Source organism: Mesoplasma melaleucae (genome assembly GCF_002804105.1).
In the GTDB taxonomy this organism is placed as follows: domain Bacteria; phylum Bacillota_I; class Bacilli_A; order Mycoplasmatales; family Mycoplasmataceae; genus Mesoplasma; species Mesoplasma melaleucae.
Window position 1 is genome coordinate 1 of the sequence record NZ_CP024964.1, and the last position, 57,671, is coordinate 57,671.

Sequence of the window (57,671 nt, forward strand, 5' to 3'; positions counted from 1 at the left end):
ATGGAGACAAAACAATTTTGAGAATTAATCGTTAATAAACTTAAGAAAGAAAACCTAATTGATCCAGATATTATTGAGGAATATATCCTTACTTCTGAACTTGTCAAAATTTCAAACAAGGAATATGTAATTCTTGTTAGATCTAATTTAGGTGTAACTATCTTAAATGAATTAAAAGAAGTATTTGTTTACGGATTCAAATCTTTCTTAAATGACTATGTTGCTGTTGAATTCTCTACTAAAGTTATTTTTAATAAAAATAACAAAGCAAATATAAAGAAAGAAGAAGCCTCAAAACTTCTTCCTGATAATGCATTAACATTTGATAACTTCATTGTTGGATCAAGCAATAAGCAAGCTAATTTAGCTGCTAAAAACGTTGTAACAAATCCTGGTTCTTCATTTAATCCTTTATTTATCTATGGTGATTCTGGTTTAGGAAAAACTCACCTTCTTCAAGCAATTAAAAATGAAGCTACTTTAAGTAATAAAAAAGTTTTATATTTAACTTCTGAAGACTTTACTAAAAGTGTTGTAAATGCCCTAAATAAGGGGGATTTAAAAGAAATTGAAGATTTAAAAAATAAAATTAACTCAAATGATTTTTTTATTTTAGATGATATTCAATTCTTAAGTAAAAAAGATAAAACAAATGAATTTTTCTTCAACATTATCAACAATTTTACTGAAAATGGGAAACAACTTGTTTTTTCAAGTGATAAAACTCCTGAATTACTTAATGGTTTTGAAAAAAGAATGATAACTAGATTTAATTCTGGTCTTTCTACTCCAATAAATTCGCTTGATATTGCAACAGCTAAACTAATAATTGAATGAGAAATTAAAAAACAAGGTTTAAAACAAAAAATTAAAGAAGATGCGATTGTTTATTTAGCACAAAATTTTAGTGATGATGTTAGAAAAATTAAAGGAATAGTTAACAGATTGTTATTTTTTGGGATTCAAAGTGACTTAAATCATGTTATTGATCTAGAAAATATAATTGATTTATTTAAAGATACTCCTTCAGCTAATTTAGGATTATTAAATGTTAAAAAAATTAAAGAAGTTGTAGCTAAAAAATATGATGTTACTATTAAAGCAATTGATGGAAAAGCAAGAACAACTGAAATTAAAAATGCTAGACATTTAGCAATGTACTTTGCGAAAATTATTTTAAATCATACTTCAACTCAAATTGGTGCTGAGTTTGGTGGAAGAGATCATAGTACTGTTTTAAGTGCTATTTCTAGAATAGAAAAATTAATATATAAAGAAAAAGAATTCAAAAAAATTGTTGAGTCTCTTAAAAATGAAATAGTAGTAAAATAAACTGTTTTGCGATGGTTTATTTTTTTATGAGGAAAAGTGGATAATTAATGTTGATATATTTTTAAACAAAGTTTCTTATTTACTAATATTTTTTAATGTTTTCCACATATAAACCTTATTATAAATATTAACTATATAATAAATAATACAATATAAAAATAAGGTTATTTTCTTTTGTTTTTAATTTGTATATATGAGATAATATACTTTGTAAAAAGATGGAGGAAATATGAAAATAAGTATAAATAAAGATGTCTTATTAGAAGAATTATCAAAAGCAAGTAAAATTATTGATCCTAAATCTTTTAATCCTGCTTTATTAGGAATTCATATTGAAGCTAGTTTTGATAAATTAGTGATTATTTCATCTAATACTTCAACTTCTTTTAAATCTGATCTAATAAATGAAAATTCTGATCTTGTAATTGATCAACCAGGAAAAATATTAGTTAAACCTAAATTCATCTTAGAATTACTAAGAAAGTTAGATAGTGAATTTGTAACACTTTCAACTTTTGGAGAAAACGAATTAGAAATAATTACAAAGAAATCAAATTTAAAAGTTTCAATCTTAAATTTTGATGATTTCCCTATTCTTGGTTTTGTTGAAAGAGGAATTGAATTATCAATTAATCCACAAGAGTTTAAAAACACTTTAAACCAAACAATTAATTCAATCAGTATGTATAATCAAAAAGTTGTTTTAACAGGAATGAATTTAAAAATTAAAGATAACAAAATTTCATTTGTTACAACTGATCTTTTCAGAGTAAGCTTAAAAGAAATTACATTAAACGAAAATACATCAGAAGAAATAGATATTATTATTCCACATAAAACATTATTAGAATTATCAAGATTAATCGATAATGTTAATGATTTTAAAATCATTATGCATGATGGAAATGCCACATTTAAATTAGATAATAATTTATTACAATCTACTTTAATTGAAGGAAGATATCCAAATGTATATTCTGCTTTCCCTGTAACACATGAAATTAAGCTAGAATTAAACGCTAGAACTATTTTAAAAGTGTTAAGCAGATTTGAACTAACAACAGACTCAAATATCGCGTCAGTGGTTAATTTAGATATTGGAGTTAGTGAAATAATTTTAAAAGCAACAATTGCTGAAACAGCTAAGTATGAAGAAAAATTTACAGATTATAAATTTGAAGGTTCAACTTCTTTAAATATTAACTTTAATACAAAATATTTAATTGAAGCAATTAGAACATTTGATGATCAATTAATTTATATGACATTTAATACACAAAACAAACCAGTATTAATTACAGGTGCACAAAAACGTGATTTAAAACAAGTTGTTTTACCAACATATGCTTAATAAAAAAATAAAAACAAGTCGACCCTTATTTTTTACTTTATTAAATTTAAATATTTAATAGTTTCTTCGATATCTTAGTATACAAGTTTTTTGAAATAGTTACTGGAAAGTTAAAGAAGTATTCAAAGAAATCTTTTACATCACTAACTCCTGATAATTCACCATTTACATATAATCCATTTTTAACAACACCACTTCTTACTAAAGTAGAAGAGTTTTCTAAAACAGCTGTAATTAATGATTTGTAATTTGTAAAAGATTTAATAAAATTTTTTTAAATTCTTCACTATCACAAACAACACTTCTTCTTTCGTTTGTAATAATATTTTTTCCAACAATACTTAATTCTAATTCATCTATTAATTTAATAATAGTTCCTAATGATGATTTAATTTTTTCAATCATGTCACTATCAACAGAAATTTAATGTTCTTCTCTCATATATTTATTTAAAGAATCATCTAAAAATTTTTTTGCATACATATTTTCTTTATCATTAACAATTTTACCTTCAACAATTAATGTTAATGCAACTTTTGCATAATCTTGATTGATGTCTAAAATTAAAAAACCATGTTCATCATTAATTTCAGCATTAGCTCCTAGTGCTGAAAGAATTACTCTTGGAGCAAAAGTTAAACAAAGCATATTTGTTTGTTCACTAAATAAAATTTGGAAGAATTCTTGAATAAAGTCATTGTCAGAGTTAGGACAAGCAATAACAATATTAGCGCCGTCAAATTCATCTTTGAATTTTTAACAAGAATATTTACATAGTGTTTAAAAATTTCTAAATCTTGAATAATAAATTTATCAAGAATATTAACAACTTTTAAAGAATCATCTAAACGACCGATTGTATTTTTACATCACGACAATACAGAAGAATTTCAGTTGTTAAAACGTTTCAACAAACTAAACTAAAATAGTCATATGTTTTTCCTTTTTCAGAATAAATTATTCTTGTAAATTCTTCACCAAAAACTATTCCTATTTTTTTTATTGTTCATAATCTTCTTCACATTAATTATAGTATATAATAATCTTAATGTTATATATAGGTGAATTAATGGTAAATGAAATAATTATTGTTGAAGGTAAATCAGATTCACAAAAATTGAAGAAAATATATGGTGAAAATTTAATTACAATTGAAACAAATGGTTTAGGATTTAATAATAAAAAACTTAATCTAATTAAAGAATTAAACAAAAAAAATAAGATTATAATTTTTACAGATCCTGATGGACCAGGAAAGAAAATTCGCGAAAGTTTAATTGAGTATTTAGACACAGATATTTACAATGCTTTTATTTCAAAAACTGACATTGATAAAAACTCTAAAAAAATTGGAATAGCTGAAGCAAATGAAACAGCGATAAAAAATGCTTTAAATAATTTAATAACTTATAATAAAAATAATGAATCTATTTCTTGAAATGATTATGTTAATAATGATTTTTATTTAAAAGAAAATAGGAACAAAATAACAAGTTATTATAATTTGAGTGATGAGTTAAGTTCAAAGAGTTTATTTAAATGAATTAACTGAATGAATTTGAGTGTAACAGATATAGAAAAAATCATAGGAGAATAAAATGAAAGTTGAATCAAAGAAAAAGTTTGGTCAAAATTTTATTAGTGATCAAAATTTAATTAATAAAATAGTTTCAATTCTTGGTGACGACAAAGATCAATTAATTATTGAGATTGGTCCTGGAACAGGTGCTTTAACTAAATTGCTTGCACAAAAATATAAAAAAGTTGTAGCAATTGAAATTGATACAGACATGGAACCAATTTTAAAAAGAGAAATTCCTAATGATAATTTTGAATTATTTTTATCTGATGTATTATTAGTTGATTTTGAAAAATTAATTAAAGAAAAAAAACAACATGAAAATCAAAAAGTATCAATTATTTCTAATATGCCATATTACATTACAAGCGAAATTTTATTTAGAACATTAAATGTAAGTGATCAATTAACAAAAGCTGTTTTTATGATGCAAAAAGAAGTTGCTATTAGAGTTTGTTCTTACAAAGGTGAAAACAACTATAATAACTTATCTGTTGCTTGTGAATTTTTTGCAGATAAAAAATATGAATTTACAGTACCAAAACATATGTTTTATCCTGTGCCAAAAGTTGACTCAGCAATTATATCTTTAACTTTTAATAATAAATATACTAGTCAAATTAAAAACAAAGATAAGTTTTTAGTATTTTTAAGAAAAATTTTTAATAATCGAAGAAAAACAATATTAAACAACTTATCAAATGTAACAAATGATAAGATAAAAGCAAATGAAATACTTCAAAAAGTGTACATTGATAAATCATTGAGACCTGAAGTAATTGGGTTAGAAGATTTTATAAAAATATTTAATGAATTAGTTTAGGGAATAAAATGGAAAAAATAGAAGTAAATACAACTGAAAAAGTTAAGTTTGATTTAAAGGAAAAGCGTTTTTTGCTCCACGAAATTTTAAAGAAATTATTTCAATAACAGGGCGTATCTTTTTTCAGTTGTTTATTATAAGCTTTAATTTCACAAATAAACGTCTTATAGTTTAGTTGATATGAAACAGGAGATCAGTTATTTGTGTCTGGAATTGCTAAAGCAACAATCTTAATTAATGCTGTTAGTTTTATTCCTTCATTAATTGCAAGTGGTACTCTTGTAGTTGAAAGTAACTTATTTGGTCAAAATATACAAAAAAAATTATCATCTGTTGTTACAACAGGAATAATTGTTAACTTCTTTATTACTTTGTTTGTGTTTATTATTTTACAAGTATTTGCAAAAGACTTTTAGGAATGTTAAATGCAACTGATGAAATCATTACTACTAAACCTGATTATCCAAATTGAACAGAGATAAATTTTTGTAAAGCTTATTTTAGAATTAATATTTTTAGTCTTTTAATTATGAGTGTTACACAAGTTTATATTTCTGGATTACAAGATTGTAAAAAAAGGATCATTGCAATTGGAGCAATTTGTTCAAACTTTGTTAATGTAATCGTTGTTTGTTTTGTGCTTTATGTATTTAAACTAAATTCTGTTTATGGTGGTTTATCAGTGACTGCAGCTAATTTTGCACAATTAATTTACATGATGATTATGAACTTTAAATATATTGACTATAAAAATCAAAATTTTAAAGAATTAGTTAAATTTAAGTTTGTAATTGAAACAGTCAAAATTGGTTTAACCATAACTTTAGAAATGAATTTATGCAATATTTGTAACTTTGTTATGTTAAGTGCAATTACAAATGTACAACTACCAGTTTGATATGATCCATAATTAGCAGGAACAGATAATCAAAAACACGTATTAGATAGTTTAGTAAATCTAAATACAAGAATTAGTTCAATCATGTTATATTAACAACCTTCTTACAATTAATTCGAACAGTAACATCAATTCTTGTTGCACAAAAGGCAGTATTAAAGACAAAGAAAGAGTATTTAAAATTGGGATAGATTGTTGAAGAATTTCAATTTTTGCAAAATTAATTTTGTCTTCAGTTACATTCATTTTAATTTATCCAATTTTCTTAGCGTTCCATATTTCAAGAGTTGTGATTATTAGATATGGAATCTTATTATTTGGAATTCTATTTATTAAATATTTATTTGATATGGTTAACATGACATTACTAAGATCATTATAATCAGTTGGTTATTTATGAGTTCCATTACTTATTTCTGTTTGTACAATGATTTTATTTATGGATGTATTACCAAAAGTTATTTCAAATAATGTTGTTACAGACCCGGGTTACACAATGGCAATCATATTTGTAATCGTGGCATTTGATCCAATTGTAAGATCCATTATTTATATTATTATTTGGTTTAGAAAAAAATGATTTAAATATGTAAGAAAAGTAAGTTAATAATCTTTAAAAAAATGGCCTTTAGTCATTTTTATTTTATTTTTAATAAATATATCTAAATAAAGCAATTTAAGGGCATTTTTTAAGCAATTTAGATAAAATCAGTACTTTTTATGGGTTATGCCTTGCCGCTTTATTTTATGAACAAAAATGACTAAATTAATATATAATATATATTAACCAAACTTAGAAAGAAAAGGGTGAATAAATTATATGGCAGAACAAAATTATGGTGCTGAATCGATTAAAGTTCTTAAAGGTTTAGAAGCTGTTAGAAAACGTCCAGGGATGTATATTGGTTCTACTTCTAAAGCAGGATTACACCACTTGGTTTGAGAAATCATGGATAACTCAGTTGATGAGGCTATGGCAGGATTTGCAAACAAGATTATTTTAACTATTACACAAGAAGGGGAAATCATTGTTCAAGATAATGGACGTGGGATTCCTGTTGGAATTCAAGCTGATTCTGGGAAATCAGCTTTAGAGTTAGTTTTTACTCAATTACATGCTGGGGGAAAATTTGACTCAGACTCATATAAAATTTCAGGAGGACTACATGGGGTTGGTGCTTCTGTAGTTAATGCGTTGTCTTTATATGTTGATGTTGAAGTTAAACGTGAAGGTAAAATTCATCACCAAGTATTTAGTGGTGGAGGAACTAAACAAACTGAAATTGAAATTATTGGAGAAACAACTGAAACAGGAACAATTGTTAAATTTAAACCAGATCCTAAAATCTTTTTAGAAGGAACTGAATTTGACTATGAAACAATTAGAAATAAAGTTAAACAACTTTCATATCTAAATAAAGGTTTAGTCATAGAATTAAACGATTTAAGAATTGATAAACATGTTGAATACCACTTCCCAAACGGTATTTTAGATTATGTTAAAGAAAAAAATGAAACAAAAGTAAAAATAAACCCAAGCATTTTCTATGTTGATGACAAACACGATGATATTGAAGTTGAAGTAGCTTTACAATATAACGCAGAATACCAAGAAAACTTAATTACATTTGTTAACAATATTAATACTCATGAAGGTGGAACTCACGAAGATGGTTTAAGACAATCATTAGTTAGAGTAATTAACCGTTATGCTGAAAAAGTAGCAACAGGAAATAAACCTGCTGCAAAATACTCATGAGATGACATTAAAGAAGGAATGGTATGTATTATTTCAATCAGACATACTGATCCACAATATGAAGGGCAAACTAAAACTAAATTAGCTAATCCAGATGCTAAAAAAGCAGTTGATGCTGTTGTTGGAGATGCATTTGAAGAATTCTTATTAAAATCTCCAGAAGATGCAAAAACAATTTTAGATAAAAATGCTAATGCACAAAAAGCTAGAATCGCTGCTCAAAGAGCAAGAGAAGAAACTAGAAGAAAATCAGCACTTGATACATTCTCACTTCCAGGTAAATTAGCTGATTGTGAAAGTAAAGACCCTGAAATCGCTGAGTTATATTTAGTCGAAGGGGATTCAGCTGGTGGTTCTGCTAAAACAGGACGTAACCGTAGATTCCAAGCGATCTTACCTTTAAGAGGTAAAGTATTAAACGTTGAACGTGTTGCTGAAGTTAGAGCTTTTGCAAACAATGAAATTAAATCAATTGTTACTGCAATTGGAACTGGAATTAAAGAAGATATTGATTTATCTAAATTAAGATATGGAAAAATTGTTATTATGACTGATGCTGATGTCGATGGTGCTCACATCCGTACATTATTATTAACATTCTTCTATAGATATATGAAACAATTAGTTGTTAATGGTCACGTGTATATCGCTCAACCTCCACTTTATAAAATTGAAGCTGGTAAGAAAGTTGCTTATGCATATAGTGATTCTGAACTTGAAGAATTAAAAGCAGATGAATTTAGAGATTCAAGATACACAATCCAACGTTACAAAGGACTTGGAGAAATGGATCCAATTCAATTATGAGAAACAACAATGGATCCAGAAAAACGTACAATGTTACAAATTAAATTAGAAGATGCTGCAATCGCTAATGAGGTATTCTCAGACTTAATGGGAGAAGATCCAGAACTAAGAAGAAATTATATTCAAGAAAACGCAGAGTTTGTTGAAAACATTGACTTTTAGACAAAGAATAGAAAAGGTGAATTAAAATGAGTGAAAAAAACTTAGAACATAACCATGGTATTATTAAGGGTATTGATATTGCTGCTGAGGTTAGAAAAGACTTTTTAGAATATTCAATGTCTGTTATTGTTAGTCGTGCGCTTCCAGACTTGAAGGATGGTTTAAAACCTGTTCACCGTCGTATTATTTATGCGATGAATGATTTAGGGATTACTGCAGATAAACAACACAAAAAATCAGCACGTATTGTTGGGGAAGTTATTGGTAAGTACCACCCACACGGTGATACTGCTGTTTATGACTCAATGGTAAGAATGGCTCAAGACTTTTCATACCGTTACCCATTAGTTGATGGTCATGGTAACTTTGGTTCAATCGATGGTGATGGAGCCGCTGCCATGCGTTATACTGAGGCTAGATTAGCTAAAGTATCAAATTTTATTATTAAAGATATTGATATGAACACTGTTCCTTTTGTTGATAACTATGATGCTAGTGAACGTGAACCTGCTTACTTAACAGGTTACTTCCCTAACTTATTAGCAAATGGGGCAATGGGAATTGCTGTTGGGATGGCTACAAGTATTCCACCACATAACTTAAGAGAAGTAATTAGTGCGATTCATGCATTTATTGATAATCGTGATATTACAATTGATGAAATTTTAGATAACCACATTATGGGACCAGATTTCCCAACTGGTGCGTTAATGACAAATGGAATCAGAATGCGTGAAGGATACAAAACTGGTAGAGGTGCTGTAACTATTCGTGCTAAAGTTGCACTTGAAGAAAATGATCGTCATGCAAGATTTATAATTACTGAAATTCCATACCAAACTAACAAAGCTAAATTAATTGAAAGAATTGCTGAATTAGTTAAAACAAAACAATTAGAAGGTATTTCAGATATTCGTGATGAATCTAACTATGAAGGAATTAGAATTGTTATTGAATTAAGACGTGATTCAAACCCTGATGTTGTTTTATCTAAGTTATATAAATTTACTAACTTACAAACAACTTACTCATTAAACTTGTTATCACTACACAATAACATTCCTGTGTTATTAGATTTAAAATCAATTATTAAACACTATGTTGATTTCCAAATTAATGTAATTATTAAACGTTCTATCTTTGAAAAAGATAAAATTGAAAAACGTTTTCATATTTTAGAAGCTTTAGATACTGCATTAGATAACATTGATGCAATTGTTAATATTTTAAGAAATTCACCAGAATCAAATGAAGCTAAATTAAAATTAACTGAAGCATTTGGATTTGATGAAGAACAAAACAAGGCTATTCTTGATATGAGATTACAACGTTTAGTTGGATTAGAACGTGGAAAAATTCAACAAGAAATGGCACAAATTAAAGAAAGAATTGATTATCTAACTTTATTAATTTCTGATGAAACAGAACAAAATAATGTATTAAAAAATCAATTAAGTGAAATTGCTGATAAATTCGGTGATGACAGAAGAACTAAAACAATTGATGAAGGATTAATGGACATTGAAGATGAAGAATTAATCCCAGATGTTAAAACAATGATTCTTTTAAGTGAAGAAGGATACATCCGCCGTGTTGATCCTGAAGAATTTAGAGTACAAAAACGTGGTGGTAGAGGAGTTAGTGTTAACTCAGCTAACGAAGATCCAATTGTGATTGCCACAATGGGAAAAATGCGTAATTGAGTATTATTCTTTACTAACTCAGGAAAAGTATTTAGAACTAAAGCATATAACATTAGACAATACTCACGTACAGCACGTGGATTACCAATTGTTAACTTCTTAAATGGACTAACAGCTGAAGATAAAATTACAGCTATCTTGCCATTAAGAAATGCAAAAGAAAAAATGCATTATCTAACATTCATTACTGAAAAAGGAATGATCAAAAAAACAGATATTTCATTATTCGACAATATTAATAAAAATGGTAAGATTGCAATTAACTTAAAAGAAAATGATCAATTAGTAACAGTATTTGCTACAACTGGAGAAGATACAATCTTTGTTGCTAATAAATCAGGTAAAGTAATTAGAATCCAAGAAAATATTGTGCGCCCATTATCAAGAACAGCATCAGGGGTTAAAGCAATTAAACTTGATGAAAAAGATATTGTGGTTGGAGCAGTAACTTCATTTGGAATTGAAAACATTACAACTATTTCTTCAAAAGGAAGTTTCAAGAAAACAAACATTGATGAATATAGAATTTCTGGTCGTAATGCTAAAGGTATTAAAGTTATGAACTTAAATGAAAAAACAGGTGACTTTAAATCAATCATTGCAGCAAGAGAAACTGATTTAGTATGTATTATTTCAACTGATGGAAACTTAATTAAAACAAAAGCATCAGACATTCCTGTATTAGGAAGAGCTGCTGCTGGAGTTAGAGGAATTCGTTTAAGTGAAGGTAATAAAATTCAAGCAGTAATGTTAGAATACCGTAAACACGGAGAAGAAAACCAAGAGTTCGAAGAAGATTAAAATTAGGTTATTCATAATATTAATAAGTAAGTATTAAATAAAGTAGTAGTAAAAGCTATTTTATTAAAATACTTATTTTTAAACATTTTTAACATATGATTTTGCGTTTTTTATTTTTTAATACTTTTTTATTTATTACATAAAGTTTTTGTTTTTAAATAAAAGGTTGTGATAACGAATTCCTTTTGATGAATTAGAAATAAATACTTTTTTTCTATTTATTTTAACTTTATGTTTTTTAGCTATTTCAAATATTTTGTTTATTGTTTCTTGTAATTGATTTTCATTTTTAAAAGATAAAAATATATCATCAACATAAATACTCATTTTTCCATTTTTAGTTTTAATAAAATTAAAAAGTTCATTAAAAAAAGAAGCATTTGAAAGAAAACAAACGATACCAGATTGAAAAAACTCTGAGGTATAAATATTTTTTTAATAATCTCTTATTAATGCATACGGCAAGGTACAAAACTTATATATAATTTTATTTATGTCTTTTGAATTTTCTGTTTTTTCAGAAATATATTTTAATAACTTTAAAGATTGAGTATTTTCGAAATATTCTTGTATATCTATTTTTACATAAAATATAGTTTCTTTTGTAACATATTTATGCATTTTAACTGCTTTAAATATGCTAGAACCCTTTAGACAGAAGATAAATACTCTGGGCATTCTTTTTTAATTTAAAAATTTTAATATTGTTTTCAATAAAAAAATCAATTTACTTGTTTTTTAAAATATTTTTTGCAAAATCTTTTTTTGTTGTTATTTTTTCCACATTTAACCTTGCTTTCAACCTTTTTGTTATAATTAATATATCAAGATTTCGTGGTTACCCACACTTGTTTGCCTTTTGGCGTAAATAATTTCAGGCGATATACAATAGTTTATTTGACTTAAATTAGTTTAGAATAATTGATAACTTCATTGCCTAGGTGCATCACAGATAAGATTTGTTATTTTGGGCATCAGTATCTTTGGTGCTCCTTTATTTCTATGTTGGTAAGAGTAATGCTTATTCTTATAAAAACTATTTTATTAGCAGTAACAATTCATCTTATTAAAGAGCTTATTTTATTCATTATTAAACGCATTTGTAAATGAATGAGAAATAAAAAAGGAGGTAGATAAAATGAAACAAATAAATAAATTGTTATATTGAAATCTAACCTGATGCCAATTATGTTACTTGCTTAACATAAATTAGATAGTCACCTTAAATCATTCAATTTCGATGGCTTAAGGTGACTTTTTAAATATCTTTTAAAGTTTAATGAGATTATTTACCAAGACAATATTTTTTAAAGATATTATCAATGATTTCTTCATCATATTGCTCACCAATAAGTTCATTTAAGTAATTTCAAGCTTCATGTAAATCAACATTAACAATGTCAATTGGCATTCCAGCAATAATGGCGTTTAGAGATCTTTCTAAACGCTCTTTTACTTGTTCTACAAATGAAATTTGCTCAATGTTAATTAAAATTAAAGAATCATTTTTTGTTAGTTCTTCACTAATATGTATTTTCTCAATTTTATTAATTAATGCGTTAATATCTTGGTTAATTGCACTTGTAAATACAACATTATTAAATTGATTTAATAGTTGTTGCTTTTCATCATCTGAAAGTAGTTCACTTTTGTTAACAACTAAAATAAATTTTTTATCTGTTAGTTTATTAAAAATATTTTTGTTTTCATTATCTTCTATAGATTCATTATTCACAACAAATAAAACTAGTTCAGCTTCTTCAATCATTTTAAATGATTTTTCAATTCCTAAACTTTCAACAACATCACTAGTATTTCTAATTCCGGCTGTATCAATTAAATTTAAACTGATATGTTCAAGATTAATTTCACCAGTTACAATATCTCTAGTTGTTCCGTGAATATCTGTAACAATTGCTTTGTCTTCATTTAATAATGCATTTAATAAAGAAGATTTACCAACATTGGTTTTACCAACAATTGCTGTTTTAATTCCGTTAGTATTTTTAATTGCCATTTTAGATCTTTTTAATAATTTATTAACTTCAACATTGATATCAGATAATGCACTTGTTAACTCAGGAATGCTATTTCCTTCAACATCCTCATAATCAGGATAATCAATTGAAACTTGAATTCTTGAAATAATATCTAATAAGTTTGCTTTCAAGTTAATGATGCTTTGATTATGCGTACCACTCATGTTATTAACTCCAATTTTTAAAGCTAATTCATTCTTAGCAAAGATTAAATCATTAATTCCTTCTGCTTGAATTAAATCTATTTTATTATTTAAAAATGCTCTTTGGCTAAATTCACCTTTATTAGCCATTCTTGCACCGTTCTTGATAATTAGGTTGATTATGCGTTGAGTGTTTAAAATACCCCCATGACAAGCGATTTCAACCACATTCTCACCAGTAAAGCTTGCTGGAGCTACGAACGAAGTTAACACAACTTCATCAACTAGTTCATTTTTATCAAATAATTTTCTCACTCAAACATTTTTTGTTTCAGTAATTTTAAGATTTAATAGTTTATTAATAATATTAAAACTATCATCTCCACTAATTCTGATTAAAGAGATAGCTTGAGTTGAAATATTGGTTGTTGGTGCAACTATTGTTTGATTTATATTATTCATGTCTATTTCCTTGCTATTTATTATTATACTATTTTAGTAATAAAAATAGATTCCGAAGAATCAATTTGAATTAAGCGATATTTCCACCAATTGTTCCACCAATTGAAATCAATACAATTGCAAGCACAAATAGAATTGCTAATATTGGTCACATGACTTTAAAGAACTTTGTATAATCGATTCTTGCTATTCCAATTGCAGCCATCAAAATTCCTGATGTTGAGGTAAATAAATTAATAAACCCATTTGCGATTACAAACGCTCTTACTGACTCACTAGCTAAAACTTTTGGGTCTTTTGCAACTACTCCTGAAAGTAATGAGAAAACAGCTCTTGCAAATTCTGATGTTGAAGGAATAAATAATGAAAGAGGTAAGAATAAAATAAATAGAATAATTAAAATTCCAATAGATGAATTAATTCCACCAATTGAATCAGATAATCCTGAAACAACTAAATCTTGAATCAATGAAGTTTTTAATGATCAACCAATTCTACCAGCAACAGAAATAACTAAACATACACCAAATAAATCTTTTGCTCCGATCATAAATTGATCTAAGAAACCTTCTTCACCAAGCCCGTTAATAAATTTTAAAACAATTGCTGATACTAAGAAGATAGCAGAAACAACAATAAATCCGCCATTACCAAAGCCTTCAGCTGTATTGTTAAATAAGAGATCTGTAAATGTATTCATTCACCAAATTTATAAATGGCCCTCATGTGCTTTCATCTAAAGGATCATTTTCAAATCCAAAGATGCTATCTTAACCAACCGTGTAAAAAATCATTAATAAGAAGGTAAGACCAAAAACGGTAAGTGTTAATTTTCTTTTTCATGTCATTTCAATTTTTTCAGTTGCTTCATTTAAAAAGAATTTTTTATTTGCTTCCATTGTTTTAAAAACAACAGATTTTTGTAGATTCTTTTTAACTTTTCATGAATATCACATAACAAACATTATTGAAGCAGTTGTCATTACAAATCATGAAACTATTCTTCAAACTAATCCATCTCCAACAGATGTTTCAATTCGTAAATCTTTAATAGTATCTACAGCAACCCCAATTGCAAATGGGTTAACTGTTGAATTCATAACTCCAACACCAGCTCCAAGTAGAACGATCATAAAACCAGTTAATTTATCAAATTTTGTAGCCATCATTAATGGAATACAAATCATATAAAATCCTAGTGATTCTTCAGCTAGTCCTTCTGCACTACCAACAATTGAAAAAAACTATTAATGGAATAATTGCCCAAATCTCTTTCCCTTTTAATGCTGCTGTAATGTTTTGAGAAAATCCTTCTAATGCTTTAGAACAGATTATGATATTTAAAAATCCACCCAATGCAACTAAAAAAAACAATAATTTTAGCACCACTAACAAATCCATGAATTGGTGCTAAGAATAAATCAAATATTCCTAAAACTTTAATTTTATCTTTTGTCCCATCATGATGCGTAATGCTTGCTCCATTTCATTTTAAAATTCAACTAATTAAAATGATAAAAGCAATGATTAGTAAAAGAATTGTAAATGCTGACCAAATTTTAAACTGTTTTTTCTTGGTCTGTAGGAACATTTTTATTTTAAAGTCATTTTTCATCTAAAAGCCTCCAATCTTTTATAATATTTAGGCAAGATGATTATATAAAAAAAGAACATTAAAATAGAACATTAAAATGCTCTTTAAATTTATTATTTAATTTTTCTTTTAAAAACTTTATTCTTTAAAATTATTAAATCTTTTTTAATACTTAAATTATCTTTAACAATAATGTCAGGATTAATTTCTCCGTCTCATCCTTCAAGATAAGGATCTTTTTTAAATTTATATTCTTGAATTAAAAATACAATTAAATTAATTGATAATGAAATAACTAAGATAATTAAGAATCACATTCCAGATTGAGTAATTCCTCAATCATTCTTAGCAATATTTTTTGGTTCTCAAATAAAGGCTATTATTCCAAATAAAATGAAAATAGTCATAAAGAATGAAGAAATGATTCCACAAACCATAAATAATTTAGTTTGTTCAACTTTTACCTTTTTTGTAAAACGATTAACAACCCCAGCAATCATTACAGCTAATACCATAATAAATACTAATGCACTAGTTCCAGAAGAAAATCAATTTATATAATCAGCTGGTTTATTTAACAGGTTTTCAATAAATGTAACACTTTGTGATCCAACAGCAGAGTTAATTCCATCTCAACCTTCTCTTTTTGTACAAATACCAATTGTAATTAAGAAAGTATAAGCAACAATAAAAATTAAGAATTGAATAAATCCTGCTTCTTGATAACTCATAGCTCTTTTCTTAGTATAAATAGTTTTATTGTTTGCATCAGATGCTAAATCAACAATTGCAATATCCACAAAGATACTTGAACCTAATAAACAGATAGTCATTAAAATTAAATTAGAAATAATTCTAGCAACATTGCTTTCTTTACCACCTAACATTTTTTCAAATAACTTAACAATTGATCCATCTGGTGATCCCAAAAATAATGATAAAGCCATTAATACATAAAAGATTGCTACAAAGATCATTCCAGCAAATAAAGCTTTAGGTACAACATCTTTATTAGTTGCAGTTTTTTGGGCATTTGCAATATATACATAACCATCAAAGGCAAATAGAATTCCACCAAAACCACCTAAGAATAGCACTGGTGATCAACCATATGCATTACCATCACTTGGTCACATAGCACTACTTCCACCTGTTTTATCAATTAAAATAAACCCAGCAATGAAAGCAATTAATAATGGAACAAACTTAATGATAATTCCAATTACTTGAATTCTTTGGTTAATAAATCTTTTATAAACTGAAAGAACAGTACAAGTAATAAAAATACTAATTCCTACTAATAGATAAATAATTAATTGTTGATATGGAAGGATTGGTGCTCCGATTGCTAATAGTAGATAATTAACAGCTCCAGCAATAAAGACACTTTGTGTACTTGGTATATAAACTCATCCATACATAATTGAAAAGAATGATGCTGTTTTTCGATTAATAAATATTTTTGCTCAGTTTCCTAATGTACCATTTCCAAAGTGTTTTGTTGATGATGAAATCTCAATAAACACCACCATTGACATAATACAAATTACCCCAACAAATGTTCAAAGTATTAAAGCTATAATAGGGTTGTTAGTTTGATTCAATAGTTCACTATTTTTCATGTATATTCCAGAACCAATAACAGTTCCAATTACCATGACAAAAAGAGTTAAGAATTCAAACGTTTTTGTTTTTGTTTTTCTTGTATTCATTTTTATGCTTCCTATATTGTTTAAAAATAATTGTAAATGAAAAAAACTTAAAATGAATTAAAAAGAAACACTTTATTGAGACACTAAAATAGTAAATATTAAAAAACACAATTTATTAAGGTTGCGTTTTTTAATTTGATTTCAGTATATTTTCCTAATTATTTTTTGTTACAGCTAAATAGACATAATATATTTCCATCTTTGAATAAATCAATATCAGTTGTATATTTTCTTGTAATTCATTATTTTCTTCAAGATTTCAAATTTTTTTCAAAGACTAGCTATTTTAGAATTTTCTTCAGTAACTTTTTTTGAATATACTATAAACTTTGAGTCAGTCCCATCATTATCATTTAATTCTAAATCCCAAACTTCATCAGAACCATCTTCAATTATATATCCAGAAGAATAGTCAAAATTCCCCTTTGTAATTATTTTCATAATTACTATAAACACCAACCAATTGGTCATTGATTGAATTTTGGAAGGCATAGTTATAAGCATTCATAAAGACTTTTTTTATTTTCTCTTGGTTCAACTTATCTAAAAAGTTATTTGTTGTAATTGTTTTTAATATTTTGATTTTCATTGTTTGTTACCTATAATTTTTCTAATTTATTTAATATATTCTTGATTATTAAAATATGGTCTTAAAACAGTTGGCAAAATTAGTTTTTCTCCATCTCAATAGTTTTCTAAAATTGCAGCAATTAAACGATCAATTGCAACCCCACTACCATTTAAAGTATGCACTAATTTAACTTCACCATTTGCATCACGATATCTTGTTTGCATATTTCTTGCTTGGAAATCAGTACAGTTTGAACAACTTGAAATTTCACGATATTTATCTTGTTCTGGGAATCAAACTTCTAAGTCATATGTTTTTGTAGAACTAAACCCAACATCTCCAGTACATAATTCAACCACACGATAAGGTAAATTAAATAATTGTAAAACAGCTTCAGCATCTTTAACCATTGCTTGTAGTTCTGCTTCACTAGATAATTGATCAGTAATTTTAACTAACTCAACTTTGTTAAATTGGTGTAATCTAATTAATCCTTTAGTATCTCTACCAGCACTTCCAGCTTCTTGTCTAAAGCATTGTGAATATGTTGTATAGTGAATTGGTAATTGATTTAAATCTAAGATTTCTCCAGCATGTAAGTTAGTTAAAGGTACTTCTCCAGTTGGAATTAAGTATTGATCATTTGTTGTAATATAAGCATCTTCTTTAAACTTAGGTAATTGACCTGTTCCATACATTGCTTGTGTATTAACTAATAAAGGTACAGTAATTTCTTGATAACCTTTGCTTGTATGTAAATCTAATAAAACATTAGCTAAACTTCTAACTAATTTAGCTCCAAGTCCAGTATAAACAACAAAGCGAGAACCACTTAATTTAGGACCAGCTTCAAAATCAACAAAGTTTAATTGACTAGCAATTTCTCAGTGAGCAGTAGGATGTTTTTTAATAAACTCATTTCCTCAAACTCTAACTTGAACATTGTCATTATCATCAGCGCCAAAAGGCATATCATCATTAGGAATATTTGGAATATTTTGTAATTTAACAGTTAATTGTTCTTGTACTGTTTTTAATTTTTCATCTAGTTTATCAATTGTTAAATTAATTGAACTAACTTCATCTTTGATTTTGTTAGCTTCATCAATTTGTTTATTACGCATCAATTCACCAACTTGTTTTGATAAATTATTTTTATTTGCTTTTAAAGTTTCTACTTCCTTTAAAATTGCTTTTCTTTGTAAATTTAATTCAACTACTTCATCAAACATCACTGCATAGTTTTCACTTCGTTTATTTAATTGTTCTTTTACTTTAGTTAAATTATTTTCAATAAAATTAATATCTAACATAATATCCTCCAAATCATTTAGTGATTTAATATTTAAAGTATAATACAAAATAAGATAAAAAATCTATTGATAAAATTACTTAATTGTTAATTTTATTATAGAAATAGAGTAAAATTTAAAAATAATAGGAGAAAACAAAATGGATTTACAAATAAGAGCAATAAGTCATAAACATAATGCGAAAATTGCAATTGTTGATATTAGTGAAAGTATGAAACAAATTTGTGATTTACAACAAACCAATCCATTAATTAGTATTGCTTTAGCTAAATTTACAATTGGGAATACTTTAATTGCATTAGATAATAAAGAATTAGCAAAAATTAATACTAACTATATAACAAGTAATGGAGCAGTTAAAAAAATGATTGCTGAATTCCAAAATAACAAACTTAGAGCATATGCACAAGTTAAAGATTTTAATATTGATGAATATATTCCACATGTAAGTAATAATCCAATTTATGCAACAATTGGAAGCCAAGGTCAATTATTAAATAGTAGAGATATTGGTTTAAAAGAACCTTATGTTTCAACAATTAATACAGATTCACCTAATATGGATCATATCTGAATGGACTTTTTAAGAGACAGTAACCAAGTTGGTTCATTATTAACAAGTGATGTAATATTAGATGATGATTTAAAAATTAAAAAAGTTGTAGGAGTATTAATTCAACTACTACCAGAACATACACAAGAAGATATTGATTTATTAGAAGCTAAATTAGGAAATACTAATTTCTTATGTGAAATATTAATGAAATCAACAAATTATTATGAAGTAATTAAAGATATTTTAGATGATGCTGAAATTCTTCAAAGTAAAGAACTTATTTTTAAATGTACATGCAATGATAAAAAGATTTTAAATTCTGTTAAATTACTTGGAACTGATGAACTTAAAGAAATTGTAGATAGAAAAGAAGATATTCAAGTAATATGTGATTTTTGTAATAAAGAATACACAGTTAATAATGCTGAATTAAATAAATTAATCTAAATTTAAACAAGAGATTTTAGCAAAGTTAAAGGCTAAAACTTTTGTTTTTTTGTTATTAATGTTAATATTATTAAGATATTGTTTTAACATTTTGAAAAATTTAATAAACAGAAATGGAGACACAAATGGCTGATAACAAAAAAAACGTAAGTACCAATACTTGATCAAAAGCTGCCAATGAACAAAAAGTAGCTAAATTAAAAGGTAAATCAATTGATAAAGAATTACTACCTAAACAAGAAGAAAAACCAGCTAAACAACCAAAACCAGTTGTAGCTAAAACTGAAGCAATTAAAGCTGCTAAAGTTGAAAAATTAGCTGGACTAAAAGTTGTTGCTCAACCAAAACCTGCTAAAGTTAAAGCTGAAGCAGTTAAACCAGCTAAAGCTGAAAAAGTAGTTGAACCAAAAACTAAATCAATTATTAAAAGAGATCAAAAATTTATTAATGAAATTAAAGAAAAAGAATTAATTAAACAAAAAATCAAAGAAGAAAAAGCAGCTAAAAAGCAAAACAAAATTGACGCAAAAAGAATTTATCAAGAACAAATCGAAGAAGAAAAAGCTCGTGTGTTCTTAGAAAAACAAGAAGCTGCTAAAAAATTAGAAGCAGAAGCTGAAGCAAAAAGACTTGAAGAAGAAAAAGTTAAAGGACTTGCTGATAAAGAAAGATTAGCAGAGGCTAAAAGAGTTGCTAAATTAGAAGAAGAAGCCGAAGCAAAAAGATTAAAAGAAGAAAAAGCTGCTAAATTACTTGCTGATAAAGAAGCTAGAAATAAAAAAAATGTAGTAATGGAAAAACAAACTAACAAAAAAACTAAGAATGAAGAAATAATTATTAAAGAAGTAAAAGAAATTGAAATTTTTGACATTTCAACTCAATCTGAAGCTGAACGTGAATTTATTGAACTTGAACCAAAAACAAACTTTGATAAAGGTATTAAAGGTTTAAAACAAAAAAATAAATACCAAAAACAATTAACAAGTAAATATTCTAAAAAAATTTTAGCTGATGGTGCAATTATTACAACAACAAATTGCAAACCAAGTACTGAAAAACACATTATTGAATTAAAAGATGTTAAAAAATCATACATTACTGGAGATTTAGAAACACCAATTTTAAAAGGTATTGATGTTAAATTAGACAAAGGTGACTTTATTGTTATCTTAGGACCATCAGGATCAGGAAAAACTACATTCCTTAACGTTATTTCAGGATTAGATAAAGCAACTGAAGGTGACGTATTTATCTTAGGATCAAACTTATCATTATTAAAAGATTCACACTTAACAAAATTTAGAAGAAGAAATGTAGGATTTATTTTCCAACAATATAACCTTCTAACAAACTTAACTTCAAAAGAAAATGCTGAAGTTGGACAAAACCTTGCAAACAAAAATAAACAAGGAATGAGTATTGAAGATATATTTAAAACAATCGGTATGAAAGAACAAATGAATAAATACCCTCACCAAATGTCTGGGGGACAACAACAAAGGGTTTCTATTGCCAGAGCATTAGCTAAAAACCCAGAAATCCTATTTGCCGATGAACCAACAGGAGCATTAGATGAAGAAATGGGACGTAAAGTATTAGAAATTTTAGTTAAAGTTAACCGTGAACAAAAAACTACAGTTGTAGTTGTTACTCATAACCCTAACATTGCCAAAATTGCTAACACAGTTATTCATATTAAAAATGGATTAATTGACAGTTTAGAGAAAAATAAAAAACCAGCTGATCCAAAAACAATTGAATGATCATAGAAAAGAAGCCAATAGTGGTTTTTTTCTTTGTGATTTTTGTTAAAAAAAGATTTATAATTAAAATATTATATAAAGAAAGATGTTGAAATAAAATGAAAAAACTATTATTAACACTATCATCTGTACTTGTGGTAGGGGGAGCTGCGATTTCTGTAGTTTCATGTGGGGTGAAACCAGAAAAAGAAGTAATATTCATGCTGTTTGGTACAACAAGCAGTTCAGGAGATCAAGAAAAAAGACAAAACTTTCAAGATTTAGCTGATGGATATAACGCAATTCATAAAAATGATGAAAATTTTGTACCAATTAAAGTTGTAATGAAAAATTCAAACTACTTAGATTTAGCTATTCAATCAAAAGATAATTTACCAGACTTATATGTATCATATGTTGATGCTGCATCAACATATGTAGATTCTTCAGTTGGAAGCAAAGTTAGAGATATGAAAAAATCTATGGGAGATGAAGGATATAATAAGCTTAATGCTGACTTAATAACACCTGCTTTCATGGAAGAAGGACAATATAGAAATGAACAAATTGTTTTACCATTTGGTAAATCTTTTGACATATCTGTTCTTAACGTAAACTTATTTATTCAATTTATGGCGTTGTTCCCTGAATTAAAAGCTGATGCAGCTGCACTTGAAAAAACATTTGAAGAATATAACAAGCAAAGAGCATTATTATTAGATGAATCAGAAAAATGAGCAAAAACAAAAATTTTTGCAGACGGATTAACTTTTAGTACAAAAACTACTGACGCAATCACTAAAGAAACAAAGGCAATTGAACTAGATTCTGCACTATTTACTAGTTTAGAAACTTCATTAAAAGAAATTAAAGATGTTGATGGAATAAAAGCATTTTTTAATTCAACAAAAAATGTTTTAAACGTTACTAATGCTTTTAGAGAAGTTGTGGCCAATAAAGGTCTTGATGTAAAAGTTACTTTAAATGAACAAACTCGTAAAGAAGCTGTAACAGCAACAGATAAATATAATTTTGCTTTTGGAATTGATTCACTAGATAACAAATATTACATGGATTGTGCTGCAACAACTGCAGCACAAGAAGGTGTAATAAATGTTCAAAAACCAATTTCAGAAACTCCTCAAAATGATTTTTGATATAGTACAACTTATGAAAACAAAGTTGCAAATATTGAACTAAACCCATATTCTCAAGGATTTGTTAATACAACTGAATATCTTCAAGGTATGAAAGATGCTGCTTTAAAAAACGGTGATGATTCTATAACAACAGATTGAAGAGATCAATGAAACGGTGTATTTTCAACAGCAAGAAAATCAAACAATACACAAAACTGAGTAACTGAAGATTTTGTTAAATCAACAATGTTCATGGCAAGTGCGTCATCAGCAAATGACACTTACTTTACTGATCAATTACAAAACAGAGATGTTACAAATAGTGAAGGTGAAATAGTTAAAAAAACATACAGACCAGTAAGTAAGGCTGACGTTATAACAACATCAACAACAAATGGTGAAGGAACAAACAAAAACGTGTTTCTATCACAAGGAAGAGGAATTGCTGGTTTCCAATCGGAAGGAAAAAATGCTGTTGAAAAAGAAAAAACAGTTCAAGGATTCTTAAACTATATAATGCAACCAATTAAAACAGCTCAATATGGTTTAAAAACAACTTACATGCCAGCAACAAAATTAGGAATGAAAATCTATGAAAGTTATTTAGATGGAAGTTACAATAATAAAACTGATAAAATAGGTGATAAAACTAACTTAATTAAAGTTATAACTGAAATTGAAAAAGACTATTTTGAAAGAAACATTGATGAAACTGAAGCAAAAGCATTAATTCCTGAATACTTTAAACAAATTTTAAATTCAACAACTGGAAAACCAGAAGTTAAAGCGGGAGTAAGTTCAATTAATACTTCATTTATAAAAGACTATTTAAATTCATTAATGAGTAAAGAACAAAATAAAGCAAGTAGTAATGTTGCTTTAGTTTCTTCAAAAGCAATCCCAACTACAGATATTATTAGATCAAGTCTTAAACCAGCATTAAGTGGTTCACAAGGATTACTTGATTTAACAAAAAATAATTCAGATTCTAGAAATAAAAAAATGACTGAATTATTAGTTGATGGTGATAACACATATAACTTAGCAAGATACATTAGAACTTATAAAAATAAAGAGTTCTTTAAAGAAATTAATATCAAAATAACAAAATAAAAATAATTGACAAATTTTTAATTTTGGAGGGTTATTAAAATTGAAAAACACAAATAAAGGTTTAATTTTAAGTGGAAAACATTTTATTAAAAAAACCGGCACAAAAAATTTAGAAAAAACCAGATTTGAAGCATTCAACCAATTAATTTGAGTGCTTCCTGCTTTCTTCTTTATTTGTGTTTTTTCATATTTTTCAATCTTTATTGTTTTTAAATTTGGTTTAAGTGAAAATGGAGCTCAAGGTGTCTTTAAATTAAGTTTTCTTACAATTAAAGAATTATTTACAGAACCATTAAATGAATTTCCAATTGCTTTAAGAAACACACTGCTTTATGTTGTGTTATCAGTTCCAATATCATTACTATTATCATTATGAGTTGGTAAGTCTTTAAGTAATGTTTTAAATAGAAAAGCATTTTCATTTTTTCAATCAGCATTATTTTTACCATATGTAACATCTTCCTTAGCTGTTGCAATGGCTTTTTCTATTATCTTTTCAAATAGTAATAATTCATTACTTGCTCAATTGTTACATAAACTAGGAATGCAAAATATTGATTGAACAAAACCTAAGAATGCAATTACAATGACAACAATTTATGGAATATGAAGAATGTTACCATTTCAAATTATTTTATTTACAGCTGCCTTTTTAAAAGTTGACAAAAGGTTATATCATGCAGCAGCTGTTGATGGTGTTCCTAGATGAAAACAATATTGACAAATTTCAATTCCGCAAATAATGCCTGTGATTGTTTATATGATAACAACAGCAATCATTGGATCATTAAAATTTATTCCATTTGGTTTATTTACTGATTATGATGAAGCAGTTAAAGCACATGCACAAACTGCAGTGTATTATATCTTTAACCAGATTAATGGTGATATTGGAACAGTAGCTTCTTATAGTAAAGGTGGAGCTGCGGCAATTATTCTTATGTTAATAATTCTTGTAATCACTTTATTTAATCTAATCTTAAGTAAATATCTTAGAAAGAAATTTAGATAGGTGATGCTTATGAAAAATACAAACAATATATCACAAATAGCATTTAACAGATCTGAACTTAAGTTTAGCAGACGTCAAAAAAGCTATGATAAAGACATCCTTAAATTAGATAAAATTAAAAACCAATATGAAAATGTAATAATTTATACACAAAATAAAGTTAAAAAATGATTAATGCAAATACTGCTGATCATTCGTATTTATTTTTATAAAAAATATATTAATATAAAACACAGAAATTACATAAGAAGTGTAAGTAAAAAGAATAGCAGAATACTTAAGCTAGCAGGAGATTTTTGATATAAGAGAATCTTTTTAAACTTATCAACATATTCAGCAATTTTTATTATGTTAATATTCTTAATCTTTCCATTCTATTGAATGTTAATGACTTCGTTTAAACCTTATTCAGAAGTTGAAAGTGGTGTTTTAGAATCTTTATGACCAAAGGAATGAACACTACAAGTATATAAAGATATGTTTAAATACATTAATGCAGAAGGAAATCCTGATTCAATCTCAATTCCGAGATTCTTTTTTAACTCATTATTAGTTGCTTCATTATCAACAATCTTTCAATTAATTGTTTCTGTATTAGCTGGGTTTGCAATTTATAATTGAAGGACAAAACTTAATCCGTTATTCTTAATGGTTATTTTCTCAATTATGATGGTACCAGCAGAATCACTACTTTTAGGTAGATATTGAATAACAGTGCAAATGCAATGAAAAGATACATTGATGGCATTGATTGTGCCATTCATAGGAAATGTATTTACAATTTATTTAATGAGTAATGCCTTTTATGATTTAAGTAAGGACTTAAAAAGGGCGTCAAAGATTGATGGTTTAAATACATTCCAATACTTTTTAAAAATTGCAGTACCAGCAGTTAGTGGAGCAATTTTAACAGCAGGAATTATTTCATTTATTGATTCTTGAAATGCTGTTTTATGACCAATCACTGTAATGGATAAAGATTCAGGTCAATGAAGAACAATTCCAATGTTACTTTATTCAATTATGTATTCTGATGGAATTATTCCTGGATATCAATTAAATCCAAATAACATTAAAATGGCAGCATGTATTATTTCAATTGTGCCAATGATTGTAATCTTCTTAATCTTCCAAAAATGAATTATTCGTGGTTTATCAAGACAAGGGTCTAATGGAAGCAAAGGATAAAACAATAATTAAGAACTTTCGAGTTCTTTTTTATTTTCTATTTGTTAAAATAAATAAAAGAAAAGAGTGATTTTATGCCAATTTTAAAATTTAATGGAACAACTGAAGCACAAGTAAAAGCGTATGCAACTAAGGTTGATGAACTTGTAGATTTAATTGTAGCCAAGCCAGAAGCAATTTTAATGATGAGTAATGATAATAATGTTTATGCTGCACAAAACACAAACAAAAGAATATATGTAGAAGTAGATTGATTAGCAAGACCAGAAGAAGCACGAGTTGCATTAGTTAAACACTTAACTGATTTTTTTGGTGGTGAAGGTATCACAGTTTCTGTTAAGTTTACAGAAATTAATAAACACTTATATGTAAACAATAATAGAATGGGTTAATAATGAAAATAGGTAATGTAGAAATAAAAGGTAAATTAGTACAAGGCCCAATGGCTGGAGTTTCTAATCCACCATTTAGATTAATTTCAAAAGAGCATGGTGCTGATTTAGTATGTGCTGAAATGGTTTCTGTAGAAGGAATTACACACAATAATAAAAAAACATTTAGTATGTTAGCAGTTGATCAACAAGAATTCCCAATGAGTATGCAAATATTTGGCAATGATGTTGACTCATTTATTGTTGCAACTAAATGAATTGATGAAAACGTTGATTGTGACATTATTGATTTAAATATTGGATGTCCAGCTCCTAAAGTAGCTGTTAGATCAGCTAGTGGCTCAAGTTTATTAAAAACTCCAGAACTAATTTATGATATTGTGAAAGCTGTTGTTGAAAACACTTCAAAACCAGTCACTGCTAAAATCAGATTAGGATGAGATAAAAATAGTGTTAATGCTGTTGAAGTTTCAAAGCTAATTGAAAAAGCAGGGGCTAGTGGTATTACAGTACATGGAAGAACAAGAAGTGAATTTTACTCAGGTCATGCTGATTGAGAAAAGATTAAAGAAGTTAAGGATGCTGTTAATATTCCAGTCATTGGTAATGGAGATGTAATAGATGGACCAAGTGCTAAAGCAATGTTAGACTTAACTGGATGTGATGGAGTAATGATTTCAAGAGGATGCCAAGGTAATCCTTGAATTTTTAAACAAGTTGCACATTATTTAGAAACTGGAGAAGAATTAGCTAAACCAAGTTTTGAAGAATGAAAAGAAACAGTCTTAAAGCATGCTAAAATGTTAATAGATTATAAAGAAGATGAAACAAGTGCAATCAGAGAGTTTAGAAAACACTTAACTTGATATTTAGCAGTATTACCTAAAACTGAAACATTAAATCAGTTAAAAGATGAAGCAAACAAAATTGATACATTTGAAGATATTAAAAAGATTATAGAAAAGTATAAAGAGGTATAAGATGGCAGAAAGAAAATTTAGTGAACAAGAATTAGTACGTAGAACTAAACTTGAAAAATTAATTGAAAATAACAATGATCCTTACACAATTAGTAAATATGTAAGAACACATTTATTGAAACAATTAATTGATTTGTATAATGTCTATGAGAAAGATGAACTAGCAAATTTAAATCAACCAGAAATTAGTATTGCTGGAAGAATTAAGTTATATCGTGAAGCTGGAAACAAAGCAGCTTTTTTAAACATTGAAGATCAAGATGCTGACATTCAGGTGTATGTAAGACAAGACGAAATTGGAGAAGCTGCTTTTGCTGACTTTAGAGAACTAGATCTAGGAGACATTGTTGGATTTAAAGGTATCATGATGAAAACAAATCATGGTGAATTATCTTTAAGAGCCAAAGAATATACTTTATTATCAAAAGCTTTAAGACCATTACCAGATAAACATGCTGGAATTCAAGATATTGAAGAAAAATACCGTAGAAGATATGTTGATTTAATTACTAATCCAGAATCAAAACGTGTTTTTCAAGCAAGAACAAAAATTATTAGAACAATGCAACAAATGCTTGATGCTCGTGGATATATGGAAGTTGAAACACCAATTCTTCATGGAGTTAAAGGTGGAGCTGCTGCTAAACCATTTATTACTCACTATAATGCTTTAGATGTTGATGTTTATTTAAGAATTGCTACAGAGCTTTACTTAAAAAGATTAATTGTTGGTGGATTTGATGGAGTTTATGAAATTGGAAGAATCTTTAGAAATGAAGGAATGAGTACAAGACATAACCCAGAATTTACCATGATTGAATTATATGTAGCTTATGAAGATATGTTTTTCTTAATGGATTTAACTGAAGAAGTATTTAGAAAATGTAATGCTGCAGTTAATGATTCACCAGTGATTGAATATGGTGGACATAAATTAGATTTATCAAAACCATTTAAACGTTTACATATGGTTGATGGAATTAAACAAGTTACAGGAGCTGACTTCTGAAAACCAATGAGTGTTGAAGAAGCATTAGAATTAGCTAAAAAACATAATGTACATGTTGAAAAACATAACTTTACAGTAGGACACATTATTAACTTATTCTATGAAGAATTTGTCGAAGCTACAATCATTGAACCAACATTTGTATATGGTCATCCAAAAGAAATATCACCATTATCTAAATCAAATGCTCAAGATTCAAGATTTACAGATCGTTTTGAATTATTTATAGTTGGAAGAGAATATGCAAATGCCTTTAGTGAATTAAATGATCCAATTGATCAATACGAAAGATTTAACGATCAAATTAAAGAAGCTGCTGCTGGAAATGATGAAGCAACAGAAATGGATATTGACTTTATTGAAGCATTAGAGCATGCAATGCCTCCAACTGCTGGAATAGGAATTGGAATTGATCGTTTAGTAATGTTATTAACAAATAGTGAATCAATTAAAGATGTATTACTATTCCCACAAATGAAACCAAGAGATTAAGATATTTAATAATAAAAGAAGAGCACTTAATGTGCTCTTTTATACTAAGTATTTGTTAACTATATTTGCATTATGATAAATCATTTTATTTTCTGATGTATTATTTGTTGTTAAACGATATTCAAAAGTATAATTTTGATGATCATAATCCATTATATTATTATATTCTGCAACTGATGTAACTGATTTAGGAGCAACTCCAGTTAGTTTAACTAAACCTGTAACATCACCAAATGATTGTTTTATATTATAAATAACTTTTCCTCTATTTGGGTCTTCTGTTTGATTCTTTTTACCAAGTTCTGATGTTGGTCTTTCATCAGGAAAAACTAATGCATTAGCATATCCCTTTCAATATTCTGTGGCTGTTGTTCCTGAAATAATTACTTCTTCTGGTTTAATTTGTAGTGCACCTAAGGCAAAAGTAATTGATTGTGATGAGTTAGCTGATCCATGATGAGATGGTAAATAAACATCAACAGGTTTTTCTTTGATTTTATTTTGAACAGTTAAATCACTCATTATTGGAGTTTTATTAGTTTTAAGGTTTGTTTTTCAATTGTCATGATCTTGCATATCTCCCGGAAGTAAAAATGTTTTATTGTTTACTGCAAATCTTCAAATTGCACTAGTTGAATTTGGATTATCACCACAAGCTTCATCTAAATTTTCTTGACTTGCGTATGCAGAAATGTTTTCAATATCAACGCCCATAAATTGATAGTTTCTGTCAAAGTTAGTATCTACCTTAATATTCTTTCCATTACTTAAAGCATGAATAGTTGTCTCTAATCCAAGACTATCCATTGGAGCAACAACAGTACCAACATCAAAGTTATTAACTATAGCTTTTAACCCACTAAAATGATCTTGGTGTTTATGTGAAATAAGGATAGCATCAATATAATTTACATGAGCAACATTTTTCATGTAATCAACAACTCACTTAGTTCTGTCTGTGCTATCCATTTTTCAATTTCCTGTTTCACTTGCTTTTGAACTATAATGATCTAAACCATCATCACTAACACCTTCATTTACTTGTCCACTCATTCCAACACCCACATCAAAAATTACTGCGTGATCTTGGTTTTGTAAAAAAGTAAAATTAGCATTTCCAACAGATAAAACTCAAAATGAGGTTGTTCTTTCTAAATTAACGTTGTTACGACTTCTATTGCCTTCGCTGCCGCAGTTGTTATTGTTGTTACTTGCATCTCTTGGATTTGTAACATCATTGTTTCATTTGCATGATACTAATAATGAACTAGAAGCCATTGTTAAGCTTAATGATCCTAAAATACTTACAAATTTTTTCATGAAACCCCCAAGTTTTAATTATTTTCTCATAAAAAAATTAAAAGAAATTAAAAATTGTATAACTATAAGATTTTTTTTAATATATAATTTTCTTATCAACTTAATATCGCTAATATCGCAAAAATTTATACATGGTAGCATAATCGGCTAATGAACCGCCTCAAGACCTATGTTGAGACTATAAGTTTTATTAAAAGGGAATGTTTTTGCTTGGTCAAAAATATTTCCTTTTTTCTTATGTTTAAGTTGGAAGGGGAATTATAAATGAAGAAATTATTGTCAATTTTTAGCGCACTTACTTAAACTGTTACATCTTCAATTGTTTTAGTTTCATGTAATAATGATAAAGATACAGGTGGAAATCGAAATGGTGAATCTGGGGAAACGGATCTAATGAATCTGATTTAATTGAAGCAACAGCAAAATATAATACAAATATTAAAGACGTACAGACTTTTATTATTAAAGGTTTAAATATTACAACTAATAAGACATTTACATCAAAAAGTGATGTAAATGCACAATTAAAAACATTAGATTATACTGAATTAGCATCTGAGAAAATTCACTTTTCACCAAACTTAATAATTGGTGGTAGTAAATAAAAAGAAACAACAACAGTAGCAGAAGCAAATATAAAAGCTGCATTATTAACATCAATGTCTGTATATATTACTTCTATTAGAGCTTAATATACACAAGCAACAACAACACCTTCAAAGAATGTAATAACAATTGATTATCTTCAAGTTAAAAATGGAACATGAGATGGTGGAACTTATGGTTTATGAGGTGAAAAACTTTTTATAAATGATTATGTAAGTTAAAAAATATAACATTTTTAGTCTATAATATTTTTATCAACTTAATATAAAAAACTTATAATGGTAGCATAATGGGCTGCTGTACCCCTTCAAGACCGATTTTGAGACTATAAGATAAATGTAGAGGTTTTTGTTAGTAAACAAGACCTCTTTTTTCTTTGACAAATTTTTAAAGTTGATTTTTTTAAAAAATTAGGCGTTAAATATTAGGCGAATAAATGAAAAAATTATTAGCTATATTAGAAGCAGTTGGATTAACTGCAACAACATCAGTTGCTGTAGTTTCATGTAGTGGAGATAAAGCAAACTGAAAATTAAACGATGACAAAAAAGTTACTTTAAATACTGTTAAAGGTGTTAAAACAGATTTGGGGAAAGTTGCAGACTTTAGTTATAAAACAATTCAAAATAAATTTTTTTGAATTAAACTCAGACATTCTTCCAGAAGATAGTTAAGCACCACATTTCTTTGTAAGAATAGATTCAGATACTACAGCAACTGTAACAGGTGCAAATAAACAACTTTTATATGAAACAACATTTGACGAAGGAGTAAAGTTACTTTTACAGTACCTGGTTCAGAAAACTTAGTTGTTCTTTCTACTTTAACATTAGATAAAGAATTAGATGAAGCACAAGCAGCAAATATTACTTGATATACTAACAGTGAAGGAAAAACAATTCCTGATTATGCAACTAGAACTCAAGCATTCTTTGATGCTAATAAAGATGCATTACCAGCAGGAACAACAGCTTCAGATTTATATATAAATGGAAAAAACTTTACAGAAGTTAATGCAACAACAAAAAAATGAGAAAGTACTGTTAATGGATCAAATACATCAAAAATTTTAAAATCAACAGGTGCAAATATTAAATTTACTTTCATAATACCAGCATAATAATAATCGTTATAATATCAAATAAAAAATCAAAAAAATTTGATTTTTTTTTATAACATTTTTATTTTTAAAAAACAATAAGAATAATCGGTTTATCTTATAAAAATAAAATATAATAATATTAACTTAAATTAAAAAGGGGTAAAAAATGAAAAAATTATTAGCTATTGGATTATCTTTAAGTATTGTTGCATCATCAGCAACATTAGCCGTATCTTGTGGTCCGGGAAATACAAAAAATGTTCAACTTTGATTGTTACAAGAATCTGCAAGTGCAACAAGTAAAATTAACTCAGCTTATGCACAATTAGTTAAAGACTATAATAAGCAAGCAAAAGCTGCGGGAAAATTACAAGTTGATTTTAAATGAAAGGCTTCTGGTGCAATTAATAAAACAATGATTACTGACAAAGCAAAATTGCCAGATCTTTATGTAAGTTATCCAGATGCAGTTTCTTATTATAAAGTTGCTTCAACAACAAAAGATTTAGTTAGAGATATGAAAAAAACATATGGATCAAACTATGAAAAAGATATTCAAAATGGGTTTGTTGATCCAGTCTTTTTAACAGAAGGAACAATTGGTGAAGATATAAATGTATTACCATATTTTAAATCATTAGATTTTTCAACAATTAATTTAAATTTATTTAGAGAAGTATATACAATTTTAGTTACAGGTTCTAATGATTATACAGCTGATGAAGGTAAAGCAATGACTGACCAAATTAATGCATATAATGCAATTAGAGCTAAAAGAACATCTAATTCAAATGAGCAAAAAAATTCAGATTTATCAGATATTAAAATATTTGGGAAAATAGATGCTCAAGGAAAAGTCGTTGTAACAAAAGAACAAGTTCAAGATATGCAAGATGCATTTGGTGGAGAATCAGCAATTACAGCTTTAAAAGAAAGATTTGATGGAAAAAAAGGTTCAGAAGTAATTAATGAAATTAAAGCAATAAATGCTAGACATTCTGAAATTTTGCCATTTATTAGAGCTATAAATGCAGGCTTAACTTTTAATGAAGGTGTTGATGCTATTGCTCAAGCTAAAAGTGATAAAAATGGTAAGTATGCAAAAATGACTACTAAAACTACTAATCAACACTATGCAATAGCAATTGATTCATTAACAAATAAATTCTTTATGGATTATGCTTCACAAAGTGGAAAAACAGTAGCTGATACAACAAGTGCTGATAGTGATTTCATATATACAGTAAATCCTAATTTTGATAAAAAAGAAGCAACTGTTACTTTAGATAAAGAATCACAAGCTTATAAAAATACAACTAGCTTTTTACAAGAATTAAAAAACATAGCTTTACAAAATAATAATGCAACAAATACTGATATTGCAGCACAATGAGATGGTGTATTCTTATCAGGTAAAATGGATGCTTCAGCTAAACTATATGTTTCTGAATACTTTAATTCAGGATCAACTTTATATTCATCAGGATCAACTGCAGGTATGTGAGCATATCAAAGTTCAACAAACTTAAATAGATATGATATTCTAGTAACTTCTGCAATAAATGCTGAAGGTAATCAAGGTTACTTCTTGTCACAAGGACCTGGAATCGCAGGATTCAATAGTCAAGGTTCAAATGCAGCTGAAAAAGAAAAAACAGTTACAGATTTCTTAAATTACATCTATAAAGCAAATGTTCAAGCTGCATCTTCAATTCAATCAGGATATTTACCTTCAACTAAAGATGGTATGTCTGTATTTGAAAAATATCATACAGAAAAATTTAATGTTAATACTGGTGAATGAAATGTAGATTTAGATGCTGAAACAAATGCAGATCTAAAAGCAGAAGTTGAAAGATTAGAATCAACTTATAATTTTAAATTTGCACCAATTACAGCGGTTGATTCAAATGATATCATTGTAGGTAAATGATTAACTAATGATATGTTAGTAGATTACTTTGGATTTAATAATCAAGGTGTCATGGATCCAAGAGTAATGAAAAATAATTTAAAATATGTAATAGGTACACTAAATATTTTAGGTGATGGAATTAGAAATTCATTTGATTCTGCACTTAAAACTGGAACAAAAACATTAATGAATTTAAATGATAATCCAGGAACTAATTTTAGTGAATTATTTACAATTGGTAAAGAAAATTATAATGTCTCAAAATGAATTTATGAAAAAAGAAATGATCTAATTAGTGATATTTATGTTAATCCTAAAAACAAAAAATAGTAAAGGCAAATTATGAGTATAAAATTAAAAAATATAACTATAGATTATGGTAATTTTTTAGCCGTTGATAATTTGAATATTAATATAGAAACAGGGAAACTTGTTTCTTTATTGGGTCCATCAGGTTGTGGAAAAACAACAGCGCTAAATTCTATAGCAGGTCTTATCAATACTACAAAAGGACAAATATTGTTTGATGGTATTGATGTAACAAATAAAACAAGTCAAAAAAGAAATATTGGATTAGTTTTCCAAAGTTATGCTTTATATCCACATATGACTGTTTATAAAAACATTGCATATCCTTTATATCATTCAAAAAGTTTTAAAGATGAGTTTAAAAGAGAAAACAAAAAAAATAGATCACTATTAAAAGCAGTTACTCAAACAGCAGGTTATGAGTGCATATATAATGAGCAACAAAACTTTTTAAAAAAATACAAACAATTTATAAAAAAAATATCAACGAAATTAGAAAAACATAAAGAAGAATTTTTACAATTACACAAAGATTCAATAATAAAATATACAACACAAATTTTAGGGCAATATGAAAATTCTGAGATTTTACAAAACCAACTTATTAGTTATCTTTTTGATAAAATAAAAATTAAATTTACAAACATTAAAAATAGTGTTGATAAAGTGTTTTTTGATGAATACAAAAAAATTAAAATGTCTAATTTAGATGTTAGATTTTATGAAACAATTAGCTATTATGCATGAGTTAATGCTAAAAAAATAAAAACAAATAAAGAACACATGGATAGTTTAATTAAAACAAGTAAAAAAAATAAGAAGTTGATTGTTAAAGAGCAAAAAGAAACTGTTCCTGGAGTTATTATTTTTAATAATTCAACTACAAACGAGTATAAACAATATCTAGAAATTAAAACAAAATTAACAGAAGCATTTATTAATAAAAAAATCGAATCTATTAAAAATCAAATTATTTCAGGTTTTGAAGGATTTAAAAATGACTTTTTTGATGAACCGCTTTTTTCAGGTTTAAATGAAAAAGAAATTATTAAAACAAAATCACAAGTAATTAATTTTATGAATACAAGAAATAATAATAATTTATATAGTGATGAAAAAGTTGATTTATTAAGTTTACAAAAAGATATTCAAAAAAATATTTATACTTTTAAAAGAAAAGTTCAAGAATTAGTTTTAGAAACTTCTGAAAAAGTTGAAATTAGAAATCAATTAAATAAAAAACCATATGAGTTATCAGGTGGGCAACAACAAAGGGTTGCAATTGCAAGAGCTATTGTAAAAAAACCTAAAATTTTATTACTTGATGAACCACTTTCAAATTTAGATGCAAAACTTCGTTTAACAACAAGAGAATGAATTAAAAGATTTCAACAACAAGTTGGGATAACGACAATTTTTGTTACTCATGATCAAGAAGAAGCTATGAGTATCTCTGATTCAATTTTCATTATGAATAAAGGTGTTTTACAACAATCAGGAACACCAATTGAAATATATGAAAATCCTATTAACACTTTTGTTGCTAATTTTATTGGTACACCAAACATGAACTTTATTCCAACAATAGTTGAAAAAAGCAAACTATTATTACCAAATGGCAAAACTATTCCATTTAAATATGAAGCTTCAGGTAAAGCAAAAGTTACTTTAGGTATTAGACCAGAACATATTTTTATTACTAAAAAAGAAGGTTCTACAAAACTTGGAACAGGTTCACTAGTACACATCGAAAGACTAGGAAAAAATAATCACTTAAAAATTAAAGTTTCAAAAGATTTAGAAATACAACTTTTAGTTGATCCAAGAGAATGAGATAAAATGGATGCTAATAAAGAAATTGACATGTACTTTAATACAAATCAAATATATGTATTTGATGAAGTTGGAAAAATTATTTCAAACGAAAAATAGAAAGTTTTAAATTTATAATGAAACAAAGAAGTATTAAACAAGAAAAAGATAATTTTAAACCTAAATTTTTTGCTAGTTCATCGAAGCCAAAAAATATGGAATCAAGAAAAAGTGATCTTTGAATTCAATTGATTTGAATAATTCCTGGATTATTTTTCATATTACTGTTTTCATATTATGCAATTTACATTATTTTTGCACAAGGTTTTAATGCTAATGGTGCTTTAGAAGGTTTTATTCTTTCAATAAAGAACTTTCAAAATGTTCTTTATAAATCAAATGAATTTCCAATTGCGTTAAGAAATACATTAATTTATTCAGTTGTAGCAATTCCGATATCACTTTTAATCGCTCTTATAACAGCAAAAGCTTTATCAAATATTTTAAACAGAAGAATTTTTTCTTTCTTACAATCTGCATTCTTCTTACCATATGTAACATCTTCATTAGCTGTTGCTATGGCATTCTCAATGATTTTTTCAAACAATGGAACTTCATTATTAAATCAATTTTTTAGATGAATTGGGACAGGATCAATTGACTGAGCAAAACCAAGTAACGCTATTATCGTTTTAATTATTTATGGTGTTTGAGGAATGTTACCTTTTAAAATTATCTTATTTACTGCAGCATTTATGAAAATTGATAAAAGGTTATATCAAGCTGCTTCAATTGACGGAACACCTCAATGATTACAATTTTGAAAAATATCAATTCCCCAAATTATGCTAGTTATAATTTATACAATAACAACAGGAATTATTGGTGGATTTAAATTTATGCCTTTTGGATTATATCCTTCATATCAATCAGCTGTTGCATCTCAAGCACAAACTGCTGTTTATTATATTTTTAACAAAACAAGCCAATCAGCAGGAGCAGCAGGAGAAGCAGGAGCCGCTTCAATTATCTTGATGTCAATCATTTTAGTGATGACTATATTTAACAGATATTTAACAAAATATTTAAATAAGAAATTTAGGTAGGTATTAAAATGAGAAAAGACATTAATAAATATAAAGAAAGATATGATGGTGATATTCTTAAAAAAGAAGAATTCATTTATGAACATAACGAAAAGGCAATTTATGAAAGAAACTTTTTTAAAAAAGTTTCTAGCAATATGAAATTTAATATAACTTTAAAAATGATAAATATAAAGTTTCAATTAAGAAATAGAATTTATTTAAATCATGTTAAAAAAACAGCTAAAAAAACATTAACTTTATCATCTGATAGTTTACTTAAAAAAGCTGCTTCAAAATTTTTAAATGCAATTGTTTTATTGATTGTAGGAATTATAATATTATGCCCTTTCTATTGAATGATTATTACGTCATTTAAAACATATCCTGAAGTTGCTCCTGGCATTGATCAAACAATATGACCAAAAGTATGATCACTTCAAGCCTATAAAGATACATTGAAAGTTGTAAAAAATATGGCAGATTTAAATGACTTAAATATAAGTAGATTCTTTATTAACTCAGTTGTAGTTGCATTACTTTCAACTTTACTTCAATTATTTGTATCACTACTTGGTGGATTTGCTATTTATAATTGAAAAACACGTTTTAATTCAGTATTTTTAATTATTATCTTTTCAATAATGATGGTTCCAGGTGAAGCATTATTAATGGGAAGATTTGTTCTAATAAGTAGAATGGGGTGGGCAAACACTGGTCTAGCTTTAATTGTGCCATTTATAGGAAACGTGTTTACCATTTATTTAGTAGCAAATGCTTTTAGTGCATTAGGTTCAGATTTAAGAAAAGCATCAAAAATTGATGGTTTATCAAACTTTCAATATTTCTTTAAAATTGCTACACCTGCAATTAGTGCTACATTAGTTACTGCATTTATAACAGGACTTATTACATCATGAAACTCAATCCTTTGACCAATTACAATTATTGATCAAAATGGTACATGAACAACTATACCTATGCTTTTATACAAATTCTTGAACATTACAGGACAAGAAGTTGGTAATAATGCACCTAATGATCCAATTAATGTTAAAATGGCAGCTTGTTTAATTTGTATTTTACCAATGATAGTATTGTTTGTTGTTTTCAATAGACCTATTATTAATGGATTAACAAAAAGAAATTCAGGAGGAAATAAAGGATAATGAAATTTGGTAGAATGGTAGAAAAAAATCTTATTTTATAGCTCTTTACCATTAGTATTATTAATTGGAACAACTGTTGTAAGTTGTGGAACTAAATATGTTGATTCACAATATTATGTTCTTTCAGTTGGTAATGCAAACTTTACTTATCTTCAAATTGTAGATACAGCAACTGTTATTGATGCTGGAGTAGGAAGAAGTGCAGAACAAGGTGATTCACTTAGTGGAACTGAAGATAGCATAATCTACTCAAACGCAGAAACAAGAGCAAACGATTGAAAATGAGAAGACAGAGCTGGTGTTACTGATTGAGAAGTTAACTTTATGAAGTCAATTGGTGTTAAACAAATAGATACTATTTTTATTACTCACCAACATACAGACTATTACAATGCTGTTAATGCATTAGTAAAAGCATTCCCTGTTAAAACTGTGAACGCTCCTTTAATGGGTGCAACTGGTTTAAGAATAGAGTTATCATCTTCTATTACAACAGTAAACACTAAATTTGAAAAGACATATAAAAGTCAAGGATACACATTTACAAACATTACAGCGTAAACTAGTGATGAAGCAATTAAAGAAATAAGTAATCCGTCAACAGATGAAAATGATAGAAGTGTTGTTTTTGAATTTAAAGTAAAATGTCAAACATTTATGCAACCAAATGATATAACAAATCAAATATTTTCAAATGATGACAAATTTATGAAAAAAGTACTTTCTAATAAATTTAACTTTTTATTAGCGGCTCACCATGGTTCAGGTAATTCTATGACTGATGTTTATGAAGCAATGACTGAAAAAGGTTGAGTACCAAAACAAGTTGTTATTTCTGGAATTTCAGATCCTTCAACTTAAACCCTGATGTTGATTTAAGTGAATTTTCAGGAGGGCATCGTTTTCCTGGAACAAATGTTGTTCTGCAATTAATCAATGAATTTAAGCCAAATGGTTTATCTGAAAATTCAATACATGTTACAGGTAGTGGAGATACTTTAGGTTCATATACAAGTCCATATTTAGATTCAGAACATTTTAATCATTCATTTGTTTATAGTTTAACTTCTGAAAATGGTTACAAAGGAGAAATAACTCCAATTAATGACAATATAACTAATTATAAGAATTCAACAACAACTAAAAAAATATATTTAAACAAAATTTTAACTCAATATTTGCGTGTACAGATTATTTATACACAATATTTACAAAAGACTAAAAATTAAAAAAAGCTATAAATTCAGGCTTATTTTTTAGTATGAAAATAAAACTTATACTTTAGCAAATATATTAGATTATTCATCAATAAAATTTACGACAAATAAGTTACTAACTAAACTAATACAATTCTTAAATCAAGAGCTAAATAAAAATAAAATATTTTAACTCTAAAATTAAGTAAAAATATAAATTTAAAACAAATAAAAAATAGTAAGTTAAAACACAAAAAACGGTGCTTGTTCACTATTTTTTTGTACATTCATACGATGATTTATCAAAATTTATAATATCATATAAGTGTTTTTTACAAATCATAAAAATTATTCCATTTTTTTTTACATAATTTGGAATTAATTGTTAATATAATATTGTATACAAAAGAAGGAGGTATTTTATGGAGTTTATGTTCACGCCTGAAGAAATGCAAAGGTTTCAGCTGAAAAAAGAAGCTGGTCAGGCTAAAATAGATAAAAGTAAAGTCAAATTAAATAAAATTCAAGAAAAAAATGAATTAATTATTGAAAAACATTTAGCTAAAGAAAATCTAAGACATACAAAAGAATTAGATAAACTAGAAACTAAAAGGAAAAAGAAACTTTCAACATTATCAACTAAAAATGTTTCAATTGAAATAACTGATGAAATAGTTAAATTTTACGATTCTAAGATCGCTAAAGAAAATGAGTTGTATAAAATTGCTATTAAAAACTTAACTTTAGCAAAACAAGATTTACTAAATGGTATTGAGTCTTCAAATGCAAACAATATTAAAGTTTATTTAGAGTCAATAAATGTAAAAATTAGTAAAGTTAATTGAAAAAGAAATTGAAAAAAATTAAAAGAAAAAGAGTTAACAAAAGATAAAAAAGAAGCAACTTATAAATTATATGAAGAGAGTGATAAAAAATATAAACCACTTCAAATTAAAGTTGATGAAATGATTGAAAATTTTAAACTGCAATGAAGCACTTTTAAATTGAAAACTGAAGTTAAAATTAATAAAACTTCTCAATATACATGAAAGGATTGAATAAATGTAAAAATTTGAACAATCCCTGCATGATTAGCATTTACATTTTTAGCAATAATAATCACAGCCATATTAACTAAATCAGTTGAATCAAACATGATTTACGCACCTGCTATATTATTAATTATTGCAGTTTTTGCTGGATCAATTTTTAGCAAAATACCAGTATGAAAAAAATATTTTGGTGGAGCAGTTATGGGTTCAATGTTTATTGCAGCATTCCTTGTTTACTTTAATGTTTTAGGGCCTGAAGCAAATGCAGCAGGACAAGAAGTTTATGCTTCAATTAAGGCTTGATTTAAAAACCAAGACTTCCTAAGTTTATATATTTCAGTATTACTTGTAGGAGCGGTTTTATTAATGCCTAGAAAATTAATTATTAAAGCAACTGGTGGATTCTTAGTTATTATTGTTGCTGGATCATTATTAGGATTATTATTAGCTATGATGAGTACTTTAGTAACAGGAATGAGTATGCAAAATTTAATTTTAAATTATACTTTACCAATTTTAGCAGATGGAAATGGTGGAGGTATCCAACCAATTGGAAAAATTGCTGAAGCTAACGGTTATGATTCAGGAGTTTGAATGTCTAGAGCATTAGCTATTTCAACTTTAGCGTCTATATTATCAGTTATTGCTGCTGCTATTGTAAGTGGTATTGGAAAATCAAAACCTTCTCTTTCAGGAAATGGAAAATTAATGTTAACTGATATTCATACAGTTTATAGAACAGCTAAAGTAAACGATAGAAATATTGCTGCAGCTTTCTTATTAATTTTAGTTATTTACATTGCATCAGATATTTTAGCAAAAGCTGTATTTACTGAAGCTAGAGTAGGAATTTTAATTCCAAACTTTGCATGAATGATTATTTTATGTTTATTAGCTAACTTATTAGACGTAGTTCCATTGGAAATGAGATTGGGAGCAGAAAAAATTAATAAATTTATATCAAAACAAACAACATGATTATTAATGGTAGGGGTAGGTATTTTATTCATTGACTTAAAAGAATTTATATCAGCATTAAACCCAACTTCAATCTTAGTTTGTGTACTATTTGTATTAGGAGCAGTTGTTGGTCCAATGCTATTAGCAAAAGTATTAAAATTTAATTGTGTAGAAGCTGCTGTTTCAGCTGGATTGTGCATGACAGCTCAAGGTGGTAGTGGAGCTATTGCTGTTTTAGGAACATCAGAAAGAATGAATTTAATGCCATTTGGACAAATTACTTGTAGAATTGCTGGTAGTTTAATCTTAGTGTTTGCTGCCATTGCATTCTCAAAATGACCTGGACCAAACCCAGTAGCAGCATTAGTATAAAATGAAAAGAAATAAGGAGAATATATGGAAAAAATTATAGTCGGAAGTGTTGAATCCGGGGATTTAATGATAACAATTGATAAAAATTCAACAGAGGAAAATAAAATAATTGTTAATTCTAAATTTTTAAACCAATTTGGTGATGAAATTAAGGGAATAGTAAACGAAGTTTTAATTGAAAATAACGCAAAAGGGTGCATTTTAAATATTAATGATCAAGGAGCAATACCTGCAGTCATAAGAGCAAGAACAAAAACAGCATTAGAAAGATTTAAAAAATAATTATGTCAAATACAAAAGTAAATAAATCTAGAAAACACATGTTGTTTGTTCCAGCTGACAAACCCGCAATGTACCGCGATGTTATATTTTACAAACCAGACACAGTAATGTTTGATCTAGAAGATGCTGTATCATATTCAGAAAAAGATGCAGCTCGAAACTTACTTGTTGAAATATTACAAGATATTGATTATTCTAAAAATAAAATTGAAACTTGTGTAAGAATTAATGCTATTGATACAGAATTTTTTGAAAAAGACGTTGAAGCATGTGTAAAAGCAAACGTTGATCTAATTAGAATACCAAAAGCAGAAACAAAAGAAGACGTTTTAAAAACAATTGAAACTTTAAAAAAATATGAAACAGAAAATAAATTACCTTACGAAATCAAGATATTTTTAGCATTTGAAAGTGCTAAAGGTATATTGAATGCTTATGAAATTTCAGCATGTAGTGAAAGAATTGTTGGAATTGCATTAGGAGGAGTAGATTATTTATTAGATTTAAAAGCAAGTAAGCTCCCAAATAGAGAAGAACTTATGTATGCAAGACAACACTTAGTACATGTTGGTAGAACATTAAAATTAGATGTTTTTGACGTTATCTATCCAAAAACTACAGATGCAGAAGGCTTTACTAAAGAATTTAAATTTATTAAAGCTCTAGGATTTAGTGGTAAATCAGTAGTTCACCCTAACCAAATTGGTTTAATAAATGAAATTGTAAAACCAACACAACAAGAATTAGAATTTGCTATTGAAATGCAAAAAGCTTTTGATGAGTCAATTAAAAATGGTAAAGGTGTATTCTTATTTAAAGGACAAATGGTTGATAAGCCAGTTGTAGAGAAACAACTTGAAATTATCGAATTAGCTAGAGAGATGGGGATGTTATAAAATGAGCAGACCAGAAATGACAAAAGAATATTTAGAAAGTATTAAAGGAAGTATTCCATATGAAATGAAGCCTTTTGATGTTAAAAATCCTAATACTTCTAATTTTTCTACAAATAAAACAACACTTCCTAACAAAGGAATAATAAGAGACAAAAGAGTTTCATTAAAAGAAGCAATTATTCAATCTGGACTAAAAAATGGAATGACAATTTCTTTCCATCATCACTTTAGAAGTGGAGATAAAACCATTAAAACTGTTATGGAAATAGTTAAAGAATTAGGAATTAAAGATTTAACTATAGCAAGTAGTAGTTTAACAGATGCACATAACTTTTTAACAAATTTTATTAATGATGGGTATGTTAAAGCATTACAAACTTCAGGATGTAGAGATACTTTAGGAAAATTTGTTTCTGAAGGACATTGTAAAACTCCGATGATCATCAGAAGCCACGGTGGTAGGGGAAGAGCTATAGAATCAGGTGACTTAAAAATTGATGTTGCATTTATTGCAGCCAGTTCAAGTGACATGATGGGTAACTCAAATGGTAAAATCGGAAAATCAAGATGTGGAAGTTTAGGATATGGAATTGTTGATGCTGAAAATGCTAATAAAACAGTTATTATTACTGACAACTTAGTTGATTATCCAAACAAAGTAATTTCAATTTCTCAAACACACGTTGATTTTGTTGTTGAAGTTGAAGAAATTGGAGATGCTAAAGGAATAATGACTAATGAAATTCGTCTTTCATCTAACCCAAAAGAAGAAATTATCGCTAAAAATGTAACAAATGTTATTACAAATACAGAATTGTTTAAAGATAAATTTTCAATACAAATGGGCACTGGTGGAGCATCACTCTCAGTAGTTAAATTACTTAAAAAAGAAATGATTGATAAAAACATAAAAGCAAGTTTTTGTTTAGGTGGAATTACAGGACACCAAGTTTCATTATTAAATGAAGGTCTTGTAGAAGCATTATATGATACTCAATCATTTGATATGATTGCTGGAGAATCAATTGCAACAAACCCAAATCACATTGAAATTTCAGCATCAATGTATGCAAACCCTCATAATAAATCTCCATTTGTTAATAAATTAGACTATGTAATTTTAAGTGCGCTTGAAGTAGACACAAACTTTAATGTTAACGTAATTACAGGAAGCGATGGAGTTATTAGAGGAGCAGCTGGAGGACACCCTGATACTGCTGAAGGAGCAAAAATATCTATTATTTGTTTACCATTAATTAGAGGAAGATTAAGTTGTGTTGTTGAAAAAGTAAACACAATCATTACACCAGGTCATACAGTTGATGTTATTGTTACTGATTTAGGTATAGCTGTAAACCCTTTAAGAAAAGATATTCAAGATCAGTTAAAAGCTGCAGGTATTAAAACAATTACATTAGAAGAAATGCAAAAATTTGCAGAAGATATTATTGGTAAAGCAAAACCTATTGAATGGGATTATTCAAAACCAGTAGCTCTAATTGAAGACAGAGATGGTACAATATTAGATATAGTATACAAGGTAAAAAAATAGAATGAATTTACAAGAAATATTAGATGCCAGAGAAAAGAGAACGCTGTTTCTAAACAATAAACTGGATGGTAACACTTTAGTAATTACCTTTTCTTTAAATATCCCAGGGCTAAACAAATTAGGAAATGACAAAAGAATTTTTATTGAAAAGTATTTTTATGAATATTTAAAATACGTTAATAAGAGATCAAATCAAGTTAGTTATGATTTACTAACTGATGCAAATGGTTATATTTACTATCTATATTTAGACATTAAAAATATTAATCCGATTGACTTGAAAAAAGATGCTTTAAAATTTGAAGAATCTGTTGGCGATGCTGGAAAAATTATTGACATCGATATTTATCTTGCTTTAACAAAAAAAATATCAAGACAAGATATAGCTAAATTAGCTAGAAAATGTTTCTTGTGTGATAATTTTGCAAAAGAATGTGCGTTTTTACAAAAACATAGTGAAGCAGACTTATTAAGTTTTGTTAATAAAACAATAAATTTAAAAACACCATTTATTTTATCTGAAGAATTTATTTTTGCAGATATTCTAAAAAGAATTAGTGATGGAGAGTTATCTGAAGGAGATAGACTTAAAGAAGAAGAATTATCAGAAAGATATAATGTATCTAGAACTAAGATTCGTGAAGTTATTAAAAAGTTAAAAGAAGACGATTTAGTTACTTTAAAAAAGCACATTGGCGCAAAAATTAAAGTGCTTAATAATACAGAAATAAAAGAAATATTAGAATTAAGAATTTTATTAAAAAGAATAATTTTCAAAAACGTATTTAATAATTATTTAAAACAAAATTACTTTATGATTGATGATGTAAAAAACAGAATTTTAAAAATTAAAGAAAATGATTATGAATTAAAAGCTATTTGAAATATAGAGATTCATACTTTTCTATTTTCTTTATCAACAAAATATTATACAAAAAGTTACTATAACAAATTAGAAACTACATTTGCTTGTATAAATAGAAAAATAAAGGAAAAAATTTTAAAAGGAGAATTTGATCTGTTGAAAAATTTTTTAATTATGTGTGATTCTATTATTAAAAGAGATGAAAAAACATTTTTTAGCAATATTGAAGATTATTTTAATAAAATAGAAAGTTTAATTTTGAGTTTTAAAAATGAGTAATATAGTTTTTGAAAAAGTTAATTTAGAAAATCAAAATATAGAAAATAAAGTAAAAATATTTTTGAACAAATTTGATTTAAAGTATTCAAATATAGATTGCACAATCATTGCTTGAGAAGCAAACGAAATTATTGGCGTTTGTAGTAAAAATAAAAATATTATTAAAAATATTGCTGTAGATGATTCACAAAAAGGATTAGGACTCTTTAATCAATTACTATCTGAAATTAAAAAACAGATAATTATAGAAAATTATAATAACACTTTTGTAATAACAAAAAAATGTAATAAAAAGTTTTTTGAAGATATTAATTTTAAAAAAATATATGAAAATGACAAAATAGCGTTTTTAGCTGAAAATATAGATGAATATAATAATTACAAAAAATTTGTTAATAATAGTAAATTTTGCAAAAAAACCGGAGTTATATTATTAAATGCAAACCCATTAACTAAAGGGCATCAATTCTTAATTGAAGAATCAAGAAAAGAAAATGATTTAACAGTACTTATTCCAGTTATAGATGATTCATCATTTTTTACTACAAAAGAACGTTTAGAAATATTATCAGCAAATTATCAAAATAGTAAAGATATTAAGATCTTTGAAGGAACACAGTTTTTAATTTCTAAAAAATTATTTCCTAGCTATTTTATAAAATCTGATGAAGATGTAATAACTGAAGAAAGCGAAATGAATGCTTGATTATTTAAAGACATATTTTCTGAACAAGTAAAAAGTGGTAATACAATAACTAGATATTTAGGTAGTGAACCATTTTCAAAAACAACTAACAAATATAATGAATTTATTCAGCATTTATATGAAAAAGATGCATTAAAAATCAAAGTTAAAATTGTTGAAAGATATACTAATAAAAATAATGATATTATTAGTGCTTCAAAAGTAAGAAAATTAATTTATGATGAGCAAATTGATAAATTAAAAGATTTTGTTTCTGATGAAACATTTAAATTAATTACAAAAGATGAAATTATTGAAAGAGCACAAGCTAAACCTGAATTAATTTTTAAGAATAATTAATTAGTTTTAAAAACATTACTAAAACAAACAAGTCAGCTGCACCACCAGGTGACACACGCTCTTTTATAAAATGGTTATTGATTTCTTCAATTTCCTTAAAAGACAATTCATTCTTTTCAATTTTGATAGCTAAAGAATTTAGATCAGCTTTAATATTATTATAAGATTGAATCCCAATTTTAAGTATCATAGTTGTATCATCAATATTGACAGTAAGAAAAATTAATAAAAGAAAATATTTTAAATTTTCTTCCAAATTTAAATGTTGAATTGATTGATAATAATTTAATGCTTTAAAAACAACAGGATAGCCAGAAATGGCTATTTGTGTTGGATGTGCTAAATTGTACTCTTTGCACAAATCCATAGATTTTGATTTAATTGGAATTGATTTTAAAGGTTTACAAAAATTAATTATATTTTTTTGTAGAGTACCAGCATTAATTTGTGTGTATAAAAAACAATAAAAGAAAATTGAACTATGAAAAATTAGACCTTTATGGGTGTTGACACCATTAGTCTCTTCAAACATCTTATTTTCAAAATTAAAGCCAATTTGTTTTAAATCATAAAAATCTTTAATTTGATTAAAATCCTTATAAATAGTTTTTAAAAAAGGCTTAAAAATTTTTAAAGAATTTTGAAAAGTTTTATAATCCATGTCAAAATGACAGCCTGAATTTTGTTTTGAAACTAATCCTAAAGAAGGATAAAAACTAAATTCAATTTCAATAGCTTTTAAAAAATCGTTAATAACTTTATTCATATTTTCATTGTACATTAGAAAGGTATAAAAATGACAACAACAAAAAAGCATTTAGAAGAATTAAAAAAAGAAAAATTATCAGCCATAATCAGAACAGATGATTATGATCATGCATATAAAATTATCAAAGCATGTAACGAAGCAGCCATCAAGTTTATTGAAATAACATTAACAGTTCCTAATGCTTACAAATTAATTGAACAAACATCAAAAGACTTTCCTAATTTATCAATTGGAGCAGGAACAGTTTTAACTATTGAACAAGCGCAAAAATCATTAGAAGCTGGAGCTAAATATTTTGTTTCTCCTGTTTGTTTACCTGAATTGGTTAAATGATCAAAAGAAAAAGGTATTTTATGCATGGCTGGTGCAATTACACCAACAGAAATGTTTACATTATGAGAAGCAGGAGCAGAATTAATTAAATTTTTCCCCGCAAATTCAATGCCAAAAGATTATATTAAATTAGTTAAAAACCCACACACAGAATTCCAATTTATTGCAACAGGTGGAATTAACTATAATAACTGTTTAGATTATATTGAAGCAGGATGTATTGCTGTTGGAGTAAGCGCTGATTTAGGATCTGCACCTATTACAAAAACTTATGAAGAAATTTTAGAAGTTGCTAAAAAATATAAAGCTAAATTAAAATAAACATAAGACAAAACAAAAATACTTTAAATTTATTTAATATAAATCTAAAGAATAAAAATAAATTATCAAATACCTTATTAAAGGTATTTTTTATTTTTCAAATATTTTATTTATGTATTATAATTTTTTAATATTTGTATATAATTGATGTATGTAATTAACAGTATTTGTATAAGCCAATATAATGGATTGGTGTTTCTACGACTAAACCTATTTAGTCTCTATAAGTTACTGTTGAAAACTTATTTGGATTTTCATATCCCAATTCTGTTAATTACACCAAGATAAATGATCAAGGAGTTTATTTATAATGGAATTTAAGCATAATTTAAAGTTGTTAATTTCAAAAGAAGAAATTGCTAAAAAAAATTGCTGAATACGGTGCTATTTATAATAAGAAGTATGAAGGTAAAACACTTTCATTAGTTACTATTATGAATGGCTCTGTGTTCTTTTTCGCTGATTTTGCAAGAACACTAGAAATGGCAATTAAAATGGATACTTTAACTGTATCTAGTTACTCAGGCACACAATCAACAAAAGAGCTAACATTTCATAAGAAGATTACAAAACCAATTATTTAAGATCAACATGTTCTAATTGTTGAAGATATTATTGATAGTAGTTTAACTTTAGAAAAGGTTTATGAGTATTTATTATCTTTAAAACCTAAAAGTTTAGAAATCTTAACATTAACTTAGAAAAAAACAAATCACCCAAATTATAAATATGAGTAACTACTTTATTTGAATTACCTGATATTTATGTTTTAGGTTATGGTTTTGAAATTGACGACCTTTATAGACAACTTTCTGACATTTATCCTTTAGAAGGATAGGAAATTTCTTAAAATGAGAGAAACAAAAAAAGAAAATTTTAAAGTTAAAGATAAAAGATTTAACGCAAATAAATCGACAAATGCAATTGCTAAGTTTTTCAACTTTAGTGATTTAAACACAACATTTAAAAAAGAAATTATTGGTGGAATAAGTACATTCTTATCAATGATGTATATTCTATCAGTTGAACCAGCAATTCTTGGAAGTGCTCCAAGTATCACAGGAAATGGGACTATGGATAGCCAAGGTGTATTTTTAGCAACTGCTTTAGTTACTGCATTAGCAACAATTGTAATGGGGATGAGTGCAAATGTTCCAATTGGGTTAGCTCCAAGTATGGGATTAAATGCCTTATTTGCTTTTAACATTGCTCAAGCAGGAAAAATTGGATATGAAGGAGCATTAATTGCTGCAATGATTTCATCAATTATCTTATGCATTATTTCAATTACAAAACTAAGAGCAATTATGATTAATGCATTACCACATTCATTACACTTAATTATTGGAGTAGCAATTGGATTCTTTATTGCTTATGTTGGTATTTCAAACATGGGATTTGTTGAAAAAACTACTTCAGGATTACCAGTTGCAAACTTATCAAATTTTAAATTAAACTATCCAGCAATGATTGTTGGAACAATTGTATTATTTGGATCAATTATTTTATTTTTCAAAAAATTCTTTGCACCAGTTGCAGTGATGATGCTTGGAGGATTAATCTTTACAGTTATTCTAGCTAACACTGTTGATGCTGCTGCTATTAAAGAATCATTTGGAAACGCAAAATGAGTAAGTGGGTCATGAAACTTTGATAGTTTATTCAGTGGATTTGCTGCAAACATTAAAAACTTATTCTCACAAATTGGTCATTCAGAAATATGAAACAAACCAACTATGTATATTTTTATCTTTGTTTTAGTTGTTTTAAACTTCTTTGATGCAACTGGAACTTTAACATCAATTAACATTGAATTAAACAAAGCAATCGGACAAGAAAGAGAAATTCCACAAAGAGCATTAGTTATTGATGCAGGAGCAACAATTGTTGGTTCAGGATTAGGAGTTTCTCATATGGCTTGTTATTCAGAAAGCTGTGTGGGGATTTCACAAGGAGCAAGAACAGGATTTGCAAGTATTATTACTGGATTATTATTTTTAGTAAGTATTCCACTATTTCGAATCTTTAAAATGATGCCTAACTGTATTACTGGTGCAGTTACTGCATTTATTGGTACAATCATGGTTACTTCAATTACAGAAATTGAATGAAAAAAACCTGAAATTGGAATTACAGGATTCTTCAGTATTCTATTCATGGTTATTACTTATAACATTGCTAATGGAATTGCAGTTGGAATTATTTCATATACTGTAGCTTCTATTGGGATTGGAAAAACAAAAGAGATTAAACCTGTTATTTGAGGTTTAGATGCAATATTTATTATGTATTTCATTGCAAGCGCATTTATTCAGTAAAAAACAAAAAAATCTGCAAAAGCAGATTTTTTATTTTGTTTAATAAATGTTTTTAGCTACAGGATATACTGTATGACAAATAGCTGGAATTGTTACTAAATAGATAGCTCAGTCAAAAACTGAGTTTACACCATTTACACTCATTGAAAAAATTCAAACTTTTTGATTTTTTTCAACAGCACCAGCTGAATAGAATAATACACCAGCAAATGTTTTAGATCAAAAACCTAAAAAGGCATAAATTGAAATTACAACAATTCAAATCCCCATAATACTAAATCATTTTCTAACTACTTTAGTATCATATTCTTTACCATAATTTTCACACTTGCAAATATGTGAATTTTTTCATTTCAATTTGTTTTTAACTGTAACTGGTAAAAATATACTACAAACTGAAACTAATAAAAGTGGTATTCAATAATCAAATATATATGCTAGTGGAATTCCAGAATCTGCATTGGTTGGTAAAAATAATGCGATTACTCCACCAATGATCCCAACAATTAATGTTCTAAGTCAATCTGTATAAACAGCTAGAACAAAAATGGGAATAAGTTTAATGTTAAAAGATAAATAAAACTGTGTAAATGAGTATGCTGTTAATAAGTTTAAAATTAAATATAATGCTAACATTAAACCCATTATGACAATGTCTTTAGTTCTTATTCTCTTAACTCGCAAATAAAAATATCTTTTCATGTAAAAGAACCTCCTACATAAAAAGACAGAATACAAAATATTTTAGGACTTCCTACGCTAGTGTTAACTAGATCAGGTTCTAAGAGTATTTCTCAAGCTTTCGCTACCTCTGCCTTCTTACAACTATAATATTAACATTTTTATAAGCTAATAAGTAACACAAGAACATTTATTTGATATTCTTTTTGATATTATCTAAATATAAAGAGTAGAATATTTAATTTTTTAAAATAAATACTTAATAACATAATGAGTAGAGGTTAAAAGTATTATTGAAAATGAGATTATATATGAATTTAAAATTTAGTTATATTCGAATAATTCACTTAAGATTAAAACAATTGGTGATTTACAAGAATTAAAAATTAATCTTGAATAATTAAATATATCTAGACGTAGAAATATGAAAACAGAACTAACTAATGCTTTTAAAATTTTGCAACAAACAATTTATACAAAAGAATTTAAGAAAACTAAAAAATTATCTAAAGATGAAATTATTCAAGATTTAAGAGTTGAAATTGCTGAGTTGAGAGCTGAGAATATAGAACTAAGAATCTTAGTTAAACAATTAATAATTAAAGTTGAAGAATTAACAATTAGAGTTTAAGAGTTAACTGCTAAAAATTTACAATTACGTGATAAAATTGTTGAATTGGAAAATAAATAATATTCACTAATTAAAATGATTTTTATGTTATGCTATAATATAAAAAATAAATTAAAAATATTATGTTAAAACATTAATTTTTTAAATTTAGAACTAATAGAAAGAGATATCATATATGCCTAAAAAATTTTATGTAACAACTCCAATTTATTATCCAAGTGGAAATTTACATATTGGTCATGCTTATACAACAACACTTGCAGATATTTTAAAAAGATATAAAGATATGCAAGGATATGAAACATACTTTTCAACAGGAAGTGATGAACATGGTCAAAAAATAGAACAAAAAGCTAAAGAAGCAGGATTATCTCCGATGGATTATCTTGCAGATAAAGTTGAAAGTTTTAAAGAGCTTTGAAAACATTTAAAAATTGATTATACAAAGTTTATTAGAACAACAGATAAATACCATGAAGAAACAGTTCAAAAAATATTTTCTATCTTATTAGAAAAAGGTTTCATCTATCAAGGTAATTATGAAGGTTTATATTGCGTAAGCTGTGAAGAATTTTTAAATGCTGATCAAATTGATGAAAATAATATGTGCAAAATATCTAATACTAAATTAGAGCTAGTTAAAGAAGAAACTTATTTTTTAAAAACATCATTGTTTCAGGAATTTATGGAAAAAGATGTATTGGGTAGTGAATTTTTAATCCCAGCATACCGAAGAAATGAAATGCTAAATTCATTTGTTAAACCTGAATTAAAAGATTTATCAGTTACAAGAACTTCATTCTCTTGAGGTATTCCAATTAAAGAAAATCCTAAACATGTTGTTTATGTTTGATTGGATGCATTAACAAACTATATTACCGCTTTAGGTTATTTACAAGATGATCATACAAATTTTGATAAGTTCTGAGCAGATGAAGAAGTTGAAATTTTACAATTAGCAGGTAAAGAAATTATTAGATTTCATTCAATTTATTGACCCATTATTTTAAAGGCATTAGATTTAAGACAACCAACTCATTTATTAGGGCATGGTTGAATTTTAAGTAAAGATACAAAGATGAGTAAGTCATTGGGTAATGTTGTTGATCCAATTGATATTATTAATCAACATGGAGCTGATGCTTTAAGATTTTACATTGGTTATGAATTGCCTACAGAAAAAGATGGTAACTTTACTGATGAATTATTTATTGAATCATTTAATGCACACTTAGCAAATAATATAGGTAATTTAATTTCAAGAACAAATCAAATGATCACAAAGTATTTTGAAGGTTATGTTAACCTTGAAGATGTTGAATATGATCAAGAATTAATTAAACAAGGTCAAGAAACAATTAAAGCATATACTGCTAATATGGATGAATACAAAATTAGTGATGCAATTAGAAATGTATTAGATTTAGGAAATGCATGTAATAAATACATCGAAGAAAAAGCACCATGAAATTTAGCTAAAGAAGAAAACTTTGAAGAGTTAAAAAATGTGATTGCAACACTGCAAAGAACAATTAGTATTATTGTGTTTTTAATGAAACCAATTCTTGTTGAAAACTATGATAATATGATCGAACAAATTGGATTAAAGAATCAAAAGTTAACTTTTGAAAAATTGTTAAATTGAAAAGAAATTTCTTTTGAAAAATTGGGTGATAAAAAAATTATATTTAAAAGAGTTAATTAATGACCAAAAAAGGTCATTTTATTTTGTTTATTAGGTATTAAAAGTGCACTATTGTATTTTTTATTATCTTAATAAGAGTATAATCTTATTAGGAATATTTTTATTTTTTATGTTATTTTTGAAAAATCTTCCAAATTTAAAAAGGAACCACCCTTTAAAATTAAGAGTAAAATCTTAAATCAAAACTATTCAAAGGAGTTATTATTATGAAAGTTATAGTTTTAGGAACTAATCATGCAGGTACAACTGCTGTTAGAACATTAAAAAGATTAAACCCACAAATAGAAGTTACAACATACGACAGAAACGATGTTATTTCTTTCTTAGGATGTGGAATTGCATTATGAGTTAAAGGTGAAGTTAAAGATCCAAACGGATTATTTTATGCAACACCTGAAATTTTAAAATCAGAAGGAATCAATGTAAAAATGAAACACGAATGAGTTTCAATTGATGGCAAGAAAAAAACTGTTTCAATTAAAAATTTAGAAACAGGTGAAGTATTTGACGACAACTACGATAAATTAATTGTAGCTACAGGTACATGACCTTTATTACCTCCAATCCCAGGATTAGATTTAAAAGGTGTACAAATTTGTAAAAACTATGACCACGCTAAAAAAATTCAACAAGCTAACTTAGATGATTCAATCAAAAAAGTTACTGTTGTAGGAGCTGGTTATATTGGAGTTGAATTAGTTGATGCATTTGTTGCTCATGGTAAAGAAGTTACTTTAGTTGACTTCGCTGACAGAATTATGCCAGTTTACTATGATCCAGAATTTACAAAACATGTTGAAGACAGAATGACAAAAGCTGGTGTTAAATTAGCTTTAGGACAAGGTGTTAAAGAATTCAAGGGTACAGATGGAAAAGTTACACATGTTGTTACTGATAAACAAGAAATTGCAACAGATTATGTAATCTTCTCAGTTGGAGTAGTTGCACAAACTAAGCAATTAGAAGGTGTTGTTGATCTAAATGATAGAAAAGCAATTTTAACTAATGAATACTGTCAATCATCAAATAAAGATATTTATGCAATTGGAGACTGTTCAACAGTATTTAACAAAGCATTAAATATGGAAATGCCAATTCAATTAGCAACAACAGCAGTTAGAACAGGTATCTTAGCAGCTGTAAACATTTTTAATGGAAACAAATTACCATCACCAGGATTCACTGGAGCAAACGGTATTGAAGTATTTGGATTTAAGATGGCTTCAGCTGGTGTAAGTGAAACTAGTGCTAAAAAAATGGGATTAGATTATGAAGCAATCTTATTATCAGATTCAGATCGTCCAGAATTTATGTCAACATACAAAGAAGCATGAATTAAATTAGTATGAGACAAAAAAACAAGAAAAATTATTGGAGCTCAAGTAGCTAGTGAAAACAACCATACAGAAATTATGTACATGCTTTCATTAGGAATTCAAAAAGAATTAACTATTGATGAATTACCATTAGTTGATATCTTCTTCTTACCTCACTTCAATAAACCATACAACTTTGTTACATTAGCAGGGTTAGAAGTATTAGGATTAAACTACTTTAAAAATAAGCATGATTAATTTAAAAATTTCAAAATCAAACGATCCATCATACAATTTAGCAGTTGAAGAATATTTAACGTACCATTATAAAACTAATGATCCTATTTTGTATATTTGACAAAACAGTAACACTATTGTTGTTGGGAGAAATCAAAACACATATGCTGAAATAAATATTGCAGAAGCAATGAAAGACGAAGTAAAGATTATAAGAAGAAATACAGGTGGAGGGACAGTTTTCCATGATATGGGAAATGTTTGTTATTCACTTATTGTTAATAACGACAAAGACTCTCAAACTAGCTTTGAAATTGCTTTACAACCAATCATTAAATATTTAAGAAGTGAAGGGTTGAATGCAAATTTCTCAGGAAGAAATGATATTGAAATTGATGGTTATAAAATTTCAGGAAATGCACAATTAAAAACAAATAATAAAATTCTTCAACATGGAACATTGTTGTTTGATGTTGAATTACCAAGAATTTTAAAATACTTAAATGTTGATCCCGAAAAAATTAAACATCAAAAAGTTAAATCTAAACCTGCAAGAGTTGCAAATATAAAAGCACTTTTAAATGGAATAGATAAACAAATTGAACTAAATGATTTTATTAATAATGTTATCAACAGTTATACAGCAAATCAAGAAACTAAATGAATTGAATTTACTGATGAAGAAAAAGCTGAAATTCAAAAATGTTTTGAAGAAAAATACCAATCACGTGAGTGAACATTTGCTAAAAATGAAAACTTTGAAATCATTAACAAAAAATATTTAGAATCAAAAGGTTTAATTGAAATTAAAATCAATGTTGATAAAGGAAAAATTAAAAATATTAAAATTTATGGGGATTTCTTAGGATACATTGGAACAGAGGCATTAGAGTTTGCGTTAATTAATGTTGACTATGACTACAATGCAGTTAAAAATGTTTTAGATAAGTTTGCACTAAAAGAAATATTTGGTGATAACTTCCAAGCAGAAGATATATTAAATTTAATATTTAATTAAAGAAAGGGAATTATATGAAATATATAGGAAAATTTGATCCTCAAAAAGATGAAATAGTTCGTGTAATGGATAAAGACGGTAAAATCGTTAATCCTAAATTAGCTCCAACAATCTCAGATGAAGAAGTAATTAAAGCGTACTCAATTATGAATCTTTCAAGAAGACAAGATGATTACCAAAACAAAATGCAAAGACAAGGAAGATTATTATCTTTCTTAAGTTCAACAGGACAAGAAGCTTGTGAAGTTGCATATACAATGGTAATTGATCCGAAAAAAGACTTCTTTGTTTCAGGATACAGAAATAATGCAGCTTGATTAACAATGGGTCAATCAATTAGAAACATTATGTTATATTGAGCAGGAAATGAAGCTGGAGCAAAAGCACCAGATGGTGTTAATTCATTACCACCAAACATTATTATTGGTTCACAATACTCTCAAGCAACAGGAATTGCCTTTTCAGAAAAATACCAAGGTAAAAAAGGTGTTGCTGTTACTACTACTGGAGATGGTGGAATGAGTGAAGGTGAAACTTATGAAGCAATGAACTTTGCTAAGTTACATGAAGTACCAGTTGTGTTTATTTGTGAAAACAATAAATGAGCTATTTCAACTCCAACAGTACAACAAACTAAATCTTTAAATATTGCAATTAAAGCAATTGCTACTGGAATTCCTTCAATTAAAGTTGATGGAAATGACTTTTTAGCAAGCTACGCTGTTGCAAAAGAAGCAGTTGAATTTGCAAGAAGTGGAAATGGTCCAGTATTAATTGAATTTGATACATACAGACTTGGAGCCCACTCATCATCAGATGCACCAGACGTATATCGTCCAAAAAGTGAATTTGAAGATAGAGTTCCTTATGAACCATTAGTAAGATTAAAAGCTTACATGATCGCAAAAGGAATTTGAAGTGAAGAAAAACAAACAGCTTTAAATGAAGAACAAGATAAACATATTGCTAGTGAATTTGCTTGAGTAGAACAAAACAAAAACTACCCAATCGAAGATATTTTCAACTACCAATATGCAGAATTAACAGAAGATTTAAAAGATCAATTAGCAGAAGCAAAAGAATTCTTTGCTAAATACCCAGAAACAAAAGACGGAGGACACCACTAATGGCAGTTATTAATAATATTAAAGCAGTTACTGAAGCACTTGATGTTGCAATGGGGCTCGATAAAAACGTTATTGTTTTTGGTGAAGACGTTGGACTAGAAGGTGGAGTTTTCAGAGCTACTCAAGGATTACAACAAAAATATGGAATTGAAAGAAGTTTTAACGCTCCAATTTCAGAAGCAATGTTTGCTGGTGTTGGTTTAGGAATGGCAATGAATGGAATGAAACCAGTTGTTGAATTACAATTCCAAGGATTAGGATTACCAGCATTACAAAACG

At 27.0% G+C, this 57,671-nt stretch carries 54 protein-coding genes, 1 pseudogene and 4 riboswitches (1 of these 59 running past the window's edge); of the genes and pseudogenes, 41 read left to right on the forward strand and 14 right to left on the reverse strand.

Features of this window, described 5'->3' with window-relative positions; translation table 4 throughout:
* Both dnaA and dnaN read left to right on the forward strand, forming a co-directional pair.
* Positions 1–1,332, forward strand: a complete 1,332-nt coding sequence (gene dnaA, locus EMELA_RS00005; RefSeq protein WP_051584580.1) for a chromosomal replication initiator protein DnaA — start codon at positions 1–3, stop codon at positions 1,330–1,332.
* 229 nt (positions 1,333–1,561) lie between these two features.
* Complete coding sequence (dnaN, locus tag EMELA_RS00010) at positions 1,562–2,683, forward strand: DNA polymerase III subunit beta (RefSeq protein ID WP_028123909.1); 1,122 nt, start codon at positions 1,562–1,564, stop codon at positions 2,681–2,683.
* Positions 2,684–2,917: 234 nt separating this feature from the next.
* Here dnaN and EMELA_RS04600 read toward each other — a convergent pair whose 3' ends face one another.
* Both EMELA_RS04600 and EMELA_RS04605 read right to left on the reverse strand, forming a co-directional pair.
* Positions 2,918–3,088, reverse strand: a complete 171-nt coding sequence (locus EMELA_RS04600) for a hypothetical protein (protein ID WP_169733527.1) — start codon at positions 3,086–3,088, stop codon at positions 2,918–2,920.
* A gap of 18 nt (positions 3,089–3,106) precedes the next feature.
* On the reverse strand, positions 3,107–3,331 hold the full coding sequence (locus EMELA_RS04605; RefSeq protein ID WP_028123910.1) for a rod shape-determining protein: 225 nt from the start codon (positions 3,329–3,331) through the stop codon (positions 3,107–3,109).
* Between the two features lie 421 nt (positions 3,332–3,752).
* On the opposite strand from EMELA_RS04605, the gene rnmV reads away from it, so the two are divergent.
* From rnmV to gyrA, 8 genes are all read left to right on the forward strand, one after another.
* Positions 3,753–4,280 (forward strand): ribonuclease M5, encoded by a 528-nt coding sequence (gene rnmV / locus EMELA_RS00020; RefSeq protein WP_028123911.1) that lies wholly within the window; start codon positions 3,753–3,755, stop codon positions 4,278–4,280.
* Position 4,281: 1 nt separating this feature from the next.
* Positions 4,282–5,085, forward strand: a complete 804-nt coding sequence (gene rsmA / locus EMELA_RS00025; protein ID WP_028123912.1) for a 16S rRNA (adenine(1518)-N(6)/adenine(1519)-N(6))-dimethyltransferase RsmA — start codon at positions 4,282–4,284, stop codon at positions 5,083–5,085.
* Between the two features lie 203 nt (positions 5,086–5,288).
* On the forward strand, positions 5,289–5,501 hold the full coding sequence (locus tag EMELA_RS00030) for a hypothetical protein (RefSeq protein WP_028123913.1): 213 nt from the start codon (positions 5,289–5,291) through the stop codon (positions 5,499–5,501).
* Between the two features lie 2 nt (positions 5,502–5,503).
* A complete protein-coding gene (locus EMELA_RS00035) occupies positions 5,504–5,995 on the forward strand; it encodes an MATE family efflux transporter (protein WP_028123914.1) in 492 nt (163 codons plus the stop codon).
* A gap of 214 nt (positions 5,996–6,209) precedes the next feature.
* A complete protein-coding gene (locus tag EMELA_RS04400) occupies positions 6,210–6,365 on the forward strand; it encodes a hypothetical protein (protein WP_156932096.1) in 156 nt (51 codons plus the stop codon).
* Between the two features lie 57 nt (positions 6,366–6,422).
* Positions 6,423–6,590, forward strand: coding sequence for a hypothetical protein (locus EMELA_RS04405; RefSeq protein ID WP_157844542.1), 168 nt, complete (start codon positions 6,423–6,425; stop codon positions 6,588–6,590).
* A 213-nt stretch (positions 6,591–6,803) separates the two neighbouring features.
* Complete coding sequence (gene gyrB / locus EMELA_RS00040; RefSeq protein WP_028123915.1) at positions 6,804–8,711, forward strand: DNA topoisomerase (ATP-hydrolyzing) subunit B; 1,908 nt, start codon at positions 6,804–6,806, stop codon at positions 8,709–8,711.
* 26 nt (positions 8,712–8,737) lie between these two features.
* Positions 8,738–11,215 (forward strand): DNA gyrase subunit A, encoded by a 2,478-nt coding sequence (gene gyrA, locus EMELA_RS00045; RefSeq protein ID WP_028123916.1) that lies wholly within the window; start codon positions 8,738–8,740, stop codon positions 11,213–11,215.
* A gap of 135 nt (positions 11,216–11,350) precedes the next feature.
* Here gyrA and EMELA_RS00050 read toward each other — a convergent pair whose 3' ends face one another.
* The 8 genes from EMELA_RS00050 to serS all read right to left on the reverse strand — a co-directional run bounded on the left by EMELA_RS00050 (position 11,351) and on the right by serS (position 19,049).
* Positions 11,351–11,644: a reverse transcriptase domain-containing protein gene (locus EMELA_RS00050; protein ID WP_332370119.1), complete on the reverse strand. Its 294-nt coding sequence runs from the start codon at positions 11,642–11,644 to the stop codon at positions 11,351–11,353.
* A gap of 856 nt (positions 11,645–12,500) precedes the next feature.
* The gene (mnmE, locus tag EMELA_RS00060) at positions 12,501–13,859 is read right to left on the reverse strand and encodes a tRNA uridine-5-carboxymethylaminomethyl(34) synthesis GTPase MnmE (protein ID WP_028123919.1); all 1,359 of its coding nucleotides are present in this window, start codon (positions 13,857–13,859) and stop codon (positions 12,501–12,503) included.
* Between the two features lie 70 nt (positions 13,860–13,929).
* Positions 13,930–14,559 (reverse strand): hypothetical protein, encoded by a 630-nt coding sequence (locus EMELA_RS05145; protein ID WP_198407617.1) that lies wholly within the window; start codon positions 14,557–14,559, stop codon positions 13,930–13,932.
* 70 nt (positions 14,560–14,629) lie between these two features.
* Positions 14,630–15,046: a hypothetical protein gene (locus EMELA_RS05150; RefSeq protein ID WP_268875449.1), complete on the reverse strand. Its 417-nt coding sequence runs from the start codon at positions 15,044–15,046 to the stop codon at positions 14,630–14,632.
* Positions 15,047–15,180: 134 nt separating this feature from the next.
* The gene (locus EMELA_RS04620) at positions 15,181–15,474 is read right to left on the reverse strand and encodes a hypothetical protein (RefSeq protein ID WP_198407618.1); all 294 of its coding nucleotides are present in this window, start codon (positions 15,472–15,474) and stop codon (positions 15,181–15,183) included.
* 92 nt (positions 15,475–15,566) lie between these two features.
* Entirely contained in the window at positions 15,567–17,165 is a 1,599-nt protein-coding gene (locus EMELA_RS00070) for an APC family permease (RefSeq protein WP_051584581.1), read from the reverse strand.
* Between the two features lie 174 nt (positions 17,166–17,339).
* Positions 17,340–17,606 carry a hypothetical protein gene (locus EMELA_RS00075; protein ID WP_156932098.1) on the reverse strand — a complete coding sequence of 89 codons (267 nt, stop codon included), beginning with the start codon at positions 17,604–17,606 and terminating at the stop codon, positions 17,340–17,342.
* 174 nt (positions 17,607–17,780) lie between these two features.
* Positions 17,781–19,049, reverse strand: coding sequence for a serine--tRNA ligase (gene serS, locus EMELA_RS00080; RefSeq protein ID WP_028123921.1), 1,269 nt, complete (start codon positions 19,047–19,049; stop codon positions 17,781–17,783).
* A 139-nt stretch (positions 19,050–19,188) separates the two neighbouring features.
* On the opposite strand from serS, the gene EMELA_RS00085 reads away from it, so the two are divergent.
* The 8 genes from EMELA_RS00085 to lysS all read left to right on the forward strand — a co-directional run bounded on the left by EMELA_RS00085 (position 19,189) and on the right by lysS (position 29,119).
* Positions 19,189–20,052 carry an Hsp33 family molecular chaperone HslO gene (locus tag EMELA_RS00085; RefSeq protein ID WP_028123922.1) on the forward strand — a complete coding sequence of 288 codons (864 nt, stop codon included), beginning with the start codon at positions 19,189–19,191 and terminating at the stop codon, positions 20,050–20,052.
* Positions 20,053–20,843: 791 nt separating this feature from the next.
* Positions 20,844–21,821, forward strand: coding sequence for an ABC transporter ATP-binding protein (locus tag EMELA_RS05270; protein WP_084485286.1), 978 nt, complete (start codon positions 20,844–20,846; stop codon positions 21,819–21,821).
* Positions 21,822–21,913: 92 nt separating this feature from the next.
* Positions 21,914–24,046: a hypothetical protein gene (locus tag EMELA_RS00095; RefSeq protein WP_100608990.1), complete on the forward strand. Its 2,133-nt coding sequence runs from the start codon at positions 21,914–21,916 to the stop codon at positions 24,044–24,046.
* A gap of 40 nt (positions 24,047–24,086) precedes the next feature.
* Positions 24,087–25,058, forward strand: a complete 972-nt coding sequence (locus tag EMELA_RS00100; protein ID WP_028123925.1) for a carbohydrate ABC transporter permease — start codon at positions 24,087–24,089, stop codon at positions 25,056–25,058.
* 9 nt (positions 25,059–25,067) lie between these two features.
* Positions 25,068–26,246, forward strand: coding sequence for a carbohydrate ABC transporter permease (locus tag EMELA_RS00105; RefSeq protein WP_028123926.1), 1,179 nt, complete (start codon positions 25,068–25,070; stop codon positions 26,244–26,246).
* Positions 26,247–26,320: 74 nt separating this feature from the next.
* Complete coding sequence (locus EMELA_RS00110; protein ID WP_028123927.1) at positions 26,321–26,638, forward strand: DUF1904 family protein; 318 nt, start codon at positions 26,321–26,323, stop codon at positions 26,636–26,638.
* Between the two features lie 2 nt (positions 26,639–26,640).
* Positions 26,641–27,618, forward strand: coding sequence for a tRNA dihydrouridine synthase DusB (gene dusB / locus EMELA_RS00115; RefSeq protein WP_028123928.1), 978 nt, complete (start codon positions 26,641–26,643; stop codon positions 27,616–27,618).
* Between the two features lies 1 nt (position 27,619).
* Positions 27,620–29,119: a lysine--tRNA ligase gene (gene lysS / locus EMELA_RS00120; RefSeq protein ID WP_028123929.1), complete on the forward strand. Its 1,500-nt coding sequence runs from the start codon at positions 27,620–27,622 to the stop codon at positions 29,117–29,119.
* A 39-nt stretch (positions 29,120–29,158) separates the two neighbouring features.
* On the opposite strand, the gene EMELA_RS00125 is transcribed toward lysS, so the two are convergent.
* The gene (locus EMELA_RS00125) at positions 29,159–30,439 is read right to left on the reverse strand and encodes an MBL fold metallo-hydrolase (protein WP_028123930.1); all 1,281 of its coding nucleotides are present in this window, start codon (positions 30,437–30,439) and stop codon (positions 29,159–29,161) included.
* 123 nt (positions 30,440–30,562) lie between these two features.
* A riboswitch (nucleoside riboswitch) is annotated at positions 30,563–30,625 on the forward strand.
* Positions 30,626–31,316: 691 nt separating this feature from the next.
* A riboswitch (nucleoside riboswitch) is annotated at positions 31,317–31,378 on the forward strand.
* Positions 31,379–31,481: 103 nt separating this feature from the next.
* Between EMELA_RS00125 and EMELA_RS00130 the strand changes: the two genes are divergently transcribed.
* Entirely contained in the window at positions 31,482–31,715 is a 234-nt protein-coding gene (locus EMELA_RS00130) for a lipoprotein (protein WP_028123931.1), read from the forward strand.
* Positions 31,716–31,951: 236 nt separating this feature from the next.
* Here the strand turns inward: EMELA_RS00130 and EMELA_RS00135 are convergent, their stop codons facing one another.
* Positions 31,952–32,152, reverse strand: coding sequence for a hypothetical protein (locus EMELA_RS00135; protein WP_028123932.1), 201 nt, complete (start codon positions 32,150–32,152; stop codon positions 31,952–31,954).
* A 161-nt stretch (positions 32,153–32,313) separates the two neighbouring features.
* Here EMELA_RS00135 and EMELA_RS00140 point away from each other — a divergent pair, with 161 nt between their 5' ends.
* The 13 genes from EMELA_RS00140 to EMELA_RS00200 all read left to right on the forward strand — a co-directional run bounded on the left by EMELA_RS00140 (position 32,314) and on the right by EMELA_RS00200 (position 46,936).
* Entirely contained in the window at positions 32,314–34,392 is a 2,079-nt protein-coding gene (locus EMELA_RS00140) for a hypothetical protein (protein ID WP_028123933.1), read from the forward strand.
* 12 nt (positions 34,393–34,404) lie between these two features.
* Positions 34,405–36,303, forward strand: a complete 1,899-nt coding sequence (locus EMELA_RS00145; RefSeq protein ID WP_028123934.1) for an ATP-binding cassette domain-containing protein — start codon at positions 34,405–34,407, stop codon at positions 36,301–36,303.
* A gap of 17 nt (positions 36,304–36,320) precedes the next feature.
* A complete protein-coding gene (locus EMELA_RS00150; protein WP_028123935.1) occupies positions 36,321–37,289 on the forward strand; it encodes a carbohydrate ABC transporter permease in 969 nt (322 codons plus the stop codon).
* An 8-nt stretch (positions 37,290–37,297) separates the two neighbouring features.
* Positions 37,298–38,437 carry a carbohydrate ABC transporter permease gene (locus EMELA_RS00155; RefSeq protein WP_028123936.1) on the forward strand — a complete coding sequence of 380 codons (1,140 nt, stop codon included), beginning with the start codon at positions 37,298–37,300 and terminating at the stop codon, positions 38,435–38,437.
* Between the two features lie 63 nt (positions 38,438–38,500).
* Entirely contained in the window at positions 38,501–38,998 is a 498-nt protein-coding gene (locus EMELA_RS05065) for an MBL fold metallo-hydrolase (protein ID WP_268875469.1), read from the forward strand.
* A 147-nt stretch (positions 38,999–39,145) separates the two neighbouring features.
* Entirely contained in the window at positions 39,146–39,298 is a 153-nt protein-coding gene (locus EMELA_RS00165) for a hypothetical protein (protein WP_156932100.1), read from the forward strand.
* The gene (locus EMELA_RS00170) at positions 39,247–39,666 is read left to right on the forward strand and encodes a hypothetical protein (protein ID WP_028123939.1); all 420 of its coding nucleotides are present in this window, start codon (positions 39,247–39,249) and stop codon (positions 39,664–39,666) included. The genes EMELA_RS00165 and EMELA_RS00170 overlap by 52 nt, the downstream gene beginning before the upstream one ends.
* Before the next feature lie 389 nt (positions 39,667–40,055).
* Positions 40,056–42,017, forward strand: coding sequence for a 2-hydroxycarboxylate transporter family protein (locus EMELA_RS00175; RefSeq protein WP_028123940.1), 1,962 nt, complete (start codon positions 40,056–40,058; stop codon positions 42,015–42,017).
* Positions 42,018–42,041: 24 nt separating this feature from the next.
* A complete protein-coding gene (locus EMELA_RS00180; protein ID WP_028123941.1) occupies positions 42,042–42,299 on the forward strand; it encodes a citrate lyase acyl carrier protein in 258 nt (85 codons plus the stop codon).
* 2 nt (positions 42,300–42,301) lie between these two features.
* Positions 42,302–43,195 (forward strand): HpcH/HpaI aldolase/citrate lyase family protein, encoded by an 894-nt coding sequence (locus EMELA_RS00185; protein ID WP_028123942.1) that lies wholly within the window; start codon positions 42,302–42,304, stop codon positions 43,193–43,195.
* Position 43,196: 1 nt separating this feature from the next.
* Positions 43,197–44,747, forward strand: coding sequence for a citrate lyase subunit alpha (gene citF / locus EMELA_RS00190; protein WP_028123943.1), 1,551 nt, complete (start codon positions 43,197–43,199; stop codon positions 44,745–44,747).
* Position 44,748: 1 nt separating this feature from the next.
* Positions 44,749–45,891 carry a citrate lyase holo-[acyl-carrier protein] synthase gene (locus tag EMELA_RS00195; RefSeq protein ID WP_051584582.1) on the forward strand — a complete coding sequence of 381 codons (1,143 nt, stop codon included), beginning with the start codon at positions 44,749–44,751 and terminating at the stop codon, positions 45,889–45,891.
* A complete protein-coding gene (locus EMELA_RS00200; protein WP_028123944.1) occupies positions 45,884–46,936 on the forward strand; it encodes a nucleotidyl transferase family protein in 1,053 nt (350 codons plus the stop codon). Before EMELA_RS00195 ends, EMELA_RS00200 begins: the two co-directional genes overlap by 8 nt.
* Here the strand turns inward: EMELA_RS00200 and EMELA_RS00205 are convergent.
* Positions 46,923–47,753: a triphosphoribosyl-dephospho-CoA synthase gene (locus EMELA_RS00205; protein WP_084485278.1), complete on the reverse strand. Its 831-nt coding sequence runs from the start codon at positions 47,751–47,753 to the stop codon at positions 46,923–46,925. The genes EMELA_RS00200 and EMELA_RS00205 overlap by 14 nt on opposite strands.
* Here EMELA_RS00205 and EMELA_RS00210 point away from each other — a divergent pair.
* From EMELA_RS00210 to EMELA_RS00225, 3 genes and pseudogenes are all read left to right on the forward strand, one after another.
* The gene (locus EMELA_RS00210; protein ID WP_028123946.1) at positions 47,733–48,359 is read left to right on the forward strand and encodes a bifunctional 4-hydroxy-2-oxoglutarate aldolase/2-dehydro-3-deoxy-phosphogluconate aldolase; all 627 of its coding nucleotides are present in this window, start codon (positions 47,733–47,735) and stop codon (positions 48,357–48,359) included. The two genes, EMELA_RS00205 and EMELA_RS00210, sit on opposite strands and share 21 nt — an antisense overlap.
* Before the next feature lie 147 nt (positions 48,360–48,506).
* A riboswitch (purine riboswitch) is annotated at positions 48,507–48,603 on the forward strand.
* Between the two features lie 112 nt (positions 48,604–48,715).
* Positions 48,716–49,060: pseudogene (locus EMELA_RS00215) on the forward strand (phosphoribosyltransferase).
* A gap of 150 nt (positions 49,061–49,210) precedes the next feature.
* Positions 49,211–50,677: an NCS2 family permease gene (locus tag EMELA_RS00225; protein ID WP_051584583.1), complete on the forward strand. Its 1,467-nt coding sequence runs from the start codon at positions 49,211–49,213 to the stop codon at positions 50,675–50,677.
* 39 nt (positions 50,678–50,716) lie between these two features.
* Here EMELA_RS00225 and EMELA_RS00230 read toward each other — a convergent pair whose 3' ends face one another.
* The gene (locus EMELA_RS00230) at positions 50,717–51,379 is read right to left on the reverse strand and encodes an energy-coupled thiamine transporter ThiT (protein ID WP_028123949.1); all 663 of its coding nucleotides are present in this window, start codon (positions 51,377–51,379) and stop codon (positions 50,717–50,719) included.
* A gap of 32 nt (positions 51,380–51,411) precedes the next feature.
* A riboswitch (TPP riboswitch) is annotated at positions 51,412–51,500 on the reverse strand.
* A gap of 282 nt (positions 51,501–51,782) precedes the next feature.
* On the opposite strand from EMELA_RS00230, the gene EMELA_RS00235 reads away from it, so the two are divergent.
* From EMELA_RS00235 to EMELA_RS00260, 6 genes are all read left to right on the forward strand, one after another.
* The gene (locus EMELA_RS00235; RefSeq protein ID WP_034971102.1) at positions 51,783–51,989 is read left to right on the forward strand and encodes a hypothetical protein; all 207 of its coding nucleotides are present in this window, start codon (positions 51,783–51,785) and stop codon (positions 51,987–51,989) included.
* 175 nt (positions 51,990–52,164) lie between these two features.
* The gene (metG, locus tag EMELA_RS00240) at positions 52,165–53,694 is read left to right on the forward strand and encodes a methionine--tRNA ligase (protein WP_028123950.1); all 1,530 of its coding nucleotides are present in this window, start codon (positions 52,165–52,167) and stop codon (positions 53,692–53,694) included.
* Between the two features lie 206 nt (positions 53,695–53,900).
* On the forward strand, positions 53,901–55,268 hold the full coding sequence (locus EMELA_RS00245) for an FAD-dependent oxidoreductase (RefSeq protein ID WP_028123951.1): 1,368 nt from the start codon (positions 53,901–53,903) through the stop codon (positions 55,266–55,268).
* Positions 55,261–56,265, forward strand: coding sequence for a lipoate--protein ligase (locus tag EMELA_RS00250; RefSeq protein WP_028123952.1), 1,005 nt, complete (start codon positions 55,261–55,263; stop codon positions 56,263–56,265). Before EMELA_RS00245 ends, EMELA_RS00250 begins: the two co-directional genes overlap by 8 nt.
* A gap of 14 nt (positions 56,266–56,279) precedes the next feature.
* The gene (pdhA, locus tag EMELA_RS00255) at positions 56,280–57,392 is read left to right on the forward strand and encodes a pyruvate dehydrogenase (acetyl-transferring) E1 component subunit alpha (RefSeq protein ID WP_028123953.1); all 1,113 of its coding nucleotides are present in this window, start codon (positions 56,280–56,282) and stop codon (positions 57,390–57,392) included.
* On the forward strand, positions 57,392–57,671 hold the 5' portion of the coding sequence (locus EMELA_RS00260) for an alpha-ketoacid dehydrogenase subunit beta (protein ID WP_028123954.1). It continues 710 nt past the right edge of the window; only the first 280 of its 990 coding nucleotides appear in the window; its start codon is at positions 57,392–57,394; its stop codon lies beyond the right edge, outside the window. Before pdhA ends, EMELA_RS00260 begins: the two co-directional genes overlap by 1 nt.